The following is a 57671-nucleotide window of genomic DNA, read 5'->3' as shown; positions in this document are numbered from 1 at the left end:
CGTTGTTTGTCAACAACGGCTCTGCAGAAGCCGATGTGATTAAAGCCTACGATTCTTTTTCCGTGCAGTCGCAAACGCGCCAAGCTGACGCAAGAACGCGCAACTACGGCGTGCAAGGCACACCTGAAATTATCGTCAACGGCAAATACCGCATTTCCACGGAAGATGCGGGCTCGCAGGATAATATGCTGAAAGTGGCTGACTTTTTGATCGCCAAAGAACGCAGCGGCAAAAAGTAATATACACACTGTAAAACAATCAACGACCGGAGCTTTTGCTCCGGTTTTTGTTTCTGCTCACGCTACAATGCCGCCATGGACATATCTTCCCTACTCGACACTCTGAACGACGCACAGCGCGAAGCCGTGAGTGCGCCGCCTGAAAACCAACTAATACTCGCCGGCGCGGGCAGCGGTAAAACACGCGTGCTGGTGCAGCGCATCGCTTGGTTATTGCGTGTAGAAAATGTGCCGCCACACGCCATACTCGCCGTGACTTTTACCAACAAAGCCGCGAAAGAAATGCGCGGGCGTTTGGAATCCATGCTCGGCTCGCTGTCACATCATCTGTGGGTGGGCACCTTTCACAGCTTGGCGCATCGCTTATTAAAAATGCACTGGCGTGAAGCCAAACTGCCGGAGCAATTTCAAATTCTCGACAGCGACGATCAACTGCGTTTAATCAAACGCGTGATGAAAAACTTGGAAGTGGATGAAGGACGCTGGCCGCCAAAACAAATTCAGTGGTATATCGGCGGACAAAAAGATGAAGGACAGCGCGCAAAATATTTACAGCGCACCGGTGATCTCTACACAGATACGCTGATCAAAATTTACACGGCTTATGAAGAAGCCTGTGAGCGCGGCGGTTTGGTGGATTTTGGCGAATTATTATTGCGCTCGCACGAGCTGTGGCTGAACGCGCCAGAATTATTAAAACATTATCAGCAGCGCTTTCAATTTTTATTGGTGGATGAGTTTCAAGACACCAACACCATTCAATACGCGTGGCTGCGTGTATTAGCCGGGCAGGACACTTTCGTCACGGCTGTCGGCGACGACGACCAATCCATCTACGGCTGGCGCGGCGCGCGCATTGAAAATATTCAGCGTTTTGATCGCGATTTTTCCGCTGTGCACACGATCCGTTTAGAACAAAACTACCGCTCCACTGCCACTATTCTGAAAGCAGCCAATGCGGTGATCGACAACAATCGCGGCCGCATGGGCAAGGAATTGTGGACCGACAGTGTGGAAGGCGATTTGATTTCCGTCTACGCCGCCTTTAATGAACAGGACGAAGCGCGTTTTATTGTGGATCGCATCAGCGCGTGGGTAGAGGCGGGCGGCGCACGGCGCGATGTGGCTCTGTTGTATCGCTCCAACGCACAATCGCGCGCGCTGGAAGAAGCCTTGATTCAACGCGGACTGCCCTATGTGGTGTACGGCGGGCAAAAATTTTACGAGCGTTTGGAAATTAAAAATGCGCTGGCGTATTTGCGTTTGATCTGGCATCGCCACGACGACCCCGCTTTCGAGCGCGTGATCAACACGCCCACGCGCGCCATCGGTGAACGCACCGTGGAAGACATTCGCGCCTACGCGCGCGAACGCCAGTGCTCGCTGTGGCAGGCAGCAGAAGAACTGACAGAAACCGATCGCCTAACCGCGCGTGCCAACAATGCTGTGCGCGGTTTTTTGTCGCTGATTGCGCGCTTGGATGTGGCGACGCGCGAAGAGCCGCTGCATAAAATTGCTGAACACGCGATCACGGCCAGTGGTCTGCTCGATTTTCATCGCAATGAAAAAGGCGAGAAAGGTTTGAGCCGCGTGGAAAACTTGCAGGAATTGATCGGCGCCTGCAAAGCCTTTGAAGCAGAAGACGAAGAACAGAGTGTGCTCGGACAATTTCTCGCCACCACCGCACTCGACGCTGGCGAAGCGCAAGCCGAGCCGCACTCCGACAGCGTGCAACTGATGACGCTGCACTCCGCTAAAGGTTTGGAGTTTCCGCTGGTGTTTATTTCCGGCGTGGAAGAAAACTTGTTTCCACACAAAATGTCGATGGATGAACCGTCACAACTCGAAGAAGAGCGCCGCCTCTGCTATGTCGGCATTACGCGTGCCGAGAAAAAACTGTATCTCACTTACGCTGAGTCGCGCCGTTTGCACGGCAGCGATTCCTTTAACCTACCTTCGCGTTTTATTCGCGAAATTCCGCGTGAATTGTTGGAGGAAGTGCGTCCGCGCACCAAAGTCTCGCGTCCCGTTTACCACGAGCGCGCCATGCCCGCTTTCACGCGCCAACAGCAGACCGACAGCGGCGATTTTCATTTGGGGCAGCGTGTAACCCATGCTGTTTTTGGTGAGGGTTTTATTCTCAATGTCGAAGGCAGCGGCGCACGCACGCGGGTGCAAATCAATTTTGACGATTGCGGCTTGAAGTGGTTAATGTTGGCGCAGGCTAACCTTGTATCAGCCTAACTGTTTCCTTCACAACAAATAATCCATAATCAGTGGGGCATGATCAGAAAAGCGTTCCGCTTTGTAAATTTCTACACGCTGCACAGTGTTGCGCAGTGCTGGCGTGACAATCTGATAATCAATGCGCCATCCCACATTTTTCTCCCACGCCGCGCCGCGATTTGACCACCAAGTAAACTGGTTTTCTTCCTGGTTAATCACGCGAAACGCATCGACAAAACCTATTTCGTCAAACAAGGTATCCAACCACGCGCGCTCTTCCGGCAAAAAGCCGGAGTTTTTCTGGTTGGACTTCCAGTTTTTTAAGTCGATCGGTTTGTGCGCAATATTCCAATCGCCGCAGAGAATAAAATCGCGCCCGCTGTTGATCTGCTCTTTTAGCACGGGCAAATAACACGCGAGAAAATCAAATTTTTTCTGCTGCGCCTGCTCGCTGCTGGAACCGGAAGGCAGATACAGGGACACCACAGAGAGTTTGCCAAAGTCGGCCTGCAAGTAGCGGCCTTCAGTATCAGCAGAAGCCCAACCCAAGCCTGTGATCACTTGATCCGGTTTCTGCTTGGCGTACAGCGCCGTGCCGCTGTAGCCTTTTTTTTCGGCATCAAAGTAATAGCAGTGATAGCCCTGCGGGTGAAACAGCGCATCGTCAAGCTGATCGCGTTGCGCCTTGGTTTCTTGGATGCACACCACATCGGCGTTTTGCGTTTCCAACCAAGTAAAGAAACCTTTTTTGGCAGCAGAGCGAATGCCGTTGGTGTTCGCCGTGATAACACGAAATGAGTTTTTGCTCACGCGCAATCTCCGCCACTCAATTAAACATTTCCAACAACTGCATGCCAGGGTCTTCCGCTTTCATAAACGCTTCGCCCACCAAGAATGCATTCACAGCATGGCCGCGCATGGCCTTCACATCGTCGATGGTGTGAATGCCACTCTCCGTCACTACGATGCGATCTTTGGGTATTTGCTCAAGCAATTCATAAGTGGTGTTCAAACTGGTGTTAAAACTGTGCAAATCGCGATTGTTGATGCCGATCAAGCGCGTGTTCAATTTCAACGCCTGCGCCAGTTCTTCCGCATTGTGCACTTCTACCAGCACATCCAAACCCGCTTCTTGCGTGCAGGCATACAATGCTTGCAGTTGTGCTTCACTCAGCGCTGCAACAATCAGCAACACGCAGTCCGCACCCAGTGCACGCGCTTCCCAAATTTGGTAGGGATCGACAGTGAAATCTTTACGCAGCACGGGTAATTTGGTGGCGCTGCGCGCCTGCTGCAAGTAATCGTCCGCGCCTTGAAAAAAATCGACATCGGTCAACACCGATAAACAAGCGGCACCGCCTTTTTCGTAAGAGCGTGCAATTTCTTCCGGATAGAACGGGTCGCGCATCACGCCTTTGCTCGGCGAAGCTTTTTTAATTTCAGCTATCACCGCCGCATGACCAGCTTGTATTTTGCGCTCTATGGCAGCGACAAAACCGCGCGGGGCTGCTTGCGCCTTGGCGCGGGCAATCTGTTCGGCTAGTGGAATTTTCTGCTGGCGCTCGGCAACTTCTTCGTGTTTGCGCGCAATAATTTTTTTCAAAATGGTGGGCGTGTTCATGGCTTTCTCTAAATCGTTTTATGGCAACTAAGCAATTTCAAATAACATGACGAGTGAAGCTGGCGAAATCTTGCAGCTTTTCCCAAGCGATGCCGGTACCCAATACATCGCGTGCCATGTCCACACCCTGTTTGAGCGAGCCGCACAAATTGGCGGCATAAATCGCTGCGCCCGCATTCAGCGCCACCATGTCAGCGGCAGCGGAATGGTTGTTGGTCAGCGCCGTTTCTACGCACTGCAGGCTTTGTTGCGCGTTATCGACATACAGTTCGTCAATCGGTCGCGCGGCCAAGCCCACATCTTCCGGTGTGATGGTGTATTCGCGTATTTCGCCATCTTTTAATTCAGCGATATTAGTCGGCGCGCACAAGCTGATTTCATCCAAGCCGTCCAGTGAATGCACCACCAGCACATGCTGGCTGCCAAGATTTTTCAACACTTCCGCCATCGGCCGCACGAGATTTTTATCAAACACACCCAGCACTTGATTGGGCGCATCAGCCGGATTCGTCAATGGCCCCAACGCATTAAAAATCGTGCGCACACCCACTTCGCGGCGCGGGCCTATCGCGTGTTTCATCGCGCTGTGGTGTTTTACCGCAAACATAAAACCCACGCCGATTTCGTTCACACATTTCGCCACTTGCTCAGGCGTGAGTTCTAAATTTACACCGGCGGCTTCCAACAAATCGGCGCTGCCGGATGTCGAAGTGACCGAGCGATTGCCGTGCTTGGCAACAAAACCACCAGCGCAAGCCACCACAAATGCACTCGCCGTCGAAACATTAAACAGTGGAATGCCGGTGCCGCCGGTACCACAGGTATCGACTAAATGACGACGGTTTACATTGACCGTCACTTTGCTCGACAACTCGCGCATGACTTGCGCCGCCGCTGTCATTTCTTCAACGGTTTCACCTTTCATGCGCAGCGCAATTAAAAACGCACCCACTTGCGCGGGTGTCGCTTCACCGCGCATTACAGACATCATCGCGGCGTGCATCGCATCACGCGATAAATTTTTCTGCACGACCAGTTGCGCAATGGCTTGCTGCACGATTGAAAGTGGTGAGCTCACGCCGGCATATCCAAAAAGTTTTTTAATAATTGGTGGCCGTGTTCGCTCAAAATAGATTCCGGATGGAATTGCACGCCCTCCAACACAAAGTGTTTGTGGCGCACACCCATGATCTCATCCATGCTGCCATCTTCGTGTTGCGTCCACGCCGTGATTTCCAAAGAATCCGGCAAGCTGTCTTTTTCTATCACCAGCGAGTGATAGCGCGTGGCGTTGAACGGTGAGGGCAGGCCGGTAAAGACGCCCTTACCGCCGTGAAAAACCGGCGACACTTTGCCGTGCATCACTTGCCGCGCGCGTACCACTTTGCCGCCCAGCGCCTGCCCGATACTCTGATGACCAAGGCACACACCGAGAATAGGCAACTTGCCGGCCAAGCGCGCAATCACCTCTAACGACACGCCAGCTTCAGTCGGCGTGCAGGGGCCAGGGGAAATCACAATGCGCTCTGGCTGCAGGGCGATGATGTCATCCACCGACAACTCGTCATTGCGAATTACCTTCACCTCAGCCTTCAACTCACCGAGGTATTGCACGACATTCCAAGTGAAGGAGTCGTAGTTGTCGATCATCAGTAGCATAGTGGCAATAACCTCTTGATTTTATTGCATTTTTCATCGCTATACTTGAATTGGTACCCCCAATAGTACCCCCAATTTCATTTGCTGTAAGCGGCGTGAGAGGTCACTTCAAAGGAGAGCTTTATTTTCGCTGGAATCTGGCAGCAAAGGAACCTATTTCGCGTTTCGACATGTGACGCGGCCAGCCGCATAAATGAATTGCCGAATCGCTGTATTTTGTTCGCGCAATGGCGTAAGGCCCATACCGGCTACTTATAATCTCAATTAGTTTTACAGAGCCGCCTCTAGTAGTGCCTGCTCCTTCCCGGCAATCGCTAGTTATGGGTTTTGTAAGGTATTGTCCTTATTCATCAAACCGTGCGAAGTTGGCCCAAACTGAATTGATACGGGCTCGTGCGTCATCACCCCAATGTCATTGAGTTTTTCATAAATCATCTGCTCGACGATTGTGGATATCGGGAGCTGGCGCTCGGCAGACAAGCGATTCAACTCCTCAGCTGCCTCGTGTTTTACTGAGAAAGAAATGGAGGCTTTTTCGAATCTTCGCCTGTATTGAGTGTAGGCGCGCTTCATCCGCTCGATGAATAGATAGAGCTTAGGGCTTGCCTTTACAGGCACCTCGCCGCTTAGGTAACGCCTTAGCTTTGATTTGTCCAAACCTATTGCCAAGTGGTTTTTACCCAAATAGTTCGTCGCCCAGCTCATCTTGTCGTTGTCGGAAACGCCATCATCCTTCCAAAGCCAGAGAAACTCATTATTGCTCAAGTTTGTTCTTATGCTGCTCATTTTTTAACCATTCGTAGTGCATCATTAATTATACATAATTGCATGGGTAGTAATAGAATTGCAATATTATCATGTAGTTATTTAACTACAATAGTCATATATAAAAGTATCAGTAGCAATAAAATTGCGATAGTGTTTAGTATTTCTATAGCAACAAATATAGCCTAATGGTGGAAGAGCTGAGATGTCGCCAAGAATCCGACGGATTGTGTGAGCATGCCTTTTCTATAGATGCCATCAAAGAGGCCTTGCTGTGTAACAACAATGAAGCGGTCAAGGTTCGGTGCACGCTGAAGTCGCTGGGATGGGTCAGTGAGTTACCCGCCCAGACGCCCCAACTGACAGAAACTAACGGAAGGAAAAAAGCGCTGGTAAGGTTGACCCATGAAGAGCATCTGAATGGGATGGATGGCCAAAGCCAGACGTGGCAGTACAAGGTTGTAGCGGGCCTGCTGTGCTGCCCGCCTAGTGAGGGATGGAAGCTACCGCCGGATGAGCTGAGACGCGATGTGAAGCGGGTTGAACGGCAAGATAATGTGGACGGAACTAAAACAGACAAGATCCGCTGGAGACTAGCTCATGTAGCAAAGTTGCCGATTATTGAGCGCCTCGCACTAGCGGCCTTATGGGCTCAGGCATCACCGGTAGGGAAGGTCGAAGGCATTAGTCTGAATGAATTGGCTCGACAGTGTTCGTTAAAACCGAGCAAGCGCTTTCAGCTGGCCATAAGCCATTTGATTGTCGACGGGGCTATTACATATGTTCAGGAAAAAGTAACGAGTGGAGACATATTCAGAGAGAAACTGAAGGTCGGGGCTGAAATCCAACTGAACCCTTTTCATCCCTGGGTAGCCGAACATACGCCGCCGGTAACCTTGCTTGCAATAGAAACGGACGTATCGGGAGTTGTGGAGCGGATGGAATACCCCGAGACCCTGTCGACCCTGACAGGTATTGAGGGGATTTGGGGGCCAGAGTATTCGTTTTTGGCGGCGGGTGTAGCAGGTGGCAAGACAGGATGTCTGATGGCAGTGGCTTATGCAGCGAATCCGTATAACCCCAATGGCATGAATAAGCGATGGTCGAACCAGGAGCGCGCCATCAGGCATCTTTCAATTGAACATGCAACAGAACAGTACGCTCCCTTTACCGTATCAGCAAACATTAAGGCCCTGCATGACAACTTCATCATCGTACAAAAACTGATTAGGAATCACTTGATAAAAAAACTTAGCCGTTCCATTACGCATGGGGAGTTGGCTTCCGGCACTCTCATGCTGGATGTCCAGGCTGGTGCAAAGAACTACTATTCGCCGACGGTGTCAGATCGTTACAGGGCAAAATTGGAGAAACTACCTCCTGGCCTGCTGAAAATCATCAGTAACGCTGAAATGAAGTTTCAGGAAAAACTGCTGCAATCTTTACTTGGGAAGTTGGAGAAAGGATTGTCGCGAGCCGACATAGCAAAACTGCACTCGCCTCATATGGTAATCCTTCCCTTTGATCCTCCTGAAGTTCAGACAGAGGCGATTCACAATCCCCATTTTTCTATGGAAACAATTCGTTGGCTGGTTCTGACAGATTGCGAAGGGAAAGTGCCGCAAAAGCGAATGATTGAACTGGGTGTGAATGATTTTGTACCGAATATAGGATCAATCGATGAAATTAGAAACTTGAAAAAATTCTAAATTATTACACCAATTCCCTATGTGATGATCCAATACAGGAGAGTCACAATGTTAATTAGATTAAATAAAGTCATTGCAGCCACTTCACTATCTAGGCCAACGATATATCGACTTATAAAGGATGGGGATTTTCCAAAGCAGGTTCCATTGGGAGGCAGATCAGTGGGATGGGTTGAAGAAGAGGTTATTGCTTGGATTAGGCAAAAAATTGAAATGAGAGATACTTCGTAAGGCAAGGATTGTGGCAGCAAAATTTGTAACCAATAAATCCTCCATTTCCCCACGCATACATAGACTGAATACCTTGCAGGATAAAGACTTCCAGTAGAAAACATGGCGGGTAAATAAATTTTTAGCAGTATTCATTAATTAACTAATTACAGATTAATAAATACACACATTAGATAGATAATAACAATTTAAACATATCAATTCAGCATGATTACATGCTGAATAAAAATATACATAAAAGACATCTCCTATGAACTAATCACAGGAGATGTAAAATGAAAACAATTAACAAAAATCTAACACTATTCATGGGAACTCATTACAGAGGTTTTCCAGTATACCAATCACCTGGTGGCCTAATACTTGAGTATATGGATATTTGTCATGAGCAGTCATTGGTTATGGGCTGTGACTGCAAGAAGGCACTGCTGATCAGGTTTGATGCAAAGTTTCCCAAGTACTTTGATGCAGAGCATATGGATACATCCAACGAAGTGGTGAGTAAATTCATAAAGAAACTGGGAAGGTTGCTAGATCAGAGAGAGCGACGTAAGACGTTAGAAGGAAAAAGAGTATCTCCGCACTACATGCGATATGTGTGGGTGCGAGAACAGTCATATGATAATGATCACTGGCACTACCATTTTTTATTGCTGGTAAACAAACATACATTCCGGTCTGTAGGTGTTACAGAAAACGTTGAGTCGCTCGGTGGAATAGTGAAAACTGCATGGTCCCATGCTCTTAAAGTGCATGAGTGCGATGCAAGGGGGCTGATATACATTCCTTCAAATGCGGGTTACATCATTGACTATGCAGTAGGAATGTCAGCTGAGGCGTTCTACAGAATTAGCTACATGTGCAAAGCAAAAACCAAGGCCTATGGACTTGGAAGTCATGTCATTGGATACAGCCGGATTACAAAGTAATGTAAAAATTGAAAAATATATTCAATGAATAGTCTATGAGTAAAACTAATCAGACTTGACCATGTCCACACACATCATTGTTGAGTTTGAATATCAGGGGAGACTGCGTAGAAAAAATAGCGGTGCTTAATTGCACCGCATGAAAGTTAGATCGATTCAAAGCAGTCCTTTTTCAGCAAAAGATAAGTTGTCACGTCCCACAATGATGTGGTCGATTACCCTGACATCAATCAGAGCCAAAGCATCAACCAGTAGCTTGGTGATCCGCTTATCGGCAGATGATGGCTCGGTATTTCCTGAAGGATGGTTGTGAGCCAGAATGACTGCTGCCGCATTGGCATTCAGTACCGCCTTGACGACTTCGCGGGGAAATACGCCGGCAGCATCAATGGTGCCGTAGAACAATTCGCGATATTCGATCAGGTGATGACCGGCATCGAGTAACAAGACGGCAAACACTTCTCGTTCATAGCTACCCAGCTTGCAGGCAAGGTATTCCTTCACGATGGATGGGCTGTTGAGTTCTCCGCCACGCGCATAACGCTCTGCGAGAATCTCGGCAGCTTTTTCCAGTACCTGAATGGCAGTTAATGGCTTATGGGTGACATAAGTCGGATTGTGTGTTTCGTTCATACATAAATCTCCGTGGCTGTTATGCATGGAGATGATGTGTGGCTGATTTTTTTTAGATTTTAGTAATAGGTCATCTGGTGATCCTGGACTCTGCCAAAATGAACGTTATCTGGAATATGCAGGTAAATCCGGCCTAGTAGGCCTAGACCGAAAAACACTGTGGACGTAAATCAAAGCTAGAAATAGATAAATACGCTGCCCGACGCATTGCCGCGTATAGGACTTATCAGTACATTGACTACCCAAAATCCTTGGTTAGATGGATCAAGGCAATACGATATGGAATCCTGTACCAGATGAAGCGCCACGTAATATCAAATGTTTTCTGGTTAGCATCCGCTAACAGGCGTTCGTGGATTACCCCAATGAGTCATTGGGGGTCCAGCCATGCTTGAACAACTCGAACAGCTAGCCAGGAATGTCGCAGCCCTGCATAGCAAGTTGATACTTATAATTGGGCCGCCCCTGGCAGGCAAGACTGCCTTGCTACAGGCATTTGGCGAGCATGTCGGTGCCAAACCCCTAAATGTCGGCTCGGAGCTAGGCCTGCGGTTAACGACGATTCCTGTGAAGCAGCGCCATCTGGAAGCCGGAAACATCCTGCGTGAATTGATTAATACCCATGCGAATGGAGACCTGGTTCTACTCGATAATGTCGAGCTGTTGTTTGACCGAAGCTTGCAGCTGAATCCGCTGGAACTACTTAAAAAACATGCAGCATCACGTCGCATCGTGGCTGTGTGGCCAGGAGAAATACAGAAGACAGGGAATGAGCCTCGTCTAACCTATGCCGATCTAGGGCATCCAGAACATCAGGACTACGCCATCAATGGCTGGGTCCCTCTCGAATTGCAATGAATAAAAGAAGTGAGGAAGTTATGCGTTATGGGGATCTGATCCAATTTGAGCCGATCGAGTCGGTTATCCAACTGCTCGATGCTAATAGGCCGGACGAAGGCAAAAAACTCGTATCGTCTTATGTCATTTCAGATGACATGGCAGACCGCATTGCGAAGTTGATGATTCCCCAGCTCTCATTTGATGAATCTGTCGATCACAAAGGTGTCTTGGTAGTCGGTAACTACGGCACAGGTAAGTCGCACTTGATGTCCGTCTTATCGTTGATTGCTGAAGACGCCAGTTTCGTCCCAATGATCCGCCACCCCAAAGTAGCCGAAGCCGCTGATGCTATTGCAGGCAAGTTCAAGGTTCACCGAATTGAAATCTCTAGCCAAATGTCATTGCGAGATATCATTACGCAACAACTGGAATTGTTTCTCGACAAACATGGCATAAGTTTCAGTTTTCCTCCTGCTGATCAGGTAGTTAATAACAAAGCATCGTTTGAAGAAATGATGACGGCATTCAACGATAAATACCCTGATCACGGTGTATTACTGGTTGTAGACGAATTTCTTGAATACTTACGCTCGCGTAAAGATCACGATCTAGTACTGGATTTGTCATTCCTGCGTGAAATTGGCGAAGTTACTAAACATTTGCGCTTCCGCTTTGTGGCCGGCGTACAGGAAGCTATTTTTGACAGCAGCCGGTTTGAACATGTAGCGGATAGTTTACGGCGCGTGAAAGATCGTTTTACCCAAATACTGCTGGCGCGTCAGGATGTCAGCTTTGTTGTGGCTGAGCGTTTGCTCAAGAAGTCTGCCGATCAACAAGACAAGATTCGCAACTACTTAACACCGTTTGCCAAGTTCTACGGATCGATGAATGAAAGGATGGATGAATATGTCCGCCTTTTCCCTGTGCATCCTGACTACCTAAAAACTTTTGAACGCATTGGCTTTGCTGAAAAACGTAATGCACTGGAAACACTGTCTTTTGCGATGAAGGCTTTGCTGGAAACGGATGTACCAGCAGATCGCCCTGGCTTGGTAGCCTATGACGAATACTGGAAGACAATACAAGGCAATCCGGTTTTCCATAGTGACCCAAGCATCAAAGAAGTTCTGCGTGTTTCTGAAGTGCTAGATTCTCGCGTGCAGCAAGCCTTTACACGGCCAGCCTATAAAGCGATGGCTCTGCGAATCATCAATGGATTGTTTGTGCATCGTCTGACAACCGGTGGCGATATTTACGTGCCGATTGGCCCTACCGCTGAAGAACTGAGGGACACACTCTGCTTATTCCAGCCAGGCATTGCTGATATGGGTGGCGAGCCTGCAGCCGATCTTTTATCGCTGGTACAAACGGTACTGCGTGAAGTGCTGAAGACAGTAAACGGCCAATTCATTTCCAAGGCCCTGATACAGAGCAGTATTTCCTAGATCTGAAGAAAGACATCGACTACGACTCACAAGTTGAAAAACGCGCAGAAACACTCTCGAATGACGTGCTGGACAGGGCCTATTACAGCGCTGTAAAACAGTTAATGGAACGTACTGACGAAAACACTTACGTCACGGGTCACCAGATTTGGCAGTACCCAATTGAATGGCAAGAACGCCGTGTTGAACGTAACGGCTATCTGTTTTTTGGCGCACCTAACGACAGACCCACTGCGCAACCAGAGCGTGATTTCTACATTTACTTTATCCAGCCGTTTGATAAGCCAAAATTCTCTGACAATAACCTGTCCGATGAAGTTTTTCTTCGCCTGAAAAATCCGGATGAAGAATTCAAGCGCCATCTATCTGCCTATGCCGCAGCAACAGAGTTAGCGTCAATTGCCAGTGGTGATGCAAAACGCACTTACACATCCAAGACGCAAGACTATCTGAAAGCCATGAGCAAATGGCTAAATGAAAAGCAGATGACCGCATTTGAAGTCACCTATCAAGGCAAGAGCAAATCCCTGCAAGATTGGACAAAAGGAATATCACTGCGCGACAAGGCACGGCTGGGCGCTGAAGAGAAAATAAATTTCCGTGATATAGTCAATGTCATATCCGGCGTGGTATTGAGTACACATTTTTCAGAAACATCACCCGAATATCCAAGCTTTGCTACCTTGGTGACAGAAACCAATCGCAAGCAACTGATCACCAATGCTCTCAAAACATTGGCTGGCGGCACAAGAACCAAAGATGCCACCACTATTCTAGATGCGCTTGAAATGCTGGATGGCGATCGTATTGAACCCAACCAATCCAAGTATGCGCAGGAAGTTCTCGCGCGCTTAAAGGCAAAAGGTCATGGACAAGTATTGAACCGCAGTGAAGTGATAGCCGGTGCAAACGATGTTGAATACTTTGCGCCTGTTCGCTTTCGCCTGGAGCCAGATCTTCTGGCCGTTGTACTTGGCAGCTTGGTGTATTCCGGCGATATCGTGTTAGCCATCACTGGCGACAAGATCGACTCAGGTAAGCTCAATTTATTAGCAGAACGCTCGCTAGATGAACTGAAACAGTTCAAGCATTTGGAGTCTCCAAAAGAGATCAATGCATCTGTGTTGCGCTCGTTGTTCGAATTACTCAATCTTTCTCCTGGCTTGGCCCAACTGGCCACTCAAGGGTCAGAGGAACCGGTTAAGCAATTGCAGGAATCTGTTAGTGCATTGGTCAAACGGGTGTTAACGGCAGGAACGGACATGCAGAACCGCATGTCATTCTGGGGCCAGTCTCTGTTGCGTGAAGAAGAATCACTTGATTGGCGCGCACGGCTTGAAGCGCTCAAAGCATTCACCGAGTCGCTAGCGCCCTATAACACTGTTGGCAAACTCAAAAATCTGAGGCTCACTACAGAAAACATTGACGCCCAGAAGCAAAATCTAGATGTGCTGGCGTCTGCTGAACGTATGCTGGAAATGGTAAATGAACTCGGTGGTACAGCTGCTTACCTATCCCAGGCAGAAATGGTTTTGTCCGTTGATAATGCCTGGGCTAAACAAGCCCAAGAAGCCAGAACAAAAATTCTTACCAAGCTCAGCACAGACCGTACTGCACAACACATCACTGAGTACCGCCAGACATTGGCGCAGCTGAAAAAGGATTACGCAACTGCCTACATCGCCAGCCACAGTAAAGCGCGCTTAGGTGTGGCAGAAGATAAAACCAAGAATGCACTGCGCAAAGACTCACGCTTGGTGGCAATGCGTGCGTTAGCAGGCATATCGCTGATGCCGACGAGTCAATTAACTGCATTTGAAGATAAGTTGAATAACTTGAAGAGCTGCTATCAACTCTCGGATACCGAGCTGGTGGCGAGCCCATTCTGTCCGCATTGCAGTTATAAGCCAGCCAGTGAGGCGCTTCCGTTTGGTGTGGCAGCCAATGCGCTCACACAGCTTGATGATGAATTAGACAAGCTGTTGTCCGGCTGGCAACAGACATTACTGGATAACCTGGATGACCCTATCATTCAAGCCAATCTGGATTTGCTGAAAGAATCACCACGAACATTGATTCAGTCTTTCGTGAAGTCAAAGGTTCTGCCAGATCCTGTTATGCCAGAATTCGTTAGTGCCGTTCAAGAAGCACTATCCGGGCTGGAAAAAATTATCGTGAGTAGTGACGACATTAAGAAAGCGTTGCTGTTTGGTGGCTCACCGGCTACACCAGAGGATTTGCGCAAGCGATTTGATGCTCTAATTAGCGAACGCAGCAAAGGCAAAGATGCTAGTAAGCTACGATTTGTGGTGGAGTAAATATGAATAAGGAAGAGCTTCTTGTCCGGCTAAACTCTATTGAATGGAGTGACGTAGAGTTCAAGGAAGCTGCTTGGGCTGTTCCCAGAGATGCACTTTCAACTGTCAGTGCGTTTGCCAATACTGATGGCGGACATCTTGTGTTTGGCATTAAGCAGGAAAATGGAACCTTTACCATTTCTGGCGTCATTGATGCCGACAAAGTTCAAAATGACTTTTTGGGGCAAGTACGCGATCTAAATAAAATAAGCGTCTTTCTTCCTATAGATGGAAAATTGCATACTTTTGATGAAGGTACAGTGATTGTTTTTTATGTGCCTGAAGCGCAGAGAAATGAGAAACCTATATTTTTAGATGCAAATCCTAAGAAATCATACATTCGGCGTGGCGGCAGAGATGACACATGCACTGGCGATGAATTGCAACGTTTTATGCGCGATGCTGCGTCAGACCGGTTTGATGCTACTCCGTTAGATCTGGATATTCGCCAATGCTTTGACGAAGCATCGGTAAATTGGTATCGCAATCGCTTTGATGTAAGCAATCCTGGTAAAGGTGGCACTAATGATAACCCTACATTTTTACGTAAGTGGGGTTTCGTTATAGAGCGTGGCGGTGTACTGCTGCCAACGCGTGCCGCCATATTGGTTCTGGGAGCCGATGAATACGTGAGGCAGGTTCTGCCACGAATGGTGGTTGACTTACAGCTCTACCGGTACAAGAAGGAAGAGTACGCCCCAAGTGTGCGCTGGTCTGATCGTGTCACGATAGAAGAAAATCTGATCAAGGCTTGGCAAACAGTTATCGATTTCTATTTCAAGCACAGTGATCGTCCGTTTTCAGTCGACGCTACAACTTTGCGCCGTGACGATGATCCACCAGACTACATATCATTCCGTGAAGCTGCGATTAACCTGTTAATCCATCAAGATTTTGGTGACCATACTCGTGTTCCTGTCATTCGGCTATTTCGAGATTGTGCCGAATTCTTTAACCCCGGTGATGCCTTTGCATCAGCAGAGCAGCTGCTTGATCCCGGTGACAAAGAAGTTCGTAATCCGAGCATCGTGAGTGCATTTCGTCGTGTTGGTTTATCCGATCAGGGCGGCACTGGTGTCGGTGCTATCTTCGATGGGTGGAGGAAATTGGGTTATGTGCCGCCAGAAATTGAAAACGACAAAGCGGAGAAAAGTTTCCGCATCCGCTTGAGCAAGGAAAAACTGTTGAGCGAAGCTCAGCTACTGGCACAAGCCAGTCTGGGAATGAACCTGTCAGAACAGGAAGCTGCCGTGTTTGCCTATCTGATTCGGCAGGGGCATATCGACTTGGCCGATGTCAAAGGCCTAACCGGGCTGCCGGGGCCAGCAGCTATGGCACTTGTTCAGAGATTGACTGTACAAGCTTTGTTAGTGGCACCGGCTGGCGGTGGCCATGTATACACCCTGTCAGAGCACTTAAAGCCTCGGTTTATGCAGGGCGATCATGATGAAATCACTACAAATCAAATAGTTACAGTTGGCCCTGCCGGGGGAATAGCTACTGAACAAGTCACTGTACAAGTTGCCGTTCAGGCTACTGAACAAGTCCCTGCACTTGTACAGTTGAGTGCCATTCAATGGCTGATTATTGAGCATTCTGACAGCCCTAGATCGGTCAGTGAGCTACTGAACATTACCGGATTCAAGCAGCGTCCCCATTTTAAGGCCCGGCATCTTGATCCTTTACTGGCAGGTGGCGTCTTGCGGATGACTGCCCCGGATAAGCCGACCTCACCCAAGCAGCGATATTTGCTTACCGATAATGGTTTGAGACTCAAGACCATGCATTTACAGGCTAGGCCTGATCAACAACAGGGATCTGAATAATGACGCAATCGCTTTTTTCTGAAGAAAATAAGCCATCTGGCCCCGTTGAATGCCTAGGCCAAACCTTCCCTAGCGAAAATGCACGTCGCGAACACTTTTTGAATCTGTTGGCTGAAAAACTCAAAGACCCAGAGTTTCGAAAAATCGAAGGATTTCCCATTGGTACGGACGAAGCCATTTTGGCAATGTCTGATCCACCGTATTACACGGCATGCCCTAACCCCTTCCTTGAAGATTTCGTTCACCACTACGGCAAGCCTTATGACCCCAGTGTGAAGTACAGCCGCGAGCCACAGACTATTGATGTGTCTATCGGCAAAAGCGACCCAATATACAAGGCCCACTCATATCACACCAAGGTACCGCATCTTGCGATTGTCCCGTCCATTTTGCATTACACCGAGCCAGGTGACATTGTGTTAGATGGCTTCTGTGGCTCAGGAATGACCGGCGTTGCAGCTCAATGGTGCGGAGGAGCCCCTGCTGCATACAGGCACGAGCTTGAATCCGAATGGAAGATGCAAGGAAAGACAGCACCCAAGTGGGGCGCGCGCCGAGTGATTCTCAACGACCTATCCCCTGCAGCCACATTCATAGCCGCAAATTATAACTTGCCATTTGAAATTCATAGCTTTCTCGCTGTGGCAGATAAAATCCTTCAAGACCTTAGATCAGAACTCGGCTGGATGTACTCAACAAATATTGACGGCAAGGTAGGCGACATCGACTTTACTGTTTGGTCAGAAATTTTCACATGTCCCGATTGCGCTGGGGAGATTGTTTTTCACGATCACGCACTCGATGACGAATCGAAAAGAGTTAAGGATTCATTCCATTGTCCGCATTGCGGATCAGTTCTTGGCAAGAACAACCTAGAATTAGCCTTTGATACGATTATTGACAGCGCATCCAACAAACCGAAAAGACAACCAAGAAGAAAGCCTGTTCTTATAAAGCTGACTTGCGGGTCAAAGAAATACACAAAGAATGTAGATGCTTCAGATATAGAGAACCTAAGAAAAATCGCCAATATTTCATTTCCAAAAAATGCACCAAATATTGAATTTCCAGATATGCAAATGATGCGCGTTGGCCGCATGAAAACAACAAATGTAATACATGTTCACGATCTGTTTCTTCCAAGAACAATGCAGGTTTTATCTAGATTCTTTGAAAAGGTTAATGAAGTTAAGGATGCGCCTATCAGGAAAGCGCTAAAAATTATTGCTCAACATCAGTTTGTTAATGCCTCTTTGATGAATCGGTATAGGCCTGCATCGTCATTTGGAAATTCGCCACTTACTGGGGTTTTCTACGTGTCTTCTTTAGTTGCAGAAGCAAATGTGTTTGACCTACTTAGAGGAAGCATTAATCGAATCAAGAGGATGGAGAAAAGCGCCTGGGGAAAACTACACGGGAATGGAGACAGCGTAGTAATTACATCCGGAAACGCCGCCTGCCTGAATGGTGTATTAGAAAACAGCATTGACTACATATTCACAGATCCTCCATTTGGTGAGAATATTTACTACTCTGACTTAAATTTTTTGGTCGAGTCATGGTATGGCGTTATTAGTGATTCTGGGCCTGAGGCTATCGTTGATCGCGTTAAGAAAAAAGGAGTTCCTGAATACCAGCAGCTCATGCAGCGCTGCTTCAATGAATACTATCGAGTTCTAAAACCTGGCCGATGGATGACAGTTGTTTTTTCTAATAGTCGTGCCGCTGTTTGGAATGCAATCCAAGTTGCACTCCAGCAGGCCGGTTTCGTTGTCGCCGAAGTATCGACGCTGGACAAAGTTCATTTAAGTTTTCAGCAAGTCATGTCGCCGAATGCGGTAAAGCAGGACTTGGTTATTTCCGTTTACAAACCTAATGGCGGCTTAGAGGATCGTTTTAATCAAAATGGCGCTACGGCTGATTCTGCTTGGGACTTCGTACAAACGCATCTAAAACAGTTACCGATTGTAAAAACTTCTGGCGGAGATTTCCAGGAGTTGATGCATGTAGTCGAACGTGATCCACGTCGTATCTACGACCGTATGGCATCGTGGTTCATTCGTCACGGAGCAATGGTTCCTATCAATACTCCAGAGTTTCTTTCTGAATTACCGCTACGCTATGCAGAGCGTGATGGCATGGTATTTTTATCTGACCAAGTTGTTGAGTACGACAAAAAGCGCCAGCAAATTCCTCAAATTAGAGAGATGGAGCTTTTTGTCTCTGACGAACGAAGCGCCATTGATTGGCTGACTAATTTCTTGAAGAAAAAGCCTTCTACCTATTCAGAAATTCATCCTGAATACATTCCAGTGGTCGGCGCGGCCAAGAAGAAAGGAGAAATTATTCCTGAGCTATCACAACTGCTCGAAGATAACTTTATCCAGTACGACGGCAAGGAAGATGTTCCTAGTCAAATTCACAGCCTGCTATCCACCAACTTCAAAGACCTGCGTGGCTTGGAGAAAAACGATCCTCGGTTAATGAGCAAAGCCAAAGACCGTTGGTATGTGCCAGATCCAAACAAAGCACAAGACTTGGAGAAGAAGCGCGAGAAAGCTTTGCTGAAAGAGTTTGAAGGCTACCGCACCCATACTGGCAAGCGCATGAAAGATTTTCGTCTTGAAGTGCTACGTGCCGGTTTCAAAACTGCATGGGGAAACAAGGATTACAAAACCATCATCGACATTGCAGCTAAGATTCCAGAAGAAGCTTTGCAAGAAGATGAAAAATTGTTGCTTTGGTATGACCAAGCGTTGACGCGCTCGGAGACAGGAATCTAAATGCAGGTAGTCAGTCAATTAGCACCCAGCTTTAGCGTTGGTGACTGGTGCTGGCACACACGACACTCCTCACCCTGCCGAGTGGTGGAGCGCCAGCAAATGTGGGGCGCAACCAGCTATCGCGTTTGGTTGCCTGCAAAAGATGCCGTTGTACGTGCAGTACAAGATGATTTGGAGCCGCTAGATAGTATCCAGTTATCAACAGCCCAAATCTTGCATACAGCTGCTGCCGCGAAGTTGCTGGATGCATTGGAAGATAATTTACTGCTGGCCCCTATCCAGTCCAGCGTAGTGCCGTTGCCACACCAGCTTTATGCATTGAACCGTGCCATGAGCCGGGATCGCATTCGCTATTTATTAGCGGATGAAGTGGGATTGGGTAAAACCATTGAAGCCGGTTTGATTCTGCGTGAATTGAAATTGCGCGGCATGGCCAAGCGCATTTTAGTGGTCGCGCCAAAAGGTTTGGTTAGGCAATGGCAAGCAGAAATGCGATTGCATTTTGGTGAAGCCTTTCAGTTTATTGAAGGCTCTGAACTGGCTGCTTTTCGCCAGTGGAAAAGCAGCGGCGCTGGCGATGAAGATAATCTGTGGCGCGTACATGATCAGGTTATCTGCTCGCTGGATTCAGTGAAGCCGATTGAAAACCGTAGAGGCTGGAGCCTCGAACAATTGAACACCTACAACCGTGAGCGCTTTGAGGATTTAATCTCGGCTTCATGGTATTTGGTCATCATCGACGAATCACACCGCATGGGAGGCAGCACGGAGCGTGTTGCACGCTACAAATTGGGAGCGGCATTGGCAGAGGCTACGCCTTATTTACTCCTGCTTTCTGCAACACCACACCAGGGTAAGACGGACCAGTTTCTTCGCTTGATGCAGTTGATTGATCGGGAATCTTTCCCCGATGAACACAGCGTGACACAAGAGCGTGTGCGGCCTTTTGTTATTCGCACAGAAAAACGACTGTCGATTGATGCCGATGGCCAACCACTGTTTAAACCCAGAATGACGCGCTTGCACGCTGTTGAATGGCAGTCACGGCATGCATCACAGCAGAGCCTGTATGCCGCTGTGACCGATTATGTACGGCACGGCTATAACCAGGCGCTAGCAGCCAAACAGCGCCATGTTGGCTTCTTGATGATTCTGATGCAGAGACTTGTGACATCCAGTACAGCGGCTATTCGAACAACATTGGAGAGACGCCTTATCGCGCTGGATTCACCTCAGCCACAGGGTTCACTGTTTGATAGTGAACAGACTGAGCCGGATGAATGGGCCGAACTGGATGGACAAGCGCAAGTGGATCTCGCGGTAGAAGCACGCCGGGAAACGATGGATGCTATTGAAAAAGAAAAAGCTGAAGTTGAATGGCTGCTCACATTGGCACGCGAGACAGAAGCGGCTGGGACAGATGCCAAAGCAGAAGCACTGCTAGACACCATCTACAAGCTGCAACAAGAAGAGAACAACCCTTCCCTCAAGGTGTTGATCTTCACTGAATTCGTACCCACACAGACGATGCTAGCGGGCTTTCTCGAAAGCCGAGGCTTTTCTGTAACACTGCTCAACGGCAGTATGGATCTGGATGCACGAGGTAGAACACAGAAAAACTTTGCACAGGATATTCGTGTACTGATTTCAACCGATGCTGGCGGTGAAGGCCTAAATCTACAGTTTTGCCACGTCATCATAAACTTCGACATGCCATGGAACCCGATGCGAATTGAACAGCGCATTGGCCGTGTAGACCGTATTGGTCAATTGCATGTTGTTCGTGCCATCAACTTTGTTCTGGAAGGCACAGTAGAACATCGCGTGCGCCAGGTGCTTGAGACCAAGCTGGAAATCATTGCGCAAGAATTCGGTGTGGATAAAGCCTCTGACGTGATGGACTCGGTGGAATCAGAGCCACTCTTTGATGAGTTGTTTGTTCACGGCTTGCAACATCCAGAGTCCATCGAGCAAAAATGTGATGACGTAATAACTCAGATCAAAGAAAAAATTGCTGACGCCAAGCAAAGCACGGATCTGTTATCGGATGAGCATGCACTAGAGGCAGATGAAGCTCGCAAATGGCGTGACCATCCCGCGCAATTTTGGCTGGAGCGAGCCATTACCAGTGGCTTGCAGTCGCGTGGCGGTTTAGCCGTGAAAGAGAATCACGCCTGGCGCGTGAAGTGGCTGGATGGCAGTGAGTCTACGCATGTCTGTTTCGACGCCAGAACAGCAGAACATAATCCAGAATTGGAATGGATAACGCTGGAAGACCCAAGAGCACGCGCACTGATTAGTGATCTTCCTCGCTGTGTTGCCGGTCAACCACTTCCAACGGTAAAAATATCCGGGCTGCCTGATGCCATTCAAGGCATTTGGTCATTATGGGAAATCAGCCTGACTGCTGATGGATTTAATCGGCGACGTTTCCTCCCTTTGTTTGTCGCGGATGACGGTAAAGCATTCATTCCTACGGCAAAACGTATTTGGGATCTTTTGCTGACCGAGCAAGTAGAAGCGCTAAACACCGCATCTGTTCCTGCTGATGTAAATCGAGCATCGTGGCTGCGTTTTTTTGACATGTCTTTTGCTGCCGCTAATACGCAAGGTGAACGATTATTCACCGAACTATTGGATGTCCATCATGCTCGCTTGAAAGGCGAACGTGAACGCGCGGAGTATGCCTATCATGCGCGGTATCAAACGATTGGCCGTATAGGTTTGCCTGCTGTTCGCGAACATCGCCGCAAGCGACTCGAACATGAATACCAAGCTCGTTTAGCGGCACTGGATGAGGCAGCTGCGTGCACGCCCGATCTAAAGGCTGTGATGATGCTGCGCGTAGGTGGTTCAGGAGACACTGTATGAGCCTATGGATTGATCGCATTCTGAGTGAGTTCCCTTCTGACCTTTCCCGGCTATGGATAGTTGCTGATCCTGACGGTGTTTTACTTGATGAACAGATATTATTTTTGCTGCGTGAACGTGGATTCGAAGTATTGCCTTTTGAAGATTCAGTGGCTTTCAGAGCTGAGTATGAAGCGCGTTATCGCGAAGCATGGGACTGCAACGAACAAGGCCCTGCCAGAGCCCTGATACTGCATTTACGCTCTGCGGAAACGAGTGAATTACCGTGGGATTACCTGCGCCAGGCACGTACCGTTTCACTGAGTCTTGCTAATTTGTTCCCTAAATTGAATGTTGGCGTGGTTCGCCAAATTGGCGCTGACCATTTTGAAGCGTTGTTTGAAGCGCAAGAAAGACATGCAACACAGTTACTGGGCGAAACACCAACCAAAGAGTTTGTACTCACCCATATTTACCGCATTGGCCCACACATTATTTCGCGTTCAGAAGATCTTTGGCGGGAGTTATTACGCCTTCACTATCGAAATGATGATATGCCAGTCGTTCTGGCCAATCATGTTGCAAAGATTCTGCGCGAACAGGATGTGTTCAAAAGTCTTCCTGTCGCTGAACTTTTTTCCTCCAAAAGCACCATGTTGCGCATTGTGCAGGATGCCTGGTATCGCTACTTGGATGATCTTGGTGTCACGGGTTCACGCGTGAGTGAACCAGCACCTATGGACTATATTGCAAAAATCCGCGTGCCGTTTGATCACCCTGATGTCCGTACTCTGGTGGATTCCATGTTTCTGGATGGCATGCTGCATCCTCTGGCTATTGAGGGTGTACTGACTGGCATTCCTGAGTGGGCCAAAGTCGGTGTTATTCAAGATCCTGCTGCACTTAGGCACTTAGTGTTGAACGGTGTAAATCGTCTGCTCGATCATCTGCCAACAATCGATTCCTCTTATCGGGACTGGAGCCAACTGGCCAAAAGTTTTGGCGAGATTTTGGCCAGGTACCACAGCCTGAATTCTGCACACGCTAATGAAATTGGTAGCAATGTGAGCCAGCTTCAGGAGCTGACTGATGGGCGCATGCATACATGGGTTGAGAAGCGTTATGCAACTATGTCATCACTGCCAGTAACCAATGGTCCAGTGATGGTTCACCATGTTCCTAGATTTCTCTCATTACGCCGACATGCTGGCGAAACCAAAGTGGCGCTGTTGGTATTTGACGGACTGGCTGTAGACCAGTGGGTTCAGATTCGCGAACGCATCGCTAAGCATTCACCCAATGTTGGATTCGAAGAAAGCACATGTTTCGCATGGCTGCCGACTCTGACTTCAGTTTCACGGCAAGCTTTGTTCTCTGGACTAAAACCCTATGAGTTCGCAGACACCATTGAAACCACAGCACAAGAACCCGCGCAGTGGAATCGTTTCTGGAAAGACAATGGTCTCAACGCAAATGAAATCTTCTACCGCAAAGGCATCAAGCGCTTAGATCAACTCGACGACTTAGAAGCAGAATTGGCAAACCCATCCATCAAAGCTGCTGGAATTGTGGTGGATACGGTGGACGAAATTGTACATGGAGCTGTACTCGGTAAACGCGGCATTGCTAACCAGATTGAGAGTTGGTGTGAATCTGGATTTGTTGATCGGCTATTCGGTAATCTTCTCAGTAACGGATACCATATTTACCTGACTGCTGATCACGGCAATGTTGAAGCGATTGGACAAGGCCGTCCTAGTAAAGACGCTCCAGAACAAAAAGGAGAGCGCGTAAGAATTTATCGCAGTGATGCATTGATTGGAGACAGTACAGAATCCTCTTACAATACATACAAGCTGAATATTGCCGGTCTTCCGGCAAACTACCAGCCAGTTTTTTCTGCTGAACGCACTGCATTTGTTCCAGCTGGCGAACACGTGGTTGTTCATGGCGGTATTTCAGTGGAAGAGTTAATCGTTCCGTTTATCAAAATCTTCCCGTTGTCGGATGCTGTATGACCGAGCCTTTACCCAGAATTGGCTTTGACCGATATGTCGAGTTGGACTGGTGTCGCGGTGCATTGCATGTGGCCGCTGGCCGCATCACATTAGAGGATCTCAAAGACACTGTAGCTAACTCACTGACAGGAACAGAGTCACGCAGAAAGTCCGTCGATATTCTCAAACGGTTTTGGTTAAACCCATTTCCAGATACAGCGGACTTTCTGCAGCGAGGCATACGGCTTTTCAATCAACAGGGTGAGCCAGCTGTTCTTCCCCTGACATGGGGTGCAGCTATTTCAACATACCCTTTTTTTGGCAAGACAGCAGAAATAACTGGCCGCTTGTTCCGACTGCATAGCGACTGCACGATTAACGAAGTGCAACGACGCATAGCTGAAATTTACGGTGACAGGAATGGCGTATCACGAGCAGTATCGCGCGTGCTTCAGTCACAGGAAAAATGGGGCGTTATAGAACGGATCGACAAAAAAAAGAGAATCACACCACTCGCGCCTGTCATCGTCGATGATGAAGAGCTGACAGCCTGGTTAATCGAAGCTGCGATTAGATATGCCGGTAAGCCGCTAGCCGTTCAAAGCCTGCAAACACTACCCGTGCTCTTTCCATTCATTATGACTAATTCTTTGTCTTATGTAGCATCGAATAGTCCCAATCTGGCACTTCGGTCAGAGGGGCCGAGCAATCAGTTTGTTGCATTATGTGAAAATAATTAAATGCTTTCTGCATGCCGCGATATCCATTCATGAATCGATATAAATTTCTTCATCAGTGACAATTATTTCTTGGCTGTATTCATATTTAACTGATTCGATTAACACGACTTCAGCGGCATCATGTACTTGCTCAATGACAGCGCGATCAAATAAAACAATGTTTTTCCCCGCGCCTACGGTGCTATTGAACATGATGCCATCAAATCCAATCTGCCTTATACAGTCCGAAATCAGTTGTGTGATGGAGTAGTGGGAACGTTCTGCCGGAGGTATCGTCTTATTCATTAACACTCCTAGGGTATTGAGAGGCTTATAGTTATCTAGTGCTTCATCACTCTCGAAAAAATAGAGGAGTTTAGTATCTGACAAGTCATAGACTTGCACATCTTCTTTTATACATAGTTTTGCAAGCGACACGCGATCGCCAGGATGCGGTCGTACTTCTGCTACAGCAGTATATTTATCAGTAGCACAGTATAAAAATGAAACGCCAGCCCTATTAACTCTGCCGCTCATTGCTAAATTTGGAGGAGGCGAAGATATTTCTGAATTTTTATAAGGCACATAGTGAAATTCCGTTTCAAAACCTAATGCTATGCTTCTCTTCTTTTCCTTATATCCCACTCTCGCTCTGTATAAAAACGTATTATTTATAATCGGTGTGGAAGCAGTATCTCTATATTTTTCCAGAATATTTTTAATACCATCTTCTAGATTAAAGTAATTTTCAACTTTTAGGCGCTGTTCGATATTTAGTATTTTTCTATCCAAGTCAGTAGAGATTGATTGCAATAGAGGGTTTTGATTGCTATCTGCGTCATAACCAGAAAATATACTAATGCCCTTGTCATAATCTTCATAAACGGGGCCTTCCGTGATGCTCATAACAATATTCTCATAGGCTTCATCGGAAGAGCTGCGTTCATGACAAAAGAAACGGTTGCTCTCTCCATGAAATAGAGATTCGTATCCATCTCCGCCCCAATGGTGATTGTAATCCCACTCGGAATAATAGAATCTGACTAAGGTTGTCAATGGCGGAGTAAAAGTGTACCGCCGGGGCGGAGCAAAAGTGTACCAGTTGGCACACGATGGTTTGATGTTGTTTTAGCGGAAGTGCGGTCTGGCGCAGCCAGACAACAAGCGTAGCGCGTTAGGGGTTTGCCGGGTTGGCGGAAGGCTTCCTCTGCCTTTTCTTGCTCTGGTTGAGCCGGTAGCTGTCGCCGTTCATGGTCAGGATGTGCACCTGATGGGTGAGCCTGTCGAGCAGTGCGCCGGTCAGCCGTTCCGAACCCAGCACTTCTGTCCATTCATCGAATGGCAGGTTGCTGGTCACCAGCAGGGAGCCGCGTTCATAGCGTTGGCTGAACACCTCGAACAACAACTCTGCGCCGGTTTTGGATAACGGTACAAAACCGAGCTCGTCGATGATGAGCAGGTGGTAACTGGCCAGCAGCTTTTGCGTACGCAACAAACGTTTCTCGTTGCGCGCTTCCAGTAGTTCGTTAACCAGTGATGCTGCCGTGGTAAATCCCACTGACAAGCCTTTCTGACACGCAGCCAATCCCAGGCCCAGTGCGATGTGCGTTTTCCCGGTGCCGCTGTTGCCCAGTGCAATCACATTTTCGCGCCGTGTAATATATTCACAGCGCGCCAGTTCATTGACCAACGTTTTGTTCAAAGTAGGGATCATCGTAAAATCAAAACTGTCGAGACTTTTTACCGCAGGGAACCGCGCCAGTTTTATACGGCGTTCCACCATGCGCCGCTCACGCTCTATCAACTCCAGTTCCGTCAAACGCAATAAATAGCGAGGGTGATCCACACCTTCATCGGCACACTGCTGCGCTACCTTGTCATACTCGCGCAAGAACGTGGGCAGCCGCAGCGCCTTCAGGTGATGCGCCAGTAATACCTTGGGTAATTCCTGCGCGCTGCTCATGCTGCCACCTCGGTTAACAACGCCAGATAATCGATGGCTTCCGTGGTTTTGACGTCTGCTCGCGGCAGATACGGATAGATAGCCAGATTGAGTCGTGGCGGTTTGCGTTCAATACGACACAACAAACAATGTTTGACGGCATCAAAACCGATCGCACCCAGTTGCAAGGCTTGATGAACTGCCGCTTCCACCTCATCAGCAGGAAAGGACTCCAGCAAACGCAATACCTGCACATATTCACGTTTGCCGGATTTGCCCATGCGCGCTTCCAGCAAACGCCGCAGGGTTAAAAATACCTCGGGCAATACCCAGCCTTCCAGTGGTGCGGCCTGATCCAGTGCATTGATCTTCTGCTCCAGCAGCGCCAGATAGTGCAACGGATCAAAGATAAAATCTTCTTTCGCATACGAGCGTTCATGCTGCGCAATCCGCTCGCTGCCGCAGTGAATCTCGACGCGATCGACATAGGCCTTGATCAACACTTCGCGATGGCCGTATGCCACCGGCACCGAGTAATCATTGTTGCGGTAGCGAACCAGCGAGAGTGAACTGACGCGTGTCGCCTGTTTGGCGCACGCATCGTAGGCTGTGGCAGGTAACGCCATAAACACGGCAAGATCACGTTGCATCCGTTCGCCAATCGTTTCTGTTTGGCCGCGCAAAGTCTCCTGCAGACGAGCGCGGCAGCAGGCCTCCAGATGCGCATTGAAGGCGTCATAACTGGCAAAGTGCGGAATCGGCACCATGAAGTTGCGCCGCGCATAACCCACCAACCCTTCCACTTTGCCCTTGTCATTGCCTTTGCCAGGACGACCAAAGCGATCGGCAAACAGATAGTGGGATTGCAGTTCGCTGAACACAGTGGAGCGAACCCGCGTGCCATTGCCGAGAATCTTCGCCACAGCAATTTTGGTGTTGTCGTACAGGATCGATTGCGGCACACCACCAAAAAAGGCAAAGGCCGCATTGTGGCCATCACAGAACGCCTCGGTTGTCTCCGCCGGATAGGCTTTCACAAAACCGGCATCGCTGTGAGGCAAGTCCACGGCCAGAAAGTGTGCCTTCTGCTCGACACCGGCAATCACCACTACGGCCTCACCAAAGTCGGCCTGGGCATGGCCGCAAGGGTGCAGCAGCGGCACAAACACCTCCTTGCTACGCAGGGTCTGCTCGCGCACATAGTCCTTGACGATGGTGTAGCAACCCGTAAACCCGTGCTCATCCCGCAGGCGCTCGAAGATGCGCTTGCTGGTGTGGTGCTGCTTGCGCGGGCGGGTTTTATCGTCGTCCAGGATCTGGTCAATCAGCCCGGTGAACCCCGCAAGCTTGGGCCGCCGCACCGGCTGAGTGCGCTGGTAGCCCGGCGGCACCGAGAAAGCCAAGGCCTTCTTGACCGTCTTGCGGTGCACGCCAAACCGCTTGGCGGCCTCCCGGATACTCAGGCCATCGACGTGGCAGGCACGTCGTAATCGTTGATACATCTCCACGCTGTACATCCTCCACCCCCTGCCATCTGCCGAGACGGCAGACTAGAGGAGGCCACTGGGGCGGTACACTTTTGCACCGCCGCGACCGAGGAATTCGGCCGCTTCAGTGGTACAGTTTCTCTCCGGCGCTTACAGGGCCGGGCTGTATCTTTACCACATCAATCCCTAAAAACATTAATTCCCTGCGCAGGGAATCAGAATAAGCTTCGATGGCATGTTTACTCATGGCATATGCACCATTAAAAGGTCCACCACTTTGCCAGTTTGTTTCTGAACTGATATTAATAATTCGGCCTTTAATATTCCTGTTCAACAAGGGTAAAAATATTTGGTTGACCCGATAGGTTCCCATCACATTAATATCCAGAAGAAGACTCAATGTCTCTTCTGGCATTTCTGAGATTGAGCCCACCCGTAAAATTCCAGCAAAATTTACAACACCGGCAAGGCTATCTGTCTGGCTTTTAATTTCATTAAAGGCTCGCTCTATAGATTTTCTATCGGTTACATCCATTAATAGAGGCGTGATTCCGTCAGTCAGCTCTACATTTTTTATCATGGCTGCATTGTTGTCTGCGACAAAGACATGAAAACCATTTTGAGAAAGTTTAAACGCCGTTGCTAAACCCATACCGCCGGCGCCGCCGGTCACTAAAACGCTTTTCTTGGTTATCATTTTTTATCCGCAGCAAATAATGTAATTAACTTGTGCAGTACATGACTGGCATCGTACTGTGGGTTGTTACCCAGCGTCATCGCAACCTCAGCCAAAGCAGCAATGACCATTCTTAAAATTAACCCTTTCTCTTCTTCGCCCATATTTTTTTCGATAAAAAAATTGGTATTGCCCAGTAGGTTCAAAATACTTGTTGTAACGGCCGTGTCTTGCCAGCGCTCTCTTCCCAAGATGTGTGTGGCATCAATGAGTACTACCTGAACAAACCATGGCTTTTGGCAATAATCCAGGAACAGATCCCAGATTTGCAGTAAGGAGGCGTCGCCACCGGAAAAATCCAGCGCATGAATATCCGAAACAAACTCAGCCTCCATCCGTTCTGTCACTGTGGTGAATAATTGCTTTTTATTCTTGAAGTAGTGATACACCGGCCCTTCTGTCACCCCGGCACCCGTGGCGATATCGTCTAAAGCGGTATCGGAATACCCTTTTTCCCCGAAAACTCTGCAGGCACTATCCAAGATCTTCTGCTGGGTTTCCTCCCGACGCTGGCGTTGGGTTTTACAGGTTGCTCCCTTGGTTTTGACCATTAGGTATATGCCTCTTCCAGATGGGTTTGCCCTAAACTTGAAAGATATATAGTATCACTATATATCTTAGGCGACTAGAAAAATGGGGAAGCGTTATGCCAGCTAAGGACTCAAAAGCCATATCAGAAGCACCACTGGAACAGTGTTACACCCCCGCCAATATCAATGGCCTGACCCTGAAAAACCGGTTCATCAAGGCCAGTACCTTTGAAAATATGACCCTAGAAGGCCGTCCCACCCAGAAGCTAAAGGACTTTCATGGAGAAATAGCAGACGGTGGCGTGGCCATGACAACGATTGCCTACTGTGCAGTCAACAAAGATGGCCGCGTTAAAGAAGGCATGATGTATATGGATGAATACATACGTGAGGAACTCACAGATCTCATAGATGACCTACATAAACGTGGCACTAAAGTTTCCGGCCAGATGGGGCATGGCGGTGGTTTTTCCCAGAGCAAGGAATTAAGCACTAAAAGACCAAAAGGCCCGAGCTTTGGACTCAATGCCCTAGGCATTGTGAACGGGCAGTTTTTCTGCGATCCGATGACACGGGAGGACATCGACAACTTTGTACAAACCTACCGCGATGCCGCTGTGTTTATGAAATCCGTAGGTTTTGATGCGCTGGAAATTCACTTTGGTCACGGTTATGGTCTTTGTCAATTTATCAGTCCACTGACCAATCGCAGAAAAGATGAATATGGTGGTTCACTTGTAAACCGTATGCGCTTACCGCTACGTGTTTTAGCAGCGGTACGTGAAGCCGTTGGACCAAACTTTCCTTTATTAGCCAAAATTAGTTTAACGGAAGCATTTCCTGGCGGCCTTGGCTATGACGATGCTATTGAGATTTCAAAAATGCTGGATGATGGCGGTATTGATGCCATCATAACCAGCGGCGGTTCTAGTGCGTTAAACCCACAATTTATGTTTAAAGGCCCAAGCTTGTTGCCGGCCATCTTGAGATTTGAAAAAAATAAAATCATGCGCCTGCTGCTTCGTCTGGCCAGCCCCATTATGTTTCGTGCATCTGAATACAGCGAACTGTATTTTCTGGAACAAGCTATTCGTGTGAAAAATGCGGTTAAGTGCAAAATAATTTATGTGGGCGGAGCCAGCACCAGCAAAAGCTTTGCCAAACTAATGGAGGCCGGTTTTGACTTTATCCAGTTAGGTCGGTCACTGATTGCCGAACCTGATTTGGTGAACAAGGCCAAAAACAATCTCAAATTCAAAAGCAAATGCATCCATTGTAATAAGTGTGTGGGCAGTATCGAATACGAAGGCGGCGTGCATTGCACACTGTTTAACCCAAAGTAAGAGAATGAAATGAAACTTTTAATCACTGGCGCGTTCGGCAACCTCGGTCTTATGTGTGTAGATCAGGCTTTGCAAATGGGTTTTCAGGTAAAGTGTTTTGACCCCGATAACAAGAACAGCAAGAAACTAGCGGACAACTATGGCAGCAAGATAGAAGTTACTCTGGGTGATCTTCGGGATGAAAAACTGCTCTATCAATTAATTGAGGATGTAGATGCCATTATTCATAATGCATCGGTACTTCCCCCCACTACTGAAGACAATCCTTCACTGGCTTATGACATCAATGTTGTAGCCTGTAAAAAACTGATCAGGGTGGCGGAAGTAACCACTAAAAAACCGACCTTTATATTCCCATCGTCTGTAACCGTGTTTGGCCTTCCTGATCAAACACAAACACCAAAAAAAGCAGATGATCCAGTAAAAGCCACGGACAATTACACAACACACAAACTTGAAATCGAAAACTTTCTAAAAAATTCAAGCATCCCCTGGGTGGTTTTACGTGTGGGTGTGTCCGTCGATGCTCGGACGCTGAAAACTGACAGAAAAACTTTTAAGCAACTGCTTAATATTAAAGCCGATAACCCGCTGGAATATGTTCACCCCAAAGATGTGGCTTATGCCATGTGTAAAGCAGCTTGTACTGAAGAAGCCGTCAATAAAATACTGCTGATAGGCGGCGGCGAATCTTGTCAGGTCACACACAAGGATTTCATCAACACAGCCTTTGAATCTCTGGGCATATCCTTACCTTTATCCGTCCATGGTAAGGGTGAGTTTTATACACACTGGATGGATACCACTGAGAGTCAAAAGCTACTGCAATACCAGCGCCATAACTTTTCAGCTTATCGCCAAGAAATGGCTGAGAAGCTAAAGATTGTTAACTGCATACTGCGGCCATTACGCTGGTTAATCAGGCTCATCTTGCCTGGCATTTTGCGCTTACTTTAAAAACAATTAACGCAGCAAGGTATTCAGACATCATTATCAGAATACCTGGATATGATGCTCCTAGCGTCAAGAAGCCAATACAAAGTGCCGGAAAGGTGACGTTGATTAGTGGTGCGGATTTTTGAGCATGTATGTTCCAAGTGATTAGGCCAAAAATTTAATACATGAATCACTACCGGTTTTGGAAACTATTTCGCAGCGCAATCTTTCAAAAGATCCATTGCCGCTGGCGTAGCTTCCCAATATTTTCCATATTGTTGCCAATAGGCATACGCTTGGCCTGCGCTGCCATAGATGACAGTGTCCGGCCTTAACCCCTTGGGACGTGGATGTTTTTTCTTGAGCAGCTCTTTTGCTACTAACGGTAATTCTGCAATCGCTTCCTGCAAGACAGTTTTTGCAATGCCGGTCTCCCCGATCATAACCAGTGCCAGTGCATGCGAATAGGTGACTTCAGGAAAAGTATCGTCCTGATACTGGCGACAGTGTTTGACTGCATTCCACGGATCATTCAATTCAAACCAGCACATGGGTAACACCCCTCGCACGCCCTGGTTATCCATGGGATTAATTGACAACAAGCGGCTGAACACGGTGATCGCTTCTTTCACTGCACCTTGACCCCAATAGCACAGGCCAAGGTGATGGTAGGCACGCAAGAAAGGCCTGTTGCTCCAAGAGCCCCATTCCATTCGGGCTGTGTCCCACTGAAATGTCGGCGGCAAGGCCTGCAATCCGATGCTGACAGCAGCCTGTGCTGCCATGTATGAAAATTCAAAATCCCCCACAGCGTCATATAACAGCGACAGGTGATGCATCGCATCAATATGGAAAGGATTTTTGGCAAGCAATTTACTGAACAGGGATTCTGCTAGTTGATCTTGCCCGCTATGCCAAGCATCCAGAGCTTTGTCTAAACAGGCATCATCCTCGCTGGCTGACGGTTGTTCTATGAATACCCAACAACCATCCAATTCTTCTACTTGCAACATTTCCTGGCGACCTTTCAAATGATCTGGTGGTTACAGTAAACCAGCGTATTGCCTCAACAGAGATACAGTTTGTGGCAGTTGTTGTTTCTGTAAATTGGTCAGAAATTCATCCACTGTCATCGGAGGTTTATTCAGTGCCATACGTTGCTCTCTAAAAGCAGTGCAACAAACAGCCGGTGCCATATCAATCTGGTAATAGATAAAATCATCTGGGTGGATAATTTCAATTTGATAAGCGGCCAAAAGATCTTCTGGAAAATCTTTCAGGTTGGACGTAACGATTGCATCGGCTTTGCATTTGATCGCAGCAGCCAATACATGCCGGTCATCAAGATCGGGTAGTTCAATACTTTCTATCAGGTTTTCGTAACCTGTGACTATGGCATCAGGAACATGCCTGTCCATTAGATCACGCGTTTTTTCCAGCGTTTCCCGTGAATATTTGCCCTGCCGTAACAGGGCGTTTATCCATTCCTCGTGTATCTGATCTGTCCAATACGCTTTGAACAAATTAGTAGCAGCGAGACGCAACAGTGCGTCCCGCATTGGTGCCGGGTATAAGACACAAGCATCCAAGATGACCGAAAATCTGGCCATTTAATGTTCGTATCCCATGCCTTGTTCTTGCGAAAAGGCTGTCAATTCGTTCAAGGTCTCTAAGCGAAGCTGATCAATGTTGGCTTTGTATTCCAGCACATCTTTCGCCTGCACGCGGCGATGCGAACCCACTTTGCGGAACGGCAGGCTACCCTTTTCCAACAGGCTGACCAAGTGAGGGCGGCTTACATTCAACATATTGGCAGCTTCTTGCGTGCTCAATTCGTGATGAATGGGCATCAGGCTAATGGCATTGCCTCTGGCCATTTCAGACAGAATGTCCAACAGCATTTGCAACACAGGGCCAGGCAGCACGAAGTCTTCTGCTTGGCCGTTGCTGGCTTTCAGCGTCATTTGCACACGGTCTGCGTCAGCATATTTGCTGAGCATCCGGCTGGAGATTTTAGCCTCTTCCACTTCCGGCTGGGTGGGCAAATGCACAATATTGTGGCTGGTACTCATCACGAACTCCTAAACAAACAATGTCTAACCACGAACAACAACCAGTATAGATTAAACGAAATAAACAAAATAAGTGAAATAACCGAAAATATTTATCATTGCGCCGGCGTGAATTTACGCGCCTCCAGATACTTTGTCTGGTTGTAACTGGGCTGTACTTTTCTCGGCAACTTGGTCAATAAAGTCGGCCCACTGCTGCATCATAGATCGACGCTCTTCCATGTATTCGGCTTGGTTGTAGCTGGCTCTCACTTTGTTACGCTCCGCATGAGCAAGTTGTCTTTCAATCACTTCAGAGCGGTATCCCATTTCATTTAACATGGTTGAGGCGGTGGCACGGAATCCATGCCCGGAGAATCCGATGCTGCCTTTGCCATTGAATCCCATTCGCTCAAGAGCCCGGTTCAGCGTGGTGCCTGTCATGCAAGTATTGGGTGTTCGGCGGTTAGGGAACAGGTAATCACCATTACCCGTGTGCTTTTGAAGTTCTATTAATAGAACTATTGCTTGCTGGGGCAGCGGGACGATGTGTAGCTCCCGCATTTTCATGCGTTCGGCAGGTATACGCCATTCTGCTCTGCCCAGATCAAATTCTGACCATGTGGCAGCTCGCAACTCGACGGTACGAACGAAGGTCAACAGCATCAACCGCATGGCAATAACGGTCGTGCGGTACCCGCCATGATGTTCTAGTGCCTTAAGGAGTTCACTGATCTGGTCGCGTGTAAGAGGCTTTTTGTGCACTGTTTTGGGACGATGGATGGCTCCGCGAAGGGCTGCTGCAGGGTCATGATCTGCTCTCAGCGTAGCAACAGCATAACGAAATATGGCAGAACACCATTGCCGAATCAGGAGAGCAACGGTCTCCGCCCCCCTGCTTTCTGCGCGGGTGATAACGTCCAATAACAATGCAGCAGTTACAGTTCTGATGGGCAAAAGGCCAATGAAAGGGAAAACATCAGCTTTCAGGAAGCCTTCTACCTGCCTGAGATAGTAAGGCGTCCAGCCGGGCTTTTCTTTTCTATCCACTCCCTAGCAACCGACTCGAAGGTGGTGGCATTCTCGGTATGGATCGCAAGCAATGTAGTCTGGCGAGTGTGGGCTGGATTCGCCCCCTCTTTGATGGACTTCTTGGCAATGTCTCGACGTTGTCTCGCTTCAGCCAGTGCAATAGCAGGGTACTCGCCAATGGCGAATACATTTTCCTTGCCTGCAAGGCGGTACTTAAGTCGCCAAAGACGGGCGCCGTTTGGCTTTACGAGCAAGTAGAGTCCGCCTGAATCGCTAAGCTTGTATTGCTTGTCTGCAGGCTTGGCGGTTCTGATTTTGAGGTCTGTTAGGGACATAAAGTATCGTAGTTATCGTGATTTCGATACCCCCAACGGTACCCCCAATTGACTGAGCTTTCAAGGAATACCTGAGACACAATGAGATGCGGATTGTATATTTTATTGAGGTTTTTGGGATATTTGAGACGTTCTGAGACGTTTAGAAACTGTAATTATGATTATCGATCATTAACAGCATTTACACAGTAACCTTTTGATTTTAATAGTGCTACGACTGAGCAAGCCGACATTTTCGCCGGTATTGATGGCGATGGATAGTGGCTGAACTAGAGCATCACACCAAACCAGTGTCCCGCTAACGCCGTAACGGCCATCGCTAGCGCACCCCAAAAAGTTACTCGCATTGCCGCTCGACGCATAGGCGCACCACCAATGTACGCACCAGCGGCTCCTAATACCGCCAGAAATACCAGCGAGAGCAGGGCGACCATCGTCAGCAAGTAGGGCGGCGAACACCACCACGCCAGCAGTAAGGGCAGCAAGGCGCCAACCGAAAAGGATGCGGCTGACCACAACGCCGCTTGCAACGGACGCGCCATGCCAGCGTCCGTTATGCCAATGTCATCGCGGGCATGCGCGCCGAGTGCATCGTGCGACATCAATTGCTCTGCCACTTGCAGCGCAAGTGCCGGTGTTAAGCCGCGCGCTTCATAGATTTGCGCCAACTCAATTTTTTCTGACTCATAATTTTTTGCCAGCGATTGGCGCTCTATTTCGAGGTCTGTTTTTTCAGTGTCCGCTTGCGCACTAACCGACACAAACTCCCCGGCCGCCATCGACATCGCGCCCGCCACCAACCCTGCAAAACCAGCCAACACAATATCGCTTTGCGTTGTATTGGCCATCATGACGCCAATGATAAGACTGCTGGTAGAAATAATGCCGTCATTGGCACCCAACATCGCTGCACGCAACCAACCGCTGCGATGTGAACGATGTGCTTCACGGTGCGTCATGCCATCACCATCGATCATCGATTTTCAAATCGATTGTAGTCAAGAATGCCGCTTGCTATCGGCTTCTGTTTTTCATAATAGCTGTGCAAATCATCGCTGAAACGCCAGAAATCAGGGTTTGTTCTTCGCATGGCGAATGTATCGGCCAGTGCTTTGTAGTCCTCTTCTGTCTTCATTTTTTTCAATGATGAAACAAAAGCCGGCGCACTATCCTCTGTCACTATAAAAAATGCATTGGGATACGCGCCGATGATGCCTGGTACAACTGTGAGGTAATCTTCGTTTGGGCGGCGGCGTTCGTCTGCTTGCAGCAGTTGCGAAATATTACTGTAACTGCTGTTGTTTAACAGTGTGAAGTAACGGCTTTTCTTGCCATCATCCACGCGCAGAATGCTGTTCTGTGGAAACACAGATAGTCCAGCGCCGCGTATATTTTGCAAGCGATTTACCATTGTGTGTATGTTTTTACTTGGCTCTTTCGTCAAGGAAAACTCTTGTGACACATTTTTACCGATACGCGCCGTTATCAATCTATACAATTCTTGTTTTGGTTTATCCGTTCGATAAACAACGTCTGTCTCAGCAGAAAAATTAAAGTGCTCGCCATAGAGATATTGTTTGACATTGTCGCTGGCTCCACGATACCAGCTATCACGAGTGGGTTTTCGTGCGTAACGCGGCAGTAAGGCCAAGAAATTGGCTTCGCCTTCCATGCGTAAAAAGTCCATATAAAGCCGTGTGTTGAGTTGATGTCCAAGACTACCGTAAACATCAAATCCTGCCGCTAATAAGTAATAGATGCGCTCCAACAATCCATAACTAATTAACCATGCTGTTTCCGGATGCTGCCCAACCATGCCTTTTACGACTGACGCACTATCGCTGTGTCGAAAAACGGTCAACGCGGCATTGTCATTGCTTGCATCACCGTCCCACACCAAATCCAAAGTCAGACCATTGCTATTTCCAATAACTTTTTGCAATGCGTGTGCTTTTGCACCCAAATAAGCCTTCTGCAACCGTGAATATTTCAACCAGTCTAATATACCCGCATTGCTTTCATCTTCTGCCGGCAGACGCAAATTTTTACTTTCTTGCGCAAGAAATTCCGCCGTTTCTTCTGGCGGCATACGATCTGGGTCGACAAAAAACACCCAGAAATGATCCTCAATGACGCCAAGTGCCACCTGGCCGCGACACACAGGCCCTTTAATAAAGGTGTCAATCACAAATTGCGCTTCATCCAACAGAAAACGATAGCGCGCTTGCACGGGCAACGCTTGAAACGCGATAAACGGGTTACCCGCCTCTTCCGGCGCATATGAAGGCAATGCATTTACCGCATAATCAACATCCAAAAACCATTCTATCCACTTTGCTTTGCGTGCACCGTTTAAAACATACGGCATATGTGTTTTTTCAATAATGCTGCCAGTCTCCAAGCGCAATCTGTACCAAAAAGTTACCGCGTTTGGAGCGTCATAAGGGCGGCGCGTAGCAATCTCTGCAATCGGCTCACCCGGCGGGGTTGTAGAGCGCACCAAACGAAAGAAATATCGATTCGTGGTACGCACTTCATCAAAATAGAGATGCGCCAAATACAAATGCTCGTAGAGATAACGATTGACTAGCTGCTGCTTGAGCGAGTTGCCATTAAAAAACATTTCCCATTGCGCAATTTGTTTTTGCAACGCCACTGGCAACGCCGGCTTTTCTGCCGCCGGCGAACCGGCTGCCAGCCAACTTTCTATCGTGGCGAACTCCTTACTTGATAAAGCCGGCAACCCAAATGGCATGCCCCACTGTGCGTGGTCTTTTTCAAAGGCTGGCATGTTTTCAATGGTTGGGCAGGTCTGTTTTCTGTCCAAAGAAAAATCAAATATTTTTGGATTTAAAACCTCCATATTTGGCAATGGATTTTTGCGTTTTAAATCGAGAACACGGTATAACACGCTGCCTTGCAAATTTGCTTCTCGCACATTATTGCGCTCGTTTAACACTGGATGAAATTTTTTATCGCGCCATTCCGACGGCAACTGTGCATCAATAAACAAGCGCGTCGGCTCTACTGCACGCAAATGATTGGCGTAAACTTGCTCACTGCTTGCGCCTCGCACAATACCGTCCCACGAAGTTAGGTTCTGCTGACAGGGCGCATCGTAACAACCGTGACACACCGTGCAGCGCTGTTCGAGCACAGGTCGCACATCGCGCCAATATTCTGGCGCGTCTGCAACGGGCTTTGGCGGCGCGTCATAGCGGGTTTTATCTGCCACACCAAATTGTTCATCCAATTTATGCAGCAACATCGGCGTACAACCCATCGCCAACAGCAATAACAACAACGCGGCAATAGTGCGTTTGTTTCTACGGCAAACAGTTCGTACTTGCTTCAATCGGTTTTCTTCACTCGGCAACTTGTTAGGCATCTGGACTTCCCATGGTTTGGTAGACAGTACTGGCCTATGATTCTTTCATAGGAGCAAGCCATGAGTATTGAATGTTTTCCGCCCGAATTTAAAGAAGAGGCCGTACGACAAATTGTCGATCGAGGTTATTCCGTTGCTGAAGTTTCCCAGCGATTAGGCGTCTCTACGCACAGTTTGTACAAATGGGTCAAAGCAATCAAGCCTGACAAATCGGATCAGCAGGCCACAGAATTACTGGCCGCCAAGACTGAAATTCTTAGATTGCGCGCTCAATTGCAACGGACAGAAGAGGAGCGCGACATACTAAAAAAGGCCGCTCGGTACTTTGCGCGGGAGCACGAGTAAAGTACCGATTCATTAATGACCACAGCCATGAATTTTGTATTGCTGTGATGTGCAGGCTATTGGGTGTTTCACGCTCGGGTTTTTATGCATGGGTGCACAAACCACTGTCGAATCGAGCCATTGAAAATCAACGGTTGTTGACAGTGATTAGGGCTTCTTACGATGCCAGTGGCGGCGTGTATGGTGCACCACGGATATTGGCGGATTTGCGTGAAGCGGGTGAAACCTGTAGCAAGCATCGCGTGGCGCGTATTATGCGCACAAACAAAATAGCTGCTATTAGAGGTTATAAATCGCCACGAGCGCGGCGCGGAAGACCATCTATACTGGCTCCCAACACACTCAATCGAGAATTTACAGTGGATCAGCCGGATCGTGCGTGGGTGACCGACATCACCTACATCCGAACATGGCAAGGCTGGCTCTACTTGGCGGTTGTGTTGGATTTACATTCGCGGAAAGTTGTTGGGTGGTCTATGAAGCCCACCATTGCGCGCGAATTGGTTTTGGATGCGCTAATGATGGCGCTTTGGCGCAGAAAACCAACGCAAACTGTATTGGTGCATTCGGATCAAGGCAGCCAATACGGCAGCGATGATTGGCGCCGTTTCTGTGGCGCTAACCGCCTTGAGCCCAGCATGAGCCGTCGCGGTAACTGCTGGGACAATGCCGTAGCGGAATCGTTCTTTAGCAGTTTAAAAAAGGAGCGTATTCGTAAACGGATATATAAAACCCGTGATTTAGCACGCGCAGATATCTTCGATTACATCGAGGTGTTCTACAATCGAACCCGACGCCACAGTCACCTCGGTGGCGTCAGTCCCGAGGCATTTGAACATGCCTCCATTTGAGGCTAGTGGCTGTCATGCTTTCCGTGGGAAGTCCAAAACCCTTTCTTGTGGTTGTGGTGAACAACAACAGTCTGTCGAAACGGCAAGTCCGTCGATGGGTAAAGCCGATAACAATTCTGATCCTTGTGATCGCTTGAGCGCTTGGCTCCCATCGTGCGAATTACAGAATGGCCAACGTGCATGACACGCAACCAAAGGCCGAATAGTCGAATGCAACCGCTACATCGACGCTGTTAAAAAAGTTTTATTCACCGCTTGCAGGAGGAGTCCATATACGACTTGTTAGGGGCTCTATTGACTAATGCGTCACTGTCAAAGTACCATAATTCGGTATTTATTGGTAATTTGCGAGGTTTAAACATGGCCAAAAATACCAGCATTAGCCTTGGCGAGCACTTTGACGGCTTTATTGCACACCAACTGGAGAGTGGGCGCTATGGTTCTGCCAGCGAAGTGGTACGCGCAGCGCTGAGATTGCTTGAAAACTCTGAAAGCAAATTGGATGCCCTGCGCCGCATGCTGAACGAAGGCGAACAAAGCGGGTTGACCGATTACAGCTATAGTGCGTTTATCGCCGAACTGGATAACGGTAGCAGATGAAGGTATTTGCGCTAACCCATAAAGCCAAAGAAGATTTGTACGCGATTGCTCTTTTTACCGAAAAAACCTGGGGAAGAGAACAACGCAACTTGTACATTAAACAATTGGACGAAGCGTTCCATATGCTGGCAGATACTCCTCTGGCTGGCAAAGCCTGTGACAATATAAAAGCTGGTTACAAAAAATTTCCGCAAGGCAGCCATATTATTTTCTACAAAGTTGGCAGCCAAACCAGCATTGAAATTATTCGTATTCTGCACAAACACATGGATGTTGATGCGCAGCTAAGCCCCTAACGCAGAGCTAAGGGGCAGCGAAGGGCGGCGCGTAAAATGCGAAGCATGCGCCGATTGAGGCTGTCCAGCGAACGAATGTGAGCGGCCTTGAGTGCTGTAATGGACTCCTCTTGTACCACGGTTTGGATCATCGTATGCAAACCTGTTGATTCCCGAGGAATGTTGCCATGTATCGTAAACGCATTGCTGTTGATTTAGCAAAAGATGTATTTCAAGTGGCGGAAGCCGAACGCAATGGCGTTGTCTCTGCGCACAAACGCTTATCGCGGATGGCGTTTGTACGCTATATCCAAGCACAAACCGAGCCTTCACTGTTCATCATGGAAGCCTATGGCACGGCGCATTACTGGGCGCGTTTTGCGCAAACACTGGGGCATCACTGCGTGTTGCTGCATGCCCGTTATGTAAAACCTTATCGCCAGCGCAACAAAACCGATCGCAATGATTGCGATGCTATTTTGGAAGCAGCGCGTGCTAGCAAGATGCATCCGGTTCCCGTTAAAACCGAGCAACAACAGATGATTCAACATCTGCACCGATTGCGTGAACAATGGAAAGGCAATCGCACACAGCGCATCAATTTGTTGCGCAGTATCTTGCGTGAGTTCGGCATTGAAGCGCCTTGTTCTGTAGAGCAGTTTCTCAAGCAAGCTCCCTTGTTGATGGATAACGCTCTGCTACGACCCATTGCGCCACAACTGTACTTACTCTTGGCGGACATCACGCACTTTGGCTTGGCGATGCAAGAATGCGAAGCGCAGCTGACGCGCCTGTTACAACGGTAATCCCCCATTTTTCACCGTTCTCAAAAGTAGAACGTTTGGCCATCTGGTTTGATGTGGTCGTTGTGCTGTGCGCCCTGTGGGCAATCACCGCGTGCGGTGTTGTCCACAAGTGCACAGCCATCACGCCGCTCGCGCCAGTTTTTGCATCGGGGTGATGCCGCCGATGCCCATGTTCGGCCGTTCATGGTTGTAAGTCCAGAGCCAGCGCGTGGCAACATCTCGCACTTCATCTAACGAATCAAACAGGTATTGCCCCAGCCACTCATAGCGCACCGTGCGGTTGTAACGCTCAATATACGCATTTTGCTGCGGGTTACCCGGCTCAATAAATTCAATGCAAATACCGCGCTGTTCTGCCCAGTGCTTCAGTGTATGGCTGATGTACTCCGGCCCATTGTCGCAGCGAATTTTTTGCGGTGCACCTCGCCACTCGATGATCTGATTCAGTGTGCGTATCACGCGCAAAGACGGCAGTGAAAAATCAATTTCCATGCCCAAGGCTTCACGATTGAAATCATCAATCACATTGAACAAACGGTAGGCGCGCCCATTGCTCAAACTGTCGTGCATAAAATCCATCGACCACGATGTGTTGATCGTTGTTGGCACCGACAATGGCAGCGGTTTCTCACGAACAATGCGCTTTTTCGGCTTGATGCGGAGGTTTAATTCCAACTCGCGATAAATGCGATACACGCGCTTGTGGTTCCAAGCAAAACCTTTGACGTTGCGCAAAAACAGATAACACAAACCAAAGCCCCAGTTCTTTTGGTTGTTCGTCAAGCGGATCAACCAGTCAGCAATCTCAGCATTTTCATCAGACAGCTTGGCTTCATACCGATAACAACTTTCGCTAATAGCAAACGCCTGACACGCCACGCGAATGCTGACACGGTTTTCCGTCACCGCACGCTGGGCCATCTCTTTGCGCTGAGATGGCCTCACCACTTTTTTGTGAGCGCCTCCTGCACAATCTCTGCCTTCAGCTTCTCCTCGGCGTACATCTTCTTCAAGCGGCGGTTTTCGTCTTCCAGCTCCTTCAGACGCGCCATCAGCGACACATCCATGCCGCCAAAGCGTGCTCGCCATTTATAAAACGTCGCGCTGCTGATGTTGTGCTCGCGACACAGCGCCGGAACAGGTGTGCCGCCCTCGGCCTGCTTCAAAATCGCCATGATCTGGCTGTCGGTAAACTTCGATGTGCGCATGTAGAACCTCCTCGGGTCATGTTACGAGAATTTTCTACTTTTGAAGCCGGTGGTTTTTAGGGGGGATTACCGTCAACGCCGCTCGGAGAAGATCAGTTTCACTCCACCAAGCTCCGCTCTTGACCTTGCCCTGCTTCAAGCTAAGCAATGGAGGCCAGAAGCCGTTGGGTATTCTTGGTGCTGCGCAGCAGATAGGCCGTTTCTTCAAGCGCCTTGTAGTCCTCCAAGGACATCATGACCACGGCCTGCGCGCACAACTGGCGTCAGGCGTGAGTTAAAGCAGACCGAAGGCCAAGGCGCTCAACAAAAGGGAGGAAGTCTCTATCAGAAAACAGCAGGGGCAGTCGGTTGTCTATACAGAATGAGGCAATTACCACATCCGTTGTTTTTCTGATAGTTACGCCGCATTTTCTCAGGTGGCGGTAATTTTCAGCGCATCTTTCGACAGCGCTATGACCTAGCATTTCATATTGATCTAGCTTGCTTAACATTGTTTTTACGCGCTTGCAGTCCTTATCACTTTTAATTCCTTGCAATATCTCCAGCAGAATTAAATCGCCAATAACAACTTCCCCGTTAAATAAAGCCGAGTCTAATTTGTCAGTGAATTTATTCGCGTTACCGTTTAAATAGTCAATCCAGACACTGGTATCCACCAGAATCATTTTGCGCCCCGCATCTGGCTCAAATCACCATCCCAATTTATTTGGCCACGCAGTTTGCGTATTTCACGCTGCGCATTTCTTTGCACCAATAGCCTCAGCCCTTCCTCTACAGCATCTTTTTTGGTTTTTAACCCTGAAGCTTTGAGTGCATTGGACATCAAAACATCATCAATCACGATGTTGGTTCTCATCATTCACCCACTTGCGGTTTGGTTGAGTGTGTATATATTAGCATAATATACACAAAGCAAAATATAGCAGATCACTCAAGATCCCTGCGTGTGATTCAGTAGCTTGCAGATTTTTATGTATTATCCAACTCCGCCCAGCGCGCATAACAGGCATCCAGTTGCACTTGTTTAGCACTCAGCTCATCCAACACGGCGCGCGTTTGCTGGTGCGTTTGGCTGTAGAACGCTGGCTCCTGCGTCTGCGCAGTGAGCGCGGCAATTTCGCTTTCTAGGTGTTCAATTTTTTCCGGCAATTCTTGCAGCTCGCGCTGTAATTTGTACGACAGTTTTCCCGCTGCTGCCTTTGTTGGATTGGCGGCGGGCGCGGCCGGTTTTTGCGCGGCACTTGATGCAGAAGCCGCCGGTTTTTTAGCGGCACTGGCTACAGCATTTTGCCAGTCACTGTAACCGCCGACGAATTCATTGATGACGCCATTGCCTTCAAATACCACGGTGCTGGTGACCACATTGTCGACAAAACTGCGGTCGTGGCTCACCAACAATACCGTGCCTTCAAAATCGCACAATAACTCTTCCAGCAATTCCAGTGTTTCTAAATCGAGATCATTGGTCGGCTCGTCCAACACCAATAAATTGGCGGGCTGGCTGAACAACTTGGCGAGTATCAAACGGTTTTGTTCGCCGCCGGACAAACGCCACACCGGTGTGCGCAGGCGCGCTGCATCAAATAAAAAATTGTTGAGGTAGCTGATGATGTGCAGCGGCTTGCCGTTGATGTCGATAAAGTCGCGACCGCCGCCCACGTTTTCTACTGCCGTGGCTTGCAAATCTAAAGTCGCGCGCAGTTGATCGAAATACGCCACTTGCAATTTGGTGCCGCGCTTAATCGTGCCGCTGGTGGGCTGCAATTCACCGAGGATTAATTTCAACAGCGTACTTTTGCCGCTGCCGTTGGCACCGATCAAGCCGATGCGATCACCGCGCATCACAGCAAGCGATAAATCCTTGATGATGGATTTCTCGCCGACAGCAAAACTCACGCGCTCTAATTCAGCGATCAATTTGCCAGATTGCACCGCTTGATCGAGCTGCATACGCGCAGAACCGGTTTGCTCGCGCCGCGCTGCACGCTGCTCGCGCATGGCTTCCAGTGCGCGCACACGGCCTTCATTGCGCGTGCGCCGCGCTTTGATACCGGTGCGTATCCAGCGCTCTTCTTCCGCCAGTTTTTTATCAAACTCGCTGTTACTTTTTTCTTCCGAGGCCAAACGCTGCTCGCGGTATTCTAAAAAACCGCGATAATCGCCGCGCCACACCAACACCTGCCCGCGATCAATTTCCCAAATTTGCGTGGCGGTTTTTTGCAAAAAACTGCGGTCGTGCGTAATCAACACCACGGCGCCGGCAAACGCGGCGATCTCCTGCTCCAACCAAGTAATGGCTTCTATATCCAAATGGTTAGTCGGTTCGTCCAACAATAAAATATCCGGCTGCTGCACCAGTGCGCGCGCTAAAGCGGCGCGGCGGCGCCAACCGCCCGACAAACTTTGCAACGCCACATCTGGCGATAACTGCAAGCGCGTCAGCACGGTTTCCACTTGCTGCTGCAAACGCCAACCGTCTACGGCTTCTAAAGCGGTTTGCACGCGCTGTAATGTTTCTAGCGTTGCGTCGTCGTCTAAAGGCTGCGTCAATAAATGGTGATACTGCGCCAATAATTCGCCCGCTTCTTGCAAACCGCCGGCCACCCAGTCATACACGGTTTGCTCGCTGGCTTCCGGCAATTCCTGTTGCAATTCTGCGATGCGCACACCGGCAGTACGCCACACTTGCCCACTGTCCGGCTGCGTGCGCCCCGCGATCAAACTCAACAACGAAGATTTGCCTGCGCCGTTGCGCCCGAGCAAACCGATGCGATCACCCGCTGCAATATTTAAGTTGGCGCTATCCAACAGCACATGCGTGCCGAAAGCCAGCTCAGCCTTTTCTAATCGTAATAAAGACATGATTTACTCGCCGCGTTTTGCTTTGCCGTTGCGCTCGATATCGCGCACTACAAATTGCGGTTTTTTGTTGATGGTGAGAAACATGCGGCCGAGGTACTCACCGATCACACCCAGCATCATCAACTGCACGCCGGTGAGCGTGAGCACGCCCGCCATCATCGACGCCCAACCGCGCGGGATATCGGCAAACAAGGCTTCCACCAAAATTGCAAAAAAACCAACCAAACCAACACCAGCAAGCAACACGCCGACCAGCGTACCGATGCGCAAGGGCAGCACAGAAAAATTAAGCAACATCGATAAAAACAAACGCACCAAACGGCGAATCGTGTAATTACTCTCCCCGTTCGCGCGCGGCAAATGCCGAACCGCCAATGTGCCGACATTTTGTGTGATCTGAAATATTAAACCGTCAATGTAAGGAAACGGCCCGCAGTGCTCCACAATTTGCTTTGCCAAAAATGCACTCACGCAGCGGAAGCTGGAGAGGTACAGACCTTTGGGTTTGTCGATCACCGCATCGGCACACCAATTGGTAAAGCGGCTGCCCCAGTTGCGCCAACTGTCGTGCTGTTTTTGTTCGTAAAAGGTATACACCGCATCGTAATGGTTGTTACGCGTGTGCTGCCACAAGTTCAACACTTCTTCCGGCGGGTTTTGTAAATCATCATCCATATTGATGATGTAAGCGCCGCGCGCGTGCGCGTAACCGGCCATCACTGCGTTGTGTTCGCCAAAATTTCGCGCGAGATTTACCACGGTCAACGCCACGGCATTTTTTTTGCACAACTCACGACACACTGCTAACGAATTGTCTGGGCTACCGTCGTTGACCAACACCACTTCCAAACCGCCTTCTACATCCAACTGCGCTAGGGCATCCACCAATACGCCGATAGAGCTCGCACCGTTGTACACCGGCACCACGATCGACAGTGCAAATTCAAAACACTCACTCACACTGGAAGTTATTTCTGTTTTGCTCACCGTTTTCTCCCGTGTATCCAAGCCGAACCACCGAATGGCAAGCGCAGATGCCAGCGGCGTTCACGATCGAGAATGCCGAAAAACAAACGGTTTTGCCATGCGGGCAGCGGCGCAACATCACTTTCTGTTTTGTTTTTTCCTACCGTCATGCGATGTAAAACCATCAAGGGAAACAACAAACTGTTCCAATAACCTGTTTCTACGATTTCAAAACCATTTTCATGCAATAACTGATGCAGTCGTGCTGTGGTGTAACGGCGATCCGCGTGTACATGAACATCGTGCGCCGAAGTCATCCATTGATAAGCCGCCACATTCAACAATAAATGCCCGCCAGATTGCAGGCAGCGACGACACTCGCGCAGCATCGCCGCCTCATCAACATTGCGATGACAGATAACATCTTGCGAAAAAATCGCTGCGAATTCGCCATCGGCATAAGGCAAGGCATTAACGCTGCCGCGCACAATCGGCAAGCCCGTTTTTTTCTCCGCCATCGCAGCGGCTTCGCTGTGCCACTCCAAACCGGCATAAGCATAATGCGGCGCAACATGTTGCCAATGCACCAACATACCGCCTGTGCCACAACCCGCATCCAACACTTTGGCTTGCGCGGGCAGGTTTAACTGCAACAATCGTTCAACAATCACCGCATGTAAACCGCGATACCACCAGAACTCTTGCTCCAACGCATCCATCAGCTGGTATTCCACTAGCTCCACGCTTTTGCTTCCTCTTGTTTCAAGTGCCGCTGAGTTTTTTCTTTAACCAATCAATTTCTTGCGCTAAACCATTGGCTGTTTGCGAAATAATAAATTCTTCCACTTTTTTTCCCACCAAGGGAATCGCGGCTTTGCACTGGTAATCGATGCTGTACTCACAACCGCCATCAGCAGCGGGTTTTAATTTGAAACGCGCGGACAAATTCACCGGCTGACCCTGCACCTCCACACTGTAGGTGCCCATGTAGGTACTGCCCACTACTTCCCACTGCTCATTCATCGTCAGTGTGTTTTCTGCATTGAACATCGCCGCCAATACTTTGGGCAGATCGCGCTTCACGGTGCGTTTCAGCTGCACAGTTGTTTTGCGGCCATTTTCTGTCACCGCGCAGCTGATGTTTTTTTCACCCAGATCGGTACAGCGCTGTATCAACCAATCGCTATTGGTCATTGCGGCGAAAACGGCATCGGCATCTTGTGAAAATGGGTGGGTGATCGACATAGCAGGCTCCTTGTTTTACTGCATTTCATTGCGACAGAAGGTTAGCACAGGTTTTTACCGCGTTTCATTGCACAGCGGCTACCGCTGCCGATACCATGCACGCACCGGAGGTTGCCATGCCACACACTTATATCAAACGCATACTCAATGCCCGCGTCTACGATGTGGCACAAGAAACACCGCTGGATGTGATGCAGGCAATCTCGACGCGCATCGGCAATCGCGTGTTGCTGAAACGCGAAGATTTGCAGCCAGTGTTTTCGTTCAAGTTGCGCGGCGCCTACAACAAAATGTGCCAGCTGTCTGCCGAGGCATTGGAGCGCGGCGTGATAGCGGCTTCTGCGGGCAATCACGCGCAGGGTTTGGCTTTAGCCGCATCGCGCATGGGTGTGAAAGCGTTTATTGTGATGCCGCGCACCACACCTGCCATTAAAGTGGACGCGGTAAAAGCGCGCGGTGCGAAGGTGATTTTGCACGGTGACACTTATGACGAAGCCTCTGCGCATGCACAACAACTGATGCAAGAAAAAGGACTGACTTTTGTGCACCCGTACGACGATCCCGATGTCATCGCCGGTCAAGGCACGGTGGGCATGGAAATCCTGCGCCAACATCCCGACAACTTGCACGCCGTTTTTGTGCCCGTGGGCGGCGGCGGTTTGTGCGCGGGTGTGGCCGCTTACATCAAGTATGTGCGCCCCGATGTCAAAGTATTTGCGGTAGAAGCGGAAGAATCCGCCTGCCTCGCTGCGGCAATACAGCAGAAAAAACGCGTGAAACTGCCACAAGTGGGCTTGTTTGCCGACGGCACCGCTGTGGCACAAATCGGCGAAGAAACATTTCGTATTTTGAAAAAAACGATTGACGGCGTGATCACCGTCAGCACCGATGAAACTTGTGCAGCGATCAAGGATATTTTTGAAGACACACGCGCCATCGCCGAACCGTCCGGCGCCTTGGCACTCGCGGGTTTAAAAAAATACGCGGCTGAACAGCAGTTAGAAAATGAAAATCTCGTGGCGATTAACAGCGGCGCGAATATCAATTTTGATCGCCTGCGCTATATTTCTGAGCGCACCGAAATCGGTGAAAAACGCGAAGTGGTGTTGGCCGTCTCTATCCCCGAGAAACCAGGCAGCTTCAAAGCGTTTTGCAAATTGTTGGGCAAGCGCAACATCACCGAATTTAACTACCGCTACGCCGATCAACAACAGGCACATATTTTTGTGGGCATACAAGTGGCGGCCGGCAGCAATGATCGCCACGAATTGCTGCGCGAACTTGGCAGCAACGGCTACAAGGCTTTGGACATGACCGACGATGAAATGGCGAAACTGCACATCCGCCACATGGTCGGCGGTCACGCGCCTACGATTTCCGACGAGCGCCTGTTCCGCTTTGAATTTCCTGAGCGACCGGGCGCGCTGATGCATTTTCTCAACGGCCTGGGGCAACGCTGGAACATCTCGCTGTTCCACTACCGCAACCACGGCGCAGCCGACGGGCGCGTGCTGGCGGGCTTGCAAGTGCCAGCGGCGGAATACGCGCAACTGGAGAAATACCTCAACGCGCTCAACTACCCTTGGCAGGAAGAAACCGACAACGCGGCGTATCGGTTGTTTCTCGGCTAGCGCGACACAGTTTGTCGCGTGGTGAATAAAAAGGGCATTGATTAACCAAGTTGCCAAATATAACCAAGTAGGTTAGCTTATGGAAAAGCGCCGACCGCACTGCAAGTTGTCTGTCATTAAGACCATGGCTGGAGCTGGGCAGATTCGCTCCACTCAATCTGCCCGTGAAGGCGCTACTGCTTTAGGGCTAGATTTTGATGCAATGGTAGCGGTGGTAATGGCATTACAACCATCAGATTTCTGTAAGAGCATGACAACCCACGCCAGCCATCAAATTTGGCAAGATGTGTACAAGCCCAAGACCGCTGCTGGTGAAATCTATCTGAAACTGACAGTGATGGACGATGTACTCATCGTTTCTTTCAAGGAGCTATGAACATGAAATGCCCTTCTTGCGCCGTAGTGAATTTAATACATGACACGCGTGACATACCGTACGTTTACAAGGGTGAATCAACCGTTATCTCATCGGTGACTGGCAGTTTTTGCCCTGCTTGCGGCGAATCGATTCTGGATGCTGCAGAATCAAAAAGAACCATGGAATTGATGCTGGCATTTAACAAACGGGTGAATGCATCGATCGTTGATCCATCGTTTATTGCCAGTGTCCGTAAGAAACTGGCGCTAGATCAGCGGGAAGCTGCCGAGATTTTTGGTGGCGGCATCAATGCCTTCTCGCGTTACGAAACCGGCAAAACCAAACCGCCATTGGCCTTGGTGAAATTGCTGAAAGTGTTAGACCGCCATCCCGAACTGCTGGAAGAAATTAAGGCCGCATAAGGTTTCGGGAAGCCATCAGAGCAGCGAGAGGGAGGCATGTAGAAGGAGAGGACCCGAGATGCCGCTGCCGGCGTAGCCTTGAACCCAAGGTTCAAGGTGGGTGTATCAGCATTGCCTTTAGGCTTTCCGCGAGGCGGACATGCACACCGGCAGTGAACGAGATACATCCGGGGGAGTTTGCATTATCGGCTCAAGGACGAAACCGACTGGCGCGCATCTCAGGACATGCTCAGTATACCCCTCTACCAGCGCGAGCAAGCATGGTAATTTATCCAGCGTTTTCCCGTGCTCCGCGTTTGTGCGCTGACTTTCATCGGGTTGCAAGAGGTTGTAAATTGAAACGCACTCGCAGCCTTTAGAGACACGCCATGAGCACCGCTATCAAACTTGACGACGCCCTCGTTGAATCTGCCCGTATCTACGGCGAAGCCTCGCACCGCTCTACGCCCAAGCAGATTGAACACTGGGCAACACTGGGACGCATCGCTGAGCAGAACCCTGATCTCTCTTACGATTTCATCATCGGACTCTTGCGCGCCAGAGCCCAAGCCAAAACGGGCGAAGTGAGTGAGTACTCTTTTGGATGAAAGTATTACAGACCAATGAATTTGCTAAAGCGATTAAAAAATTACCTCCGCAACAAAAAATTGCCGTTGATGCGGCTGTGAAATCCATTATGGCCAAGCCCGCTATCGGAGAAATGAAAGTGGGGGATCTTGCCGGTGTGCGCGTATACAAGTTTCGCATCCAGCAACAAGAAGTTTTGCTTGCCTATGAATACAACGAATCTGACATCGTTTTATATTTACTTAAACTCGGCAGCCATGAAAATTTTTATCGCTATCTGAAGCGTTAATTTGGAGTAGGTTTTGACAATTTATTCAGCGGCGATGATTAACACCATGACGCACTGGCGCAGTTTGGCGCTTGCAACATTGCTCGTCATCAGCGGCTGCCAAACGACACCGCCCGCAACACCCAGTGCACTGGCCGTCATCGCTCAGCGCGCGCAGAGCGGCGATGCCACTGCGCAATTACAGCTCGCTGCTTTTTACAGTCGCGGCGAGGGCGTGGAAAAAAATTATCCGGAATCCGCGCGCTGGCTCACACTGGCGGCACAACAAAATAACGCCGCCGCGCAAGGCATACTCGCCACCCTGTATTACGAAGGCATCGGTGTGCCACAGGATTACACGCAAGCCGCGCGCTGGGCGCGTACCTCCGCCATGCAGGGCGACAGCACAGGGCAATCCGTCTTAGGCATGATGTATTTCGAAGGACGCGGCTACACGCAAAATTATGCAGAAGCCTACGCGTGGTTTGCACTCGCCGCCGTCAATGGCGATTCGCTAGAAGTGCAAAACCGCGATCGCGCAGCAGAAAAATTGTCTACCAAAGCCTTACAGCAAGCGCAGTACCGTGCAACGGCATTGGCGCAGCAAATAAGCGCTGGCACCTAACACTCCACATAACTTAACCAACTACGCTGCACGCAAAGGCCTAATACGAACCACCTCTTTTTTAATGGCTTGTGCCGCAACCCAAAGATCAACAGCTCGCTGCGCATTCAACCAAAACTCAGGTGAATTATTAAAAAGGCGACCGAGTCGAATCGCCATTTCAGGACTAAGCGCACGCCGTTCCCTCAACAATTCATTGATGGATTGCCTAGAAACACCTAACGCATCAGCCAAGCTTGCCACTGTAAGACCATAGTCAGGGATAAAATCCTCGCGCAACATTTCACCTGGATGCGTGGGTTTGCGCTTAAGCGTGCCTGCATTTTCAATGGTCATAATCGTTACCTTTTGTCAGTGGTAATCACAAAACTCAACATCATATGCATCGCCATCACTGAATCTAAAACAAATGCGCCATTGGTCATTGACGGCAATAGCGTGCTGCCCTTTGCGATCACCCGACAGCAAGTGAAGCTTGTTTCCCGGTGGTACTTTCAAGTCATCCAAGCTAATTGCAAAGTTCACATACTCCAACTTACGAATGGCTCTAGAAAGCACATCTGCTGCCACCTTCTTTGATTTGCCCGTTTCGAAAAGCTCTTTTGTATGCTTATCTGCAAATGTCTTTATCATGCCTCAATGTAACGCGTAACGTGACGCAGTTCAACTGCTCATCATGCAACACGGCATTGGCGCAGCAAATCACTGCGCACCGCTCTCGCTAGCGCACCACCCCGCAGGCAACACGCGCACCACCACCGCCCAAGGGCGCAGGGTGATCGGCGTGGTTGTCGCCGCCGGTGTGAATCATCAGCGCACGGCCTTTAAGATCCGACAGCTTCAGGCGCGGTGCCAACACTGGCTGGGTGGCAAAACCCTTGGCATCCACATACAACGGCGGCAAATCGCCCAAATGGCCGTTGCCCCAGGGCATGCCGTGCACCTCGGTATTCTCAGGGTCGTAATGGCCGCCGGCTGCACCCGCTGGCACCGCTTTGCCGTCTTTGGTGGACGGCGCACAGCTGGCGTTCTCGTGCAGATGGAAGCCGTGCAGCCCCGCTGTGAGACCGTGCAGATTCGGCGTGAACACCAAGCCGTAGCGCGTCTCTGAAATAACCACCTGCCCCACAGCAGCGCCCACGCCCTTTTCATCCACTTGCTGCAGCGGCACCGTGACATCTGCCAGCGCTGAAGTCGCCGCTAGCGCCAATACGAAAGGTAGCAATTTTTTCATGGCAATCTCCTGTGTTGTGCAGCATTCGAGCGCACAGTCTGGCACAAGTTCCCAACGCACGCCGCTCAGCCTTGCATGAAAGCGGGTGGGCGGTAACACTAGCGCGATATTTTGTTTGTCTTGATTCTATGAAACGCATCCTGATTGTCGAAGACGAAGAAATCATTCGTCAGGCATTGAAAAAAGTTTTGCAGCGACAGCAATTCGATGTGGCGGAAGCCGACAGCGTAGCCGCGGCACTCGCGCTGCAACCGCAGCAATTTGATTTAGTCATCAGCGATTTGCGTTTGCCCGGCGCACTCGGCACCGATTTATTGCAGCGCTGCGGCGATACGCCCGTCATCATCATGACCAGCTACGCCAGTATGCGTTCTGCCATTGATGCCATGAAACTCGGTGCAGTGGATTACATTGCCAAACCGTTCGATAACGATGAAATGCTCGCCACCGTGCAACGCGTGCTCGGCGCAGGTGCGGCGCTGTCGCGCAAACGCGCACAAAAAAAATCGAGCAACGCGGATTCTGCCGATGCACTGAGCAACATCATCGGCAACAGCCCCGCCATGCAGGCGCTGTACAGCAAAATTCATAAAGTCGCGCCGACCGATGCCACTGTGCTGATCTGCGGCGAAACCGGTACCGGCAAAGAGTTGATCGCTAACGCCATACACAACAGCAGCCCGCGCGCGCAGCAGCCGATGATTTCGGTGAACTGCGCCGCCATTCCAGAAACGCTGATTGAGGCTGAACTGTTTGGTCACGAAAAGGGTGCGTTCACGGGCGCCACGCAAGCGCGCGAAGGTTTGATTACCGCTGCGGATGGCGGCACTTTATTTCTGGATGAAATCGGCGAGTTGCCGCTGGAGGCACAAGCGCGTTTACTGCGCGTGCTGCAAGAAAGCGAAGTGCGCGCGATTGGTTCTGTCTCCTCGCGCAAAGTGAATATTCGTTTGATTGCCGCCACCCACCGCGATTTGCGCAAAATGTGCGACGAAAAAATGTTTCGCGAAGATTTGTATTTTCGTATCAATGTAGTGCAACTCAATTTGCCGGCGCTGCGCGAACGCGGCGACGATATTCTGCTGATCGCCACCCAACTGCTAACGCGATACTGCGAAAAAATTGGGCGCACTGCGCTGCCTTTATCTGCTGCTGCGCAACAAGCCATTGCGGAATACCCGTGGCCCGGCAATGTGCGCGAGCTGGACAATATCATTCAGCGCGCAGTTATTCTTTGCGACGCCAATGCACGCGAACTCGACAACGCGCACTTAGATCTTCCTGCAACAAACGCCAAGACAGCCGTCACTTCACTGGAAGATTATTTCGTGCGTTTTGTGTTGGACAACCAAGACGCGTTGTCGGAAACAGAAATAGCACAGCGGCTCGGCATCAGCCGCAAAAATCTGTGGGAGCGCCGTCAAAAAATGGGCATCCCGCGCCCGCGCGGCGGCAAACAACCGGCATGAATCACGCACCACTCACCACACTGGCCGCGTTGAAAGTCAGCGGTCGCGCTGTCGCCGTACCTTTTTCTATTGCACTGCCAGACCACAGCATCTTGCTGTGTGACACGATACTGCGCTTTCTGCCAGAAAAACGCATCGTGCTGCGCGGCATACACCATCAACAAACGGTTTTGGTGAAATTATTTTTTGATGCCGACAACTGGCAAAAAGAAATCAACGGCTTTGAAAAGCTGCAACACGCCGGCATCAATACACCCACCCTGCTCATGCAGTGCGCGCTGGAACAAGGCGGCGTGTGTCTGTTTGCTTTTATTGATAACGCGCAGCCTTTAGATGTGCTTTGGCAGCAGGCCGATGAAACAGAAAAGCGCGGCTATCTCGATAAATTGCTACCCTGTTTACAAACCTTGTGGCAACATCAATTATTGCAACGCGACTTACACTTGGGCAATTTCCTGCTGCAAACGCAAGAAGATGGCAGCGCAACACTGTGGCTATTAGACCCCGCCAGTTGTCAGCATTTTTCGCATCCTCATGAACAGCAAAAAAATCTCGCACTATTGTTGGCGCAACTGCCCTTAGCCGATTGGGATTTTGCTCTACAGCATTTGCAAGGTGATGCGGCGATCAACGCCCTCGCTAAACAGCAGTGGCGACAGCGTTTACAGCACTATCTAAAAAAAATCTTGCGCGATTGCACCGAAGTGGCCGACCTCAGCCCGCACAGCGGCTTGCGCATCCTCGCTCAGCGCCGGTTTTTAACGCCTGCGTTGCGCGAGCAACTGAAAAACCCTGCTGCACTGATGCAGAACGCGGTAATCTTGAAGAATGGCAACTCGGCTAAAGTTTTTCGCATAGAAGTGGATGGAAAAAGCATTTGTCGTCAAACAGTACCTCAACAAAGATTGGCTGCGCAAACTGCGTCGCGCTTTTCGTCCTTCACGCGCTGCACGCAGTTGGCACTACGCACACGCACTGGCATTTGCCGGTGTGCGCGTGCCGCATCCGGTGGCTTTGATCGAACAAAAAACGGGGCCGCTCGTCACCAGCGCATGGTTTATCAGCGAACACTGTGCCGATGCCGATTTGCTCACCCGCTGGCAGGCACACGCACCCACATTGGAAGAATTGCACAGCCTGCGCGCCATGTTTACAGCTCTGCAAGCACTGCACATCCACCACGGTGACATGAAGGCCAGCAATTTACTCAGCGATGGCAAAACGCTTGCGGTGATCGACTACGACGGCGTACAACACCATCGCAGTGCGGCTGCACTGCAACGCGCGCTGCACAAAGATACGCAACGCTTTTTGCACAATTGGCCCGACAATTCTGCCTTGCAACAGCAGTTGACCGAGTACCTCGCACTATGAACGCGAAGCGCACAGCACTGCATATTGTTCACGGCTACAACGAGCCGTTTTTGTCGCTGTCCAACCAATACAGCCGCGCTTTGCAATCGGATGGCTGGCGTGTGATCACCGTGTATTTATCCGGCGCACCTGACACGGCCATTCGTCAAAAAACCATTGCCGATGAAGTGATTTTTTTTGATGCCTCCGATAAAAAAATGAAGGGCTTGAAGCTCGGCTTGATGACGCGCGTGAGCAAACTGATCCAACAACATCGAGTGACATTGCTGATCGCGCAGCGCTACAAACCGCTGTACCTCGCTCTGCTCGGCAGCGTGGGCAGTAACATTCCTGTGATCGGTGTGGCACACGCGTTTGGCGTACTAAAAAACCGTGCGCGCCGCTGCCTGCTGCGTTTGTTTCAGAATCGTTTGCTGATGGTCGGTGTATCGGAGGCTGTCACGCAAGACATGCAACGGTGCGACACAGTCTTACGCAAACAAGCACTGCACAATTGCATTGATAGCGATGTTTTAGAAACAAAACTGTTACCTCGCATGACTGCCAGAGAAAAATTGGCATTGCGAGATGAGGAATTTGTGTTTGCCAATGTCGGCCGCCTGCACGACGACAAAGATCAAAGCACGCTGATCCGCGCCTTCGCACACATTGCGGCAGAAGCTCCGCAAGCCAAATTACTGCTGATCGGCAAAGGCAAACGCGAAGCGCGCTACCGCGCACTAATTGAAGAATTGCAGTTGCAAGATCGCATTATTCTCACGGGTGCGCTGCCCGATGCCGCCACTTTATTTTCCGCCTTCGATTGTTATGTTTCCTCCTCTGATCGCGAACCGTTTGGCATCGTGCTAACGGAAGCGATGCTGGCGCGCGTGCCTGTTATCAGCACCGATTGCGGCGGCGCACCGGAAGTGCTCGGTGAACACGCGCTGTATTTTGCTAGCGGTGACGACAAAACATTAGCTGCGCAGATGTTGAGCATGCTGCGCAAAACACCAGAACAACAGCGACAACTGGGCGAGCAGCTCTATCAACGATTGCAACAACAATTCAGTTTTCCACCTTTTCGCGAGCGACTTCTGGCTGCCGTTGCTCGCGTGGTAGCCCAGCGATGAAAGTTTTGTTTTTGGTACAAAAAGAACAGCGCGTGATTCTCGATCGCCTGTACGACAGCATTGCGCGCCACGCTGGCGACTGCGATACACGCTGGTTGAGTTCAGACGAGCAAGCCAATCTGAAACGCTATTTCCGCGAGCAGGTCGATATCTCACGCTACGACCGCATCGTGTTTTTTCTGCGCTTCAAAAAAGAAATGCGCCAGTGGCGTTTTATTCGCACGCTGCCCAATCTGGTAATTCTGGAACACGATGCCTACCAGAATTACATTCCCAACAAATATCGCGGCAAATACGCGCGCCACTACCACCGCATGCCGTGGGTGCGCGTGCTGTGTTCCGGTGCGCATGTCACGCAGCGTTTACGCCATGAAGGCATAGACGCTATTTTTATTCCCAAGGGTTATGACCAAGCCCTGATTCAAGCGCAACAGCGTGAGCGCAACATCGAATTGGGTTTTGTCGGCAGCTTGAAAAGCGGCGTGTACGCACAGCGTAAACAGTTTCTGGAACAATTGGCCGCGCTGGAAAATATGGAAGTTGTGCGCACAAACTCCGGTCAAGAGTATGTCGACAAACTCAACAGCATTCGCTTTTTTGCCAGCGCCGACATCGGCATGGGCGAATACATGATTAAAAACTTTGAAGCGATGGCTGCTGGCTGCGTGCTACTGGCTTGGCAACAGGGCAACGGCGAAGAAGAAGCGCTGGGCTTGCGCGATATGGAAAATATTGTGCTGTACACCTCGCTGGAAGAATGCTGCCAAAAAATTGCACAACTGCGCGCGAACCCTGCGCTGGCACAACGCATTGCTGACGCCGGTCAAAAACTGGTTGAACGGCA

The 57671-nt window shown here is 49.4% G+C and carries 55 protein-coding genes, 1 other RNA gene and 2 pseudogenes (2 of these 58 cut by a window edge); 30 read left to right on the top strand and 28 right to left on the bottom strand.

Annotated features, from left to right (window positions below; genetic code table 11):
- Nucleotides 1-239: the 3' portion of a thiol:disulfide interchange protein DsbA/DsbL gene (locus tag IPK30_05540; protein MBK8102744.1), read on the top strand. 430 nt of this gene lie to the left of the window's left edge; only the last 239 of its 669 coding nucleotides appear in the window; the start codon falls outside the window, past its left edge; the stop codon is at nucleotides 237-239.
- 75 nt (nucleotides 240-314) lie between these two features.
- Nucleotides 315-2483 carry a DNA helicase II gene (gene uvrD / locus IPK30_05535; protein ID MBK8102743.1) on the top strand — a complete coding sequence of 723 codons (2169 nt, stop codon included), beginning with the start codon at nucleotides 315-317 and terminating at the stop codon, nucleotides 2481-2483.
- A 9-nt stretch (nucleotides 2484-2492) separates the two neighbouring features.
- Here uvrD and xth read toward each other — a convergent pair whose 3' ends face one another.
- The 5 genes from xth to IPK30_05510 form a co-directional block, all read right to left on the bottom strand.
- The gene (gene xth, locus IPK30_05530) at nucleotides 2493-3275 is read right to left on the bottom strand and encodes an exodeoxyribonuclease III (protein ID MBK8102742.1); all 783 of its coding nucleotides are present in this window, start codon (nucleotides 3273-3275) and stop codon (nucleotides 2493-2495) included.
- Nucleotides 3276-3291: 16 nt separating this feature from the next.
- A complete protein-coding gene (gene trpC / locus IPK30_05525; GenBank protein ID MBK8102741.1) occupies nucleotides 3292-4086 on the bottom strand; it encodes an indole-3-glycerol phosphate synthase TrpC in 795 nt (264 codons plus the stop codon).
- Between the two features lie 37 nt (nucleotides 4087-4123).
- Complete coding sequence (gene trpD, locus IPK30_05520) at nucleotides 4124-5146, bottom strand: anthranilate phosphoribosyltransferase (protein ID MBK8102740.1); 1023 nt, start codon at nucleotides 5144-5146, stop codon at nucleotides 4124-4126.
- Nucleotides 5147-5160: 14 nt separating this feature from the next.
- Nucleotides 5161-5745, bottom strand: a complete 585-nt coding sequence (locus IPK30_05515) for an aminodeoxychorismate/anthranilate synthase component II (protein ID MBK8102739.1) — start codon at nucleotides 5743-5745, stop codon at nucleotides 5161-5163.
- A 318-nt stretch (nucleotides 5746-6063) separates the two neighbouring features.
- Nucleotides 6064-6510 (bottom strand): hypothetical protein, encoded by a 447-nt coding sequence (locus IPK30_05510; GenBank protein MBK8102738.1) that lies wholly within the window; start codon nucleotides 6508-6510, stop codon nucleotides 6064-6066.
- 188 nt (nucleotides 6511-6698) lie between these two features.
- Between IPK30_05510 and IPK30_05505 the strand changes: the two genes are divergently transcribed.
- From IPK30_05505 to IPK30_05495, 3 genes are all read left to right on the top strand, one after another.
- Entirely contained in the window at nucleotides 6699-8219 is a 1521-nt protein-coding gene (locus IPK30_05505) for a hypothetical protein (protein MBK8102737.1), read from the top strand.
- A 48-nt stretch (nucleotides 8220-8267) separates the two neighbouring features.
- Nucleotides 8268-8450 (top strand): AlpA family transcriptional regulator, encoded by a 183-nt coding sequence (locus IPK30_05500; protein ID MBK8102736.1) that lies wholly within the window; start codon nucleotides 8268-8270, stop codon nucleotides 8448-8450.
- 275 nt (nucleotides 8451-8725) lie between these two features.
- Nucleotides 8726-9379: an inovirus Gp2 family protein gene (locus IPK30_05495; protein MBK8102735.1), complete on the top strand. Its 654-nt coding sequence runs from the start codon at nucleotides 8726-8728 to the stop codon at nucleotides 9377-9379.
- A gap of 156 nt (nucleotides 9380-9535) precedes the next feature.
- Here IPK30_05495 and IPK30_05490 read toward each other — a convergent pair whose 3' ends face one another.
- A complete protein-coding gene (locus IPK30_05490) occupies nucleotides 9536-10012 on the bottom strand; it encodes a hypothetical protein (GenBank protein ID MBK8102734.1) in 477 nt (158 codons plus the stop codon).
- A gap of 387 nt (nucleotides 10013-10399) precedes the next feature.
- On the opposite strand from IPK30_05490, the gene brxF reads away from it, so the two are divergent.
- From brxF to IPK30_05455, 7 genes and pseudogenes are all read left to right on the top strand, one after another.
- Nucleotides 10400-10870 (top strand): BREX-3 system P-loop-containing protein BrxF, encoded by a 471-nt coding sequence (gene brxF, locus IPK30_05485; protein MBK8102733.1) that lies wholly within the window; start codon nucleotides 10400-10402, stop codon nucleotides 10868-10870.
- Between the two features lie 20 nt (nucleotides 10871-10890).
- Nucleotides 10891-14615 (top strand): annotated as a pseudogene (locus IPK30_05480) (ATP-binding protein).
- A gap of 2 nt (nucleotides 14616-14617) precedes the next feature.
- A complete protein-coding gene (locus IPK30_05475; protein ID MBK8102732.1) occupies nucleotides 14618-16480 on the top strand; it encodes a putative DNA binding domain-containing protein in 1863 nt (620 codons plus the stop codon).
- Nucleotides 16480-19263, top strand: a complete 2784-nt coding sequence (locus IPK30_05470; protein ID MBK8102731.1) for a DNA methylase — start codon at nucleotides 16480-16482, stop codon at nucleotides 19261-19263. The genes IPK30_05475 and IPK30_05470 overlap by 1 nt, the downstream gene beginning before the upstream one ends.
- Nucleotides 19264-19362: 99 nt before the next feature.
- Nucleotides 19363-22134, top strand: coding sequence for a DEAD/DEAH box helicase family protein (locus tag IPK30_05465; protein ID MBK8102730.1), 2772 nt, complete (start codon nucleotides 19363-19365; stop codon nucleotides 22132-22134).
- The gene (pglZ, locus tag IPK30_05460) at nucleotides 22131-24131 is read left to right on the top strand and encodes a BREX-3 system phosphatase PglZ (protein MBK8102729.1); all 2001 of its coding nucleotides are present in this window, start codon (nucleotides 22131-22133) and stop codon (nucleotides 24129-24131) included. The genes IPK30_05465 and pglZ overlap by 4 nt, the downstream gene beginning before the upstream one ends.
- Entirely contained in the window at nucleotides 24128-24850 is a 723-nt protein-coding gene (locus IPK30_05455; GenBank protein MBK8102728.1) for a hypothetical protein, read from the top strand. Before pglZ ends, IPK30_05455 begins: the two co-directional genes overlap by 4 nt.
- Before the next feature lie 27 nt (nucleotides 24851-24877).
- Here the strand turns inward: IPK30_05455 and IPK30_05450 are convergent, their stop codons facing one another.
- The 5 genes from IPK30_05450 to IPK30_05430 form a co-directional block, all read right to left on the bottom strand.
- Entirely contained in the window at nucleotides 24878-25735 is an 858-nt protein-coding gene (locus IPK30_05450) for an RES family NAD+ phosphorylase (GenBank protein ID MBK8102727.1), read from the bottom strand.
- A 268-nt stretch (nucleotides 25736-26003) separates the two neighbouring features.
- Complete coding sequence (locus IPK30_05445; protein MBK8102726.1) at nucleotides 26004-26792, bottom strand: ATP-binding protein; 789 nt, start codon at nucleotides 26790-26792, stop codon at nucleotides 26004-26006.
- A complete protein-coding gene (locus tag IPK30_05440) occupies nucleotides 26789-28288 on the bottom strand; it encodes an IS21 family transposase (GenBank protein ID MBK8102725.1) in 1500 nt (499 codons plus the stop codon). The genes IPK30_05445 and IPK30_05440 overlap by 4 nt, the downstream gene beginning before the upstream one ends.
- A gap of 94 nt (nucleotides 28289-28382) precedes the next feature.
- Nucleotides 28383-28955 carry an SDR family NAD(P)-dependent oxidoreductase gene (locus IPK30_05435; protein ID MBK8102724.1) on the bottom strand — a complete coding sequence of 191 codons (573 nt, stop codon included), beginning with the start codon at nucleotides 28953-28955 and terminating at the stop codon, nucleotides 28383-28385.
- On the bottom strand, nucleotides 28952-29545 hold the full coding sequence (locus IPK30_05430) for a TetR family transcriptional regulator (GenBank protein MBK8102723.1): 594 nt from the start codon (nucleotides 29543-29545) through the stop codon (nucleotides 28952-28954). Before IPK30_05430 ends, IPK30_05435 begins: the two co-directional genes overlap by 4 nt.
- Nucleotides 29546-29640: 95 nt before the next feature.
- On the opposite strand from IPK30_05430, the gene IPK30_05425 reads away from it, so the two are divergent.
- Together IPK30_05425 and IPK30_05420 are read left to right on the top strand one after the other, a co-directional pair.
- Complete coding sequence (locus tag IPK30_05425) at nucleotides 29641-30867, top strand: NADH:flavin oxidoreductase (protein ID MBK8102722.1); 1227 nt, start codon at nucleotides 29641-29643, stop codon at nucleotides 30865-30867.
- Nucleotides 30868-30876: 9 nt separating this feature from the next.
- Nucleotides 30877-31824: an NAD(P)-dependent oxidoreductase gene (locus IPK30_05420; protein ID MBK8102721.1), complete on the top strand. Its 948-nt coding sequence runs from the start codon at nucleotides 30877-30879 to the stop codon at nucleotides 31822-31824.
- 188 nt (nucleotides 31825-32012) lie between these two features.
- Here IPK30_05420 and IPK30_05415 read toward each other — a convergent pair whose 3' ends face one another.
- The 6 genes and pseudogenes from IPK30_05415 to IPK30_05390 all read right to left on the bottom strand — a co-directional run bounded on the left by IPK30_05415 (nucleotide 32013) and on the right by IPK30_05390 (nucleotide 38609).
- Nucleotides 32013-32816, bottom strand: coding sequence for a hypothetical protein (locus tag IPK30_05415; GenBank protein ID MBK8102720.1), 804 nt, complete (start codon nucleotides 32814-32816; stop codon nucleotides 32013-32015).
- A 30-nt stretch (nucleotides 32817-32846) separates the two neighbouring features.
- Entirely contained in the window at nucleotides 32847-33413 is a 567-nt protein-coding gene (locus IPK30_05410) for a PIN domain-containing protein (protein ID MBK8102719.1), read from the bottom strand.
- Nucleotides 33414-33875 (bottom strand): helix-turn-helix domain-containing protein, encoded by a 462-nt coding sequence (locus IPK30_05405; protein ID MBK8102718.1) that lies wholly within the window; start codon nucleotides 33873-33875, stop codon nucleotides 33414-33416. It lies immediately after the preceding gene.
- A 114-nt stretch (nucleotides 33876-33989) separates the two neighbouring features.
- Nucleotides 33990-35221: pseudogene (locus IPK30_05400) on the bottom strand (tyrosine-type recombinase/integrase).
- A gap of 269 nt (nucleotides 35222-35490) precedes the next feature.
- Nucleotides 35491-36180, bottom strand: a complete 690-nt coding sequence (locus tag IPK30_05395; protein MBK8102717.1) for a VIT family protein — start codon at nucleotides 36178-36180, stop codon at nucleotides 35491-35493.
- 14 nt (nucleotides 36181-36194) lie between these two features.
- Nucleotides 36195-38609 (bottom strand): fatty acid cis/trans isomerase, encoded by a 2415-nt coding sequence (locus IPK30_05390; protein MBK8102716.1) that lies wholly within the window; start codon nucleotides 38607-38609, stop codon nucleotides 36195-36197.
- Between the two features lie 60 nt (nucleotides 38610-38669).
- On the opposite strand from IPK30_05390, the gene IPK30_05385 reads away from it, so the two are divergent.
- From IPK30_05385 to IPK30_05365, 5 genes are all read left to right on the top strand, one after another.
- Nucleotides 38670-38954, top strand: coding sequence for a transposase (locus tag IPK30_05385; protein ID MBK8102715.1), 285 nt, complete (start codon nucleotides 38670-38672; stop codon nucleotides 38952-38954).
- Nucleotides 38882-39805 carry an IS3 family transposase gene (locus IPK30_05380; GenBank protein ID MBK8102714.1) on the top strand — a complete coding sequence of 308 codons (924 nt, stop codon included), beginning with the start codon at nucleotides 38882-38884 and terminating at the stop codon, nucleotides 39803-39805. The genes IPK30_05385 and IPK30_05380 overlap by 73 nt, the downstream gene beginning before the upstream one ends.
- Nucleotides 39806-40165: 360 nt before the next feature.
- Entirely contained in the window at nucleotides 40166-40405 is a 240-nt protein-coding gene (locus IPK30_05375) for a type II toxin-antitoxin system ParD family antitoxin (protein MBK8102713.1), read from the top strand.
- On the top strand, nucleotides 40402-40701 hold the full coding sequence (locus IPK30_05370) for a type II toxin-antitoxin system RelE/ParE family toxin (GenBank protein ID MBK8102712.1): 300 nt from the start codon (nucleotides 40402-40404) through the stop codon (nucleotides 40699-40701). Before IPK30_05375 ends, IPK30_05370 begins: the two co-directional genes overlap by 4 nt.
- Nucleotides 40702-40868: 167 nt before the next feature.
- Complete coding sequence (locus IPK30_05365) at nucleotides 40869-41486, top strand: IS110 family transposase (GenBank protein ID MBK8102711.1); 618 nt, start codon at nucleotides 40869-40871, stop codon at nucleotides 41484-41486.
- A 120-nt stretch (nucleotides 41487-41606) separates the two neighbouring features.
- Here the strand turns inward: IPK30_05365 and IPK30_05360 are convergent.
- The 7 genes from IPK30_05360 to IPK30_05330 all read right to left on the bottom strand — a co-directional run bounded on the left by IPK30_05360 (nucleotide 41607) and on the right by IPK30_05330 (nucleotide 47767).
- A protein-coding gene (locus IPK30_05360) for an IS3 family transposase (protein ID MBK8102710.1) occupies nucleotides 41607-42694 on the bottom strand; the annotation gives its coding sequence in 2 pieces (ribosomal slippage) (nucleotides 41607-42442 and nucleotides 42442-42694; 1089 coding nt in all).
- Between the two features lie 263 nt (nucleotides 42695-42957).
- Nucleotides 42958-43359 (bottom strand): PIN domain nuclease, encoded by a 402-nt coding sequence (locus IPK30_05355; protein MBK8102709.1) that lies wholly within the window; start codon nucleotides 43357-43359, stop codon nucleotides 42958-42960.
- Nucleotides 43356-43550: a type II toxin-antitoxin system VapB family antitoxin gene (locus IPK30_05350; protein ID MBK8102708.1), complete on the bottom strand. Its 195-nt coding sequence runs from the start codon at nucleotides 43548-43550 to the stop codon at nucleotides 43356-43358. Before IPK30_05350 ends, IPK30_05355 begins: the two co-directional genes overlap by 4 nt.
- Before the next feature lie 113 nt (nucleotides 43551-43663).
- Nucleotides 43664-45556, bottom strand: coding sequence for an ATP-binding cassette domain-containing protein (locus IPK30_05345; GenBank protein MBK8102707.1), 1893 nt, complete (start codon nucleotides 45554-45556; stop codon nucleotides 43664-43666).
- A gap of 3 nt (nucleotides 45557-45559) precedes the next feature.
- Entirely contained in the window at nucleotides 45560-46492 is a 933-nt protein-coding gene (locus IPK30_05340) for a glycosyltransferase family 2 protein (protein ID MBK8102706.1), read from the bottom strand.
- 47 nt (nucleotides 46493-46539) lie between these two features.
- The gene (locus tag IPK30_05335) at nucleotides 46540-47241 is read right to left on the bottom strand and encodes a class I SAM-dependent methyltransferase (GenBank protein MBK8102705.1); all 702 of its coding nucleotides are present in this window, start codon (nucleotides 47239-47241) and stop codon (nucleotides 46540-46542) included.
- Between the two features lie 43 nt (nucleotides 47242-47284).
- Nucleotides 47285-47767: a DUF2505 domain-containing protein gene (locus IPK30_05330; GenBank protein ID MBK8102704.1), complete on the bottom strand. Its 483-nt coding sequence runs from the start codon at nucleotides 47765-47767 to the stop codon at nucleotides 47285-47287.
- A gap of 95 nt (nucleotides 47768-47862) precedes the next feature.
- Between IPK30_05330 and ilvA the strand changes: the two genes are divergently transcribed.
- From ilvA to IPK30_05315, 3 genes are all read left to right on the top strand, one after another.
- Nucleotides 47863-49398 carry a threonine ammonia-lyase, biosynthetic gene (ilvA, locus tag IPK30_05325; protein MBK8102703.1) on the top strand — a complete coding sequence of 512 codons (1536 nt, stop codon included), beginning with the start codon at nucleotides 47863-47865 and terminating at the stop codon, nucleotides 49396-49398.
- 79 nt (nucleotides 49399-49477) lie between these two features.
- Nucleotides 49478-49774 (top strand): type II toxin-antitoxin system MqsR family toxin, encoded by a 297-nt coding sequence (locus IPK30_05320; protein ID MBK8102702.1) that lies wholly within the window; start codon nucleotides 49478-49480, stop codon nucleotides 49772-49774.
- A 2-nt stretch (nucleotides 49775-49776) separates the two neighbouring features.
- Nucleotides 49777-50178: a type II toxin-antitoxin system MqsA family antitoxin gene (locus IPK30_05315; GenBank protein MBK8102701.1), complete on the top strand. Its 402-nt coding sequence runs from the start codon at nucleotides 49777-49779 to the stop codon at nucleotides 50176-50178.
- 46 nt (nucleotides 50179-50224) lie between these two features.
- On the opposite strand, the gene ssrS is transcribed toward IPK30_05315, so the two are convergent.
- Nucleotides 50225-50406: non-coding RNA, 6S RNA (gene ssrS / locus IPK30_05310), on the bottom strand.
- A 140-nt stretch (nucleotides 50407-50546) separates the two neighbouring features.
- Here ssrS and IPK30_05305 point away from each other — a divergent pair.
- Genes IPK30_05305 through IPK30_05295 form a run of 3 tightly spaced genes read left to right on the top strand, consistent with a single transcriptional unit; the run spans nucleotide 50547 to nucleotide 51638 of the window.
- Nucleotides 50547-50765 carry a hypothetical protein gene (locus IPK30_05305; protein MBK8102700.1) on the top strand — a complete coding sequence of 73 codons (219 nt, stop codon included), beginning with the start codon at nucleotides 50547-50549 and terminating at the stop codon, nucleotides 50763-50765.
- Nucleotides 50762-51034: a type II toxin-antitoxin system RelE/ParE family toxin gene (locus IPK30_05300; protein ID MBK8102699.1), complete on the top strand. Its 273-nt coding sequence runs from the start codon at nucleotides 50762-50764 to the stop codon at nucleotides 51032-51034. Before IPK30_05305 ends, IPK30_05300 begins: the two co-directional genes overlap by 4 nt.
- Before the next feature lie 13 nt (nucleotides 51035-51047).
- Entirely contained in the window at nucleotides 51048-51638 is a 591-nt protein-coding gene (locus IPK30_05295; protein ID MBK8102698.1) for a sel1 repeat family protein, read from the top strand.
- Nucleotides 51639-51659: 21 nt separating this feature from the next.
- Here IPK30_05295 and IPK30_05290 read toward each other — a convergent pair whose 3' ends face one another.
- The 3 genes from IPK30_05290 to IPK30_05280 form a co-directional block, all read right to left on the bottom strand.
- Nucleotides 51660-51974, bottom strand: coding sequence for a HigA family addiction module antidote protein (locus IPK30_05290; GenBank protein ID MBK8102697.1), 315 nt, complete (start codon nucleotides 51972-51974; stop codon nucleotides 51660-51662).
- Nucleotides 51975-51989: 15 nt separating this feature from the next.
- On the bottom strand, nucleotides 51990-52271 hold the full coding sequence (locus IPK30_05285; protein ID MBK8102696.1) for a type II toxin-antitoxin system RelE/ParE family toxin: 282 nt from the start codon (nucleotides 52269-52271) through the stop codon (nucleotides 51990-51992).
- An 88-nt stretch (nucleotides 52272-52359) separates the two neighbouring features.
- Nucleotides 52360-52872: a superoxide dismutase family protein gene (locus IPK30_05280; GenBank protein MBK8102695.1), complete on the bottom strand. Its 513-nt coding sequence runs from the start codon at nucleotides 52870-52872 to the stop codon at nucleotides 52360-52362.
- A gap of 128 nt (nucleotides 52873-53000) precedes the next feature.
- Here IPK30_05280 and IPK30_05275 point away from each other — a divergent pair, with 128 nt between their 5' ends.
- The 5 genes in view from IPK30_05275 to IPK30_05255 are tightly spaced (each overlapping or abutting the next) and all read left to right on the top strand, a layout consistent with a single transcriptional unit that may run on beyond the window.
- The gene (locus IPK30_05275) at nucleotides 53001-54341 is read left to right on the top strand and encodes a sigma-54-dependent Fis family transcriptional regulator (protein ID MBK8102694.1); all 1341 of its coding nucleotides are present in this window, start codon (nucleotides 53001-53003) and stop codon (nucleotides 54339-54341) included.
- Nucleotides 54338-55528, top strand: a complete 1191-nt coding sequence (locus IPK30_05270) for a hypothetical protein (GenBank protein ID MBK8102693.1) — start codon at nucleotides 54338-54340, stop codon at nucleotides 55526-55528. The genes IPK30_05275 and IPK30_05270 overlap by 4 nt, the downstream gene beginning before the upstream one ends.
- Nucleotides 55488-55715, top strand: a complete 228-nt coding sequence (locus IPK30_05265) for a hypothetical protein (GenBank protein ID MBK8102692.1) — start codon at nucleotides 55488-55490, stop codon at nucleotides 55713-55715. Before IPK30_05270 ends, IPK30_05265 begins: the two co-directional genes overlap by 41 nt.
- The gene (locus IPK30_05260) at nucleotides 55712-56827 is read left to right on the top strand and encodes a glycosyltransferase (protein ID MBK8102691.1); all 1116 of its coding nucleotides are present in this window, start codon (nucleotides 55712-55714) and stop codon (nucleotides 56825-56827) included. The genes IPK30_05265 and IPK30_05260 overlap by 4 nt, the downstream gene beginning before the upstream one ends.
- Nucleotides 56824-57671 carry the 5' portion of a glycosyltransferase family 1 protein gene (locus IPK30_05255; GenBank protein MBK8102690.1) on the top strand. 106 nt of this gene lie beyond the right edge of the window, so the window shows 848 of its 954 coding nt (coding positions 1-848); the start codon lies at nucleotides 56824-56826; its stop codon lies off the right edge, out of view. The genes IPK30_05260 and IPK30_05255 overlap by 4 nt, the downstream gene beginning before the upstream one ends.

It is taken from the genome of Cellvibrionales bacterium, from assembly GCA_016713115.1.
Classification (GTDB): Bacteria; Pseudomonadota; Gammaproteobacteria; order Pseudomonadales; family UBA7239; genus UBA7239.
Note: the sequence above shows the minus strand (reverse complement) of the source record. Positions and strands in the feature narration are given on the sequence as shown.

What these genes read in the sequence shown, in the direction of transcription:
- uvrD (MBK8102743.1), top strand. Translation starts at nt 315, where the DNA reads ATGGACATATCTTCCCTACTCGACACTCTGAACGACGCACAGCGCGAA.
- trpC (MBK8102741.1), bottom strand. Translation starts at nt 4,086, where the DNA reads ATGAACACGCCCACCATTTTGAAAAAAATTATTGCGCGCAAACACGAA.
- IPK30_05515 (MBK8102739.1), bottom strand. Translation starts at nt 5,745, where the DNA reads ATGCTACTGATGATCGACAACTACGACTCCTTCACTTGGAATGTCGTG.
- IPK30_05505 (MBK8102737.1), top strand. Translation starts at nt 6,699, where the DNA reads ATGGTGGAAGAGCTGAGATGTCGCCAAGAATCCGACGGATTGTGTGAG.
- IPK30_05500 (MBK8102736.1), top strand. Translation starts at nt 8,268, where the DNA reads ATGTTAATTAGATTAAATAAAGTCATTGCAGCCACTTCACTATCTAGG.
- IPK30_05495 (MBK8102735.1), top strand. Translation starts at nt 8,726, where the DNA reads ATGAAAACAATTAACAAAAATCTAACACTATTCATGGGAACTCATTAC.
- IPK30_05490 (MBK8102734.1), bottom strand. Translation starts at nt 10,012, where the DNA reads ATGAACGAAACACACAATCCGACTTATGTCACCCATAAGCCATTAACT.
- brxF (MBK8102733.1), top strand. Translation starts at nt 10,400, where the DNA reads ATGCTTGAACAACTCGAACAGCTAGCCAGGAATGTCGCAGCCCTGCAT.
- IPK30_05475 (MBK8102732.1), top strand. Translation starts at nt 14,618, where the DNA reads ATGAATAAGGAAGAGCTTCTTGTCCGGCTAAACTCTATTGAATGGAGT.
- IPK30_05470 (MBK8102731.1), top strand. Translation starts at nt 16,480, where the DNA reads ATGACGCAATCGCTTTTTTCTGAAGAAAATAAGCCATCTGGCCCCGTT.
- IPK30_05465 (MBK8102730.1), top strand. Translation starts at nt 19,363, where the DNA reads ATGTGGGGCGCAACCAGCTATCGCGTTTGGTTGCCTGCAAAAGATGCC.
- pglZ (MBK8102729.1), top strand. Translation starts at nt 22,131, where the DNA reads ATGAGCCTATGGATTGATCGCATTCTGAGTGAGTTCCCTTCTGACCTT.
- IPK30_05455 (MBK8102728.1), top strand. Translation starts at nt 24,128, where the DNA reads ATGACCGAGCCTTTACCCAGAATTGGCTTTGACCGATATGTCGAGTTG.
- IPK30_05450 (MBK8102727.1), bottom strand. Translation starts at nt 25,735, where the DNA reads ATGAGCATCACGGAAGGCCCCGTTTATGAAGATTATGACAAGGGCATT.
- IPK30_05445 (MBK8102726.1), bottom strand. Translation starts at nt 26,792, where the DNA reads ATGAGCAGCGCGCAGGAATTACCCAAGGTATTACTGGCGCATCACCTG.
- IPK30_05440 (MBK8102725.1), bottom strand. Translation starts at nt 28,288, where the DNA reads ATGTACAGCGTGGAGATGTATCAACGATTACGACGTGCCTGCCACGTC.
- IPK30_05435 (MBK8102724.1), bottom strand. Translation starts at nt 28,955, where the DNA reads ATGATAACCAAGAAAAGCGTTTTAGTGACCGGCGGCGCCGGCGGTATG.
- IPK30_05430 (MBK8102723.1), bottom strand. Translation starts at nt 29,545, where the DNA reads ATGGTCAAAACCAAGGGAGCAACCTGTAAAACCCAACGCCAGCGTCGG.
- IPK30_05425 (MBK8102722.1), top strand. Translation starts at nt 29,641, where the DNA reads ATGCCAGCTAAGGACTCAAAAGCCATATCAGAAGCACCACTGGAACAG.
- IPK30_05420 (MBK8102721.1), top strand. Translation starts at nt 30,877, where the DNA reads ATGAAACTTTTAATCACTGGCGCGTTCGGCAACCTCGGTCTTATGTGT.
- IPK30_05415 (MBK8102720.1), bottom strand. Translation starts at nt 32,816, where the DNA reads ATGTTGCAAGTAGAAGAATTGGATGGTTGTTGGGTATTCATAGAACAA.
- IPK30_05410 (MBK8102719.1), bottom strand. Translation starts at nt 33,413, where the DNA reads ATGGCCAGATTTTCGGTCATCTTGGATGCTTGTGTCTTATACCCGGCA.
- IPK30_05405 (MBK8102718.1), bottom strand. Translation starts at nt 33,875, where the DNA reads ATGAGTACCAGCCACAATATTGTGCATTTGCCCACCCAGCCGGAAGTG.
- IPK30_05395 (MBK8102717.1), bottom strand. Translation starts at nt 36,180, where the DNA reads ATGACGCACCGTGAAGCACATCGTTCACATCGCAGCGGTTGGTTGCGT.
- IPK30_05390 (MBK8102716.1), bottom strand. Translation starts at nt 38,609, where the DNA reads ATGCCTAACAAGTTGCCGAGTGAAGAAAACCGATTGAAGCAAGTACGA.
- IPK30_05385 (MBK8102715.1), top strand. Translation starts at nt 38,670, where the DNA reads ATGAGTATTGAATGTTTTCCGCCCGAATTTAAAGAAGAGGCCGTACGA.
- IPK30_05375 (MBK8102713.1), top strand. Translation starts at nt 40,166, where the DNA reads ATGGCCAAAAATACCAGCATTAGCCTTGGCGAGCACTTTGACGGCTTT.
- IPK30_05370 (MBK8102712.1), top strand. Translation starts at nt 40,402, where the DNA reads ATGAAGGTATTTGCGCTAACCCATAAAGCCAAAGAAGATTTGTACGCG.
- IPK30_05365 (MBK8102711.1), top strand. Translation starts at nt 40,869, where the DNA reads ATGTATCGTAAACGCATTGCTGTTGATTTAGCAAAAGATGTATTTCAA.
- IPK30_05355 (MBK8102709.1), bottom strand. Translation starts at nt 43,359, where the DNA reads ATGATTCTGGTGGATACCAGTGTCTGGATTGACTATTTAAACGGTAAC.
- IPK30_05350 (MBK8102708.1), bottom strand. Translation starts at nt 43,550, where the DNA reads ATGAGAACCAACATCGTGATTGATGATGTTTTGATGTCCAATGCACTC.
- IPK30_05345 (MBK8102707.1), bottom strand. Translation starts at nt 45,556, where the DNA reads ATGTCTTTATTACGATTAGAAAAGGCTGAGCTGGCTTTCGGCACGCAT.
- IPK30_05335 (MBK8102705.1), bottom strand. Translation starts at nt 47,241, where the DNA reads ATGGATGCGTTGGAGCAAGAGTTCTGGTGGTATCGCGGTTTACATGCG.
- IPK30_05330 (MBK8102704.1), bottom strand. Translation starts at nt 47,767, where the DNA reads ATGTCGATCACCCACCCATTTTCACAAGATGCCGATGCCGTTTTCGCC.
- ilvA (MBK8102703.1), top strand. Translation starts at nt 47,863, where the DNA reads ATGCACGCACCGGAGGTTGCCATGCCACACACTTATATCAAACGCATA.
- IPK30_05320 (MBK8102702.1), top strand. Translation starts at nt 49,478, where the DNA reads ATGGAAAAGCGCCGACCGCACTGCAAGTTGTCTGTCATTAAGACCATG.
- IPK30_05315 (MBK8102701.1), top strand. Translation starts at nt 49,777, where the DNA reads ATGAAATGCCCTTCTTGCGCCGTAGTGAATTTAATACATGACACGCGT.
- IPK30_05305 (MBK8102700.1), top strand. Translation starts at nt 50,547, where the DNA reads ATGAGCACCGCTATCAAACTTGACGACGCCCTCGTTGAATCTGCCCGT.
- IPK30_05300 (MBK8102699.1), top strand. Translation starts at nt 50,762, where the DNA reads ATGAAAGTATTACAGACCAATGAATTTGCTAAAGCGATTAAAAAATTA.
- IPK30_05290 (MBK8102697.1), bottom strand. Translation starts at nt 51,974, where the DNA reads ATGACCATTGAAAATGCAGGCACGCTTAAGCGCAAACCCACGCATCCA.
- IPK30_05285 (MBK8102696.1), bottom strand. Translation starts at nt 52,271, where the DNA reads ATGATAAAGACATTTGCAGATAAGCATACAAAAGAGCTTTTCGAAACG.
- IPK30_05280 (MBK8102695.1), bottom strand. Translation starts at nt 52,872, where the DNA reads ATGAAAAAATTGCTACCTTTCGTATTGGCGCTAGCGGCGACTTCAGCG.
- IPK30_05275 (MBK8102694.1), top strand. Translation starts at nt 53,001, where the DNA reads ATGAAACGCATCCTGATTGTCGAAGACGAAGAAATCATTCGTCAGGCA.
- IPK30_05270 (MBK8102693.1), top strand. Translation starts at nt 54,338, where the DNA reads ATGAATCACGCACCACTCACCACACTGGCCGCGTTGAAAGTCAGCGGT.
- IPK30_05265 (MBK8102692.1), top strand. Translation starts at nt 55,488, where the DNA reads ATGTTTACAGCTCTGCAAGCACTGCACATCCACCACGGTGACATGAAG.
- IPK30_05260 (MBK8102691.1), top strand. Translation starts at nt 55,712, where the DNA reads ATGAACGCGAAGCGCACAGCACTGCATATTGTTCACGGCTACAACGAG.